The organism is Massilia sp. 05N420 (assembly GCF_056397205.1).
This window is the reverse complement of the sequence record NZ_JBFTMX010000001.1, coordinates 115344-173014: the sequence shown is the minus strand read 5'-3', so window position 1 is coordinate 173014 and position 57671 is coordinate 115344. Positions and strand designations below refer to the sequence as shown.

The following is a 57671-nucleotide window of genomic DNA, read 5'->3' as shown; positions in this document are numbered from 1 at the left end:
CGTGCGGCGGTCGGCCACGGCGTGCAGGTAGTCGCGGTAGCCGAAGCTGTCCGTGAAGCGGTCGGCGGTCGGGTAAGAGGTGTAGCGCGGGCCGGACTTGCTGAGGCGGGAGATCAGCCCGGCGTCGAAATCGACATGCGGCTGGAAGGCCGGGATCTTGGCGGGTACTGCTTGCAACTGCTGCGTCATGAGGAACTCCTTGCGGGCGCTACCGATGGGTAGCGCACTGTATGCAAGGAGTCTATTGATTTAGCTCAGGAAAATCCTTGACCTGCATCAAAAACGGCCGACCTTAAACACCGACAAAGCCTGCGACAGATGGCTTGCCTGTTCGGCCACATTCGCCGACGCCGCCGCCGCTTCCTCGACCAGGGCCGCGTTCTCGCGCGTGATGCCGTCCAGGTCGCGCATGGCGGCGTTGACCTGGGCGATGCCACCGTGCTGCTCGCGCGAGGCGACGGTGATTCCGTGCATGATCCTCGCCGCTTCCTGCACCGAGGCGACCACTTCGCGCATGGTCTGCCCGGCGGCGCCCACCAGTTCGTCGCCCTGCCCGATCTGCTCGACCGAATCCTCGATCAGGCGCTTGATTTCCTTGGCCGCGCCGGCCGAGCGCTGGGCCAGCGAGCGTACCTCGCCGGCGACCACCGCGAAGCCGCGGCCCTGCTCGCCCGCGCGGGCCGCCTCGACGGCCGCGTTCAGGGCCAGGATATTGGTCTGGAAGGCGATGCCATCGATCAGGCCGATGATGTCGACGATGCGGGTGGCCGAGCCGCTGATCTGGTCCATCGTCGCGCCCACCTGCTGGACCGAGACGCCGGCGCGGTCGGCCACGCTGGACGCCGTGTCCACCAGGCCGTCGGCACGCACCGCGCTGTCGGTGTTGTTGCCGGCCGCGGCGGCCACCTGGGCCAGGCTGGCAGCGGTCTGCTCGAGGCTGGCGGCCTGGGACTCGGTGCGGCGCGCCAGGTCCTGGTTGCCGGCGGCGATGCCGCGCGTGGCGGACTCGATCAAGGCGACGTTGGCGCGCACGTCGCCGACGATGGCGGTCAGGTTGACGTTCAGCTGGCGCAGCGCCAGCAGCAGGCGGCCGACTTCGTCGTCGCGGCCCACCGGCGGCAGGTGCGAGAGGTCGCCGCCGGCCAGTGCGTGGACCGCGTCCTGGGCCTGCCGCAGCGGGCCGACGATGGAGCGCTGCAGCTCGGCCCAGGCCAGCAGCGTGAGCAGCGCGCCGGCGCCGGCCAGCACGCGCCAGACGGTACCGTCGGCGGCGGCCGCCAGCGCCACCAGCAGGGCCGACTGGGTGCCCAGCATCAGGCCCAGGCGCCGGCCCAGCGGCAGGTTGCGCAGGGCACGCAGGCGGCCCTGCAGGCCAGCCCGGACCACGGCGCCGCGGCGGATCGCCAGGCCCTGCGCCTCCCCATTGCGGAAGCGACGGTACAGCGCTTCGGCGGCCTTCACCTGTTCGCGTTCGGGGCGGGTGCGCACAGACATGTAGCCGACCGTGACGCCGTTCTCCTTGACCGGCACCACGTTCGCGACCACCCAGTAGTAATCGCCGTTCTTGCGGCGGTTCTTGACCATGCCGGTCCAGGGCAGGCCGGCCTTCAGCGTCTGCCACAGGTCGGCGAAGGCTTCGGGCGGCATGTCGGGATGGCGGACCACGTTGTGGGCCTTGCCGATCAGTTCTTCGAGTTCGAAGCCGCTGACCTCGATGAAGCTGGGATTGACGTAGGTGATGCGTCCCTTGGTGTCGGTTTTGGAGACGATGGACTGGCCATCGGTGAGGATGTATTCGATGCCGGTGACCGGCAGGTTGGTGCGCACGACAAACTCCCTTGTTTCTGTACGGCAATACTTCTAACACGCGAAGTGTACAGACGTCAATCAAGTCAATTCCTTGATCTACATCAAAAACATTGAAGAAACATTTTGTAATCCCCCAAAGTTCGACAGCTAACCATGGGAGAGGCGAAAATACGGTACCCTGCGCTCATGTGCCCGCTCATGCTTTTTTCGATAGATCTCATCCGCCGCCGTTGATGAACGATATTTCCTCCCTGACACGGCATCCCGATGTGCTGTACGGTCCGCACCAGCCCGAGCTGCTGCGTGACGAAATCCTCGCCGACCTGCTGGAAGCCAGCGCCCGCCGCGCGCCCGGCCAGACCGCCCTGATCGCCGGCGACCGCCGGCTCAGTTACCGCGAACTCGACGAACTGGCCAGCCTGGCCGCCTCGCGCCTGATCGAGGCCGGCATCGGGCCCGGCGACATCGTCGGCCTATGGATGCCGCGCGGAATCGACCTGCTGCTGATGCAGGCCGCCATCGCCAAGGCCGGCGCCGCCTGGCTGCCGGTCGACGAAGACACCCCGGTCGAACGCCTGCTGGTGTGCATGGAAGACGCCGGTTCGCCGGCCCTGGTGAGCAGCGAACGCATGGGCGAGCGCCTGGCCACGGTCGACCGCCCCATCCACACCGCGGAAAGCCTGCTGGCGCCCGCCCCCGCCGGCTACGAGCTCAAACGCCGCGGCAAGGTCGGCGGCAGCGCCCCGGCCTACGTCATCTATACCTCGGGGTCGACCGGCAAGCCGAAAGGCATCCTGATCGACCAGCGCAGCATCTGCCACTTCCTGCGCAGCGAAAACGAAGTGCTGGGCGTGCGGGCCGACGACACGGTCTACCAGGGCTTCTCGGTCGCCTTCGACATGTCCTTCGAGGAGATCTGGATCTCCTGGCTGGTTGGCGCCACCCTGTGGCTGGGACCCAAGGAGACGGCCGGCGATCCCGAAGCCTTGCCGCGCCTGCTGCAGGAAAACGGCGTCACGGTGCTGCACGCGGTGCCGACCCTGCTGGCCCTGTTTGCCGAGGACGTCCCTGGCCTGCGCATCATCAACCTGGGCGGCGAGATGTGCCCGGAAACCGTGGTCGAACGCTTTTCGAAGCCCGGCCGCCAGATGTTCAACACTTACGGCCCGACCGAAGCCACGGTCTCGGCCAGCCTGGCTTCGCTCCATCCGGGACGCCTGATCACGATCGGCAAGCCGCTCCCCAATTACGGGCTGCTGGTAATCTCCACGGATACCGAAAAGGGGCTGCAGATCCTGCCGCGCGGCGACACCGGCGAGCTGTGCATCATCGGCCCGGGGCTTTCCGCCGGCTACCTGGGCCGCCCCGACCTGACCGCCGAAAAATTCCAGGCCAATCCCTGGAGCGCCAGCGCCGACGACACCCGCCTGTACCGCACCGGCGACCTGGCGCGCATCGAGCCGGACGGCGAAGTGGTCTGCCTGGGCCGCACCGACGACCAGGTCAAGATCCGCGGCTTCCGCGTCGAGCTGGGCGAAATCGAAGCCGTGCTGGCCCAGCAGGACGGCATCGGCACCACCGCGGTCCTGCTGCGCAAGGACGACGGCATCGACCGCCTGGTGGCCTACCTGGTGCCGGCCCTTGGCGCCACCGGCGAGCAGCTGGCCGCCTCCACCTTGCGCAAGGCGCTGGCCGCCCGCCTGCCGCCGTATATGGTGCCGAGCCGCTTCGAAGTCCTGAACGTGATGCCGCGCCTGACCTCGGGCAAGATCGACCGCAAGGCGCTGAAGGCGATGGCGCTGAGCGCGCCGCTGCCCAGCGACGCCGCCGAATCGGACATCGCCGAAACCCCGGCCGAGGAAGCCTTGTTCGCGGCCCTGGCCCAGCTGTTCCCGGGCCAGCCGATCCGCCGCGAGCTCGATTTCTTCAGCGATCTCGGTGGCCACTCCTTCTTCGCCGCGCGCCTGGCCACGGCCATGCGCAGCGATCCGCGCTTCGCCCACATGACGGTGCGCGACATCTACCAGCAACGCCAGATCGGTGCGATCGCCTCCGGCCTCGATCAGGCCGCCGGCACCGCCCAGATGGAGCAGGACTGGACCCCGCCGCCGGAAGCGCGGCGCTGGGCCTGCGGCCTGGCCCAGCTGGCGGCGGTGCCGGTGCTGGTGACCCTGCGCATGGCGCAGTGGCTGGCGCCCTTCTTCACCTACCACTTCATGACCGGCGACCCGGGCGACTCGACCCTGCGCGCGGTCGCGGCCTCGATCGGCGTGTTCCTGCTGGCGACCTTGATGGAATTCGTGTTCGCCGCCGCCGGCAAATGGCTGGTGGCCGGCCGCCTGAAGCCCGGCAGCTATCCGCTGTGGGGCATGACCTATTACCGCTGGTGGCTGTCCGACCGCCTGGTCGAAGCCGCGCCCACCTATCTGCTGGCCGGCTCCTCGCTGTACGCCTGGTGGCTGCGGGTGCTGGGCGCGAAKGTCGGCAAGGACGTCGTGATCGGCTCGATGACATTGCGCTCGCCGGACCTGTTCACCCTCGGCGACAACGTCAGCATCGGCAACGGCGTCAACTTCGAGAACGCGCGCGTCGAACGCGGACGCCTGCTCCTCGGCCACATCACGCTCGACGACGACGCCTGCGTCTCGTCCTACGCCATCCTCGAAGGGAATACCCGGGTCGGCCGGCGCGGCCACATGGAAGGCCAGTCGGCCCTCAGCGACGGCGCCATGGTGCCGGACGGCCGCGTGTGGTCCGGCTCGCCGGCGCGCGACGCGGGCGCCTTCGATCCCTCCATCCTGCCGCCGCGGCCGCGCGCTTCCCGCCTGCGGCTGGCTGGCGAAGCGCTGTTCTTCGTGTTCGGCATCCTGCTGGTGGCGACCCTGTTCTTCATGCCGGTCTTCCCGAGCTTCGTGCYGATCGACTGGTTCGACGAACGCGGTACCCTGGCCTGGATGCAGGCCAACACCATCCACGGCCAGCTGGTGCGCTACTTCGTGCTGGCGCTGCCGGCCAGCGCCGTGCTGATCTTCCTGACCATGCTGGTGTCGGCGGCGATCCGCTGGGGCTTCCTGCCGCGCATGCAGCCGGGCCGCTCGGCCGTCCACTCGAACACCTATTGCAAGAAGTGGCTGGTCAGCCACATCCAGGAATCGAGCCTGAACGTCCTGCACGGCATCTACGCCACCGTGTTCGCGCCCTTCTGGTACCGCCTGCTGGGCGCCAAGGTGGGCCGCGACGCCGAGATCTCGACCGCGCTGGGCGTGGTGCCCGACATGCTGACCCTCGGCGACGAGACCTTCATCGCCGACGCCGTGATGCTGGGCGACGAGCAGATCGACGGCGGCTGGATGACGATGGAACCGACCGTGGTCTCGAACCGCAGCTTCGTCGGCAACGGCAGCTACATCCCGGACGGCACCGTGCTGCCGGAAGGGGTGCTGGTGGGCGTGCACACCCACGCCCCGGCCAATGAACGCATGACGGGCGGCGACACCTGGCTCGGCTCGCCGCCGATCCACCTGCCGGCGCGCGAACAGGTCAGCGGCTATCCGGAACACCTGACCTATCGCCCATCAATGGCGCGGCGCCTGGGCCGCACTCTGGTGGAAGCCTTCCGCATCGTCGCGCCGCACGCGGTGGTGATCGCGGTAGGCTATACGGTGGTGCTGGACCTGATGCCGCTGGCCGGCGCCGGCCGCTGGGGCGAAGTGATCTGGTACCTGGCCCTGATCGGACTGGCCTACGGCATCGGCAACTACCTGTTCGTGCTGGCCTTCAAATGGCTGCTGCTGGGCCGCTACAAGAAGCGCGCCGACCCGATGTGGACGCCCTTCGTCTGGCTGTCCGAGGGCGTGACCAATATGTACGAGGGCATTGCCGTGCCCAACTTCATGCGCTACCTGCGCGGCACGCCCTGGCTGCCGCTGGCTTTCAACATGCTCGGCTGCCGGATCGGCAAGGGCGTCTACATGGACACCACCGACATCACGGAATTCGATTGCGTGACGATCGGCGACCACAGCGAACTGAACGCCCTGTCCTGCCCGCAGACCCATTTGTTCGAAGACCGCGTGATGAAGATCGACCAGGTCGAAATCGGCAGCAAGGTGTACGTGGGCCCGCGCAGCGCGGTGCTGTACAGCGCCCGGGTCGGCCACAACGCCCGCATCGGTCCGCTGACCCTGGTGATGAAGGGCGAGCACATTCCGGATGCCACCGCCTGGTCCGGCCTGCCGGCCGCGCCACAACGAAGCTGAGCGGGCCCGAGGAGGATATCGATGGAGGACGCCGCCGCAGTTCCCGTTCAATGGATGCTGCTTCCCCCGGCCGCTGCTGGCGGCCGGGGGTTTTTCGCCGAGCCTGCCGGACCTTGTCGGTTAGTTGCAGATTTTGAGGTCGGCGTCATCGGCATCCAGGGCGATTCCGACCGCGACCATGCCCGGCGGGCGATCCGCGACGCCATCGTCGCCGCGCTCGGGCAGTTGAGCGGCCTGCCGCTTGAACGCATCGTCCTGCGCGCCGAACCAGGGGTGCCGCCCTATGCGGTGCTGGATGCGCCCTCCGGCCTGCGCCGCGCCTGGCTGGCGATCAGCCATGACGGCGCGCTGTCGGTGGCGGCGATCTCGCTGCGGGGCGCGGTCGGCATCGACGTCACCCAGGTCTTTGACGCCGCCGCCTTCCCCGACTGGGAAGCGGTGGCGCGCGATTTTCTCGGCCCTGAGGTGGCGGAAAGGCTGATTCCACTGCCGCCCGACGAGCGCATGCTGGCCTTTGCGCGCGCCTGGACCGAACGCGAGGCGCGCCTGAAATACCTGGGCCGCGAGCTGGTCGAATGGAGTGAGGACGGCGATGCTCCATTGCGTGCGAGCCGCTGCCTGGCGCTCGCCCTGCCCGAAGGCTATGTGGGAGCGCTGGTACTGCCGCCGAGCTAAGCCATTTCCAATGCATTCCGGGTAAGATTGCAGAATGGACAATCTCACCCACTCCGTCGTCGGTCTCGGGATCGGCGCCCTGATCGACCGCAGCCTGACCGCCGAACCTTACGTGGAACACCGCCGCGTACGCTCGCGCATGCTGCTCACCATCGGCTGCCTGGCCAGCAACTTCCCCGACCTCGACCTGGTGCTGACCGGCCTGCTCGAACCGCCGCTCGGCTATCTGCTGCACCACCGCGGCCACACGCACACGCTCGTGGTCGCCCTCGCCGAGGCCGCTCTGCTGCTGGCCCTGGTCTGGCTGCTGTGGCCGTCCGCGCGGCGCCTGCTGCGCGAGAGTCCGACGGCGCGGCTCGGCGCCCTGCTGGCATCAAGCGCCGGGCTGCTGCTGCACATCGGCATGGACAGCCTGAACGTCTACGGCGTGCATCCCTTCTGGCCCTTCGACCCGAACTGGTATTACGGCGACCTGGTCTTCATCGTCGAACCGGTGTTCTGGATCGCTTTCGGCGTGCCGCTGGCGGAGATGATCCGCAGCCGTCCGCTGCGCCGGCTGTGGCTGGCCGTGATCGCCCTGGTGCCGCTGGCGGCTGCCGTGCTGGGCTTCCTGCAATGGGGTTCGCTGGCCGGCCTGGCGGCGCTGGGCCTGCTGCTGGCCTGGATCCAGCGCCGGAACGACGAACACCACGGCGAGACCCGCGCCGAACGCGGATGCATGGCGCTCGGCGCCGGACTGGCGGCCGCCCTGCTCTTCGTCGGCGTGCAAGCGATGGCCCTGCAGCAGGCGCACGCCATCGTCGACGCCGAACTGAAACGCATCGATGCCGGCGAGCGCCTGCTGGACACGGCGCTGTCGGCCTACCCGGCCAATCCGCTGTGCTGGTCCTTCGTCACCGTGGCCCGCACCGGTACCGACGCCGCCGGCACCGTCCACCTGCGGCGCGGCATGCTGAGCATCGCGCCCGGCTTGAGCCCGGTGTCGCACTGCCCTGTGCGCATCGCCGGTCCCGCGCTCGAGGACGCGCCGCCGCAGATTGCCTGGCAGGCCGAAGACCGCCAGCCGGTGGCGGCGCTGCGCAAGCTTGCTTCCACCAACTGCCATGTGAATGCCTGGATGCGATTTGCGCGCGCGCCTTCGCTGGCCGACGGGGTGGCGACCGATGTGCGCTGGGGTGAGCCGGGTAGCCGGAATTTCTCGACCATGGGGTATGCCGGGTTGGCGCAGGCGCCCTGCCCGGCCCGGGTGCCGGGGTGGGCTTATCCGCGCGCCGACCTGCTGCGGGGCCACTGAGCTGGACCCCGGCCCGGCGCGGCCGTCAGTCCTTGCGCAGCACGACGTGCGTCGCCGAGGGCGTCGGCAGGTGCTCGGTGCAGCGGAATCCCATGCTGCGAAGATCGAGGCCTCCAAACAGGGATTCGCCGGATCCCAGCAATACCGGGGCAATCGCCAGGTGCATCTCGTCCACCAGGCCGGCCTCGAGGTACTCGCGTACGGTCGCCACGCCGCCGCCCAGGCGTACGTCCTTGCCGTTCGCGGCGCGGCGGGCTTGCGCATAGGCGGACTCGATGCCGTCGGTGACGAAATAGAAAGTCGTGCCGCCCTTCATCGCCAGCGGCGCGCGTGCATGGTGGGTCAGCACGAAGACGGGGACGCGATACGGGGGTTCGTCGCCCCACCAGCCTTTCCACTCGTCGTCCGGCCATGGACCGCGGATTGGACCGAACATATTCCTGCCCAGGATCCATGCGCCAAGATTGTCGAAGCCGCGGGCTGCAAAATCCTCGTCCGGACCATCCACGCCCTTGCCTTCGTTTCCTGTCATGCGCTGGAAAGTACGGGTGCCGCGGAACCACTGGTGCAATCCGCCCCCGCCTTCACCCATGGGATTTTCCAGGCTCTGGTTCGGGCCGGCGCCAAAGCCATCGAGCGACACGGAAAAACACTTTACCTTTAGTTCGGACATTCCTTCTCCTCCTGATGTTGCGCTTGATGTTCGGGCAGGTTCAGCAGGGACCGTTGCCGGGCATAGCCGAAGTACACCACCAGGCCGAGCGCAAGCCATGCCAGGAAGGCGGCCCAGGTGGTCCTGCTCAGGAAGGCCATCAGTACGGCGCAGAACACGATCGCGAGCACCGGCACGACGGGCACTCCAGGGCAGCGGAAGGCGCGGTGCAGGTCGGGGCGCTTCTTGCGCAGCACGATGACGGCGACCGAGACCAGGCAGAAGGCCGCCAGCGTGCCCATGTTGACCAGTTCGCCGAGCACGCCGAGCGGCACGACCGCGCTCAGCAAGCCGAAGATGAGCCCGACGATCCAGGTGGCGAAGAAAGGCGTGCCGAAGCGCGGATGGATCTCGGACAGCTTATGCGGCAGCAGGCCGTCACGCGACATGGCGAACAGGATGCGTGTCTGGCCGTAGGCCATCACCAGGATCACGGTCGTCATGCCGAGGATGGCCCCGACGTCCACGAAGGCGGCGAACCAGGTCTCGTTAGCGTATTGAAGCGCCAGCGACACCGGATGGTCGATGCCGAGGAACTTTGCGTAGGGAACGATGCCGGTCATGATGGCGGTCACGATGATGTACATGATCGTGCAGGTCGCCAGCGTTCCGATGAGGCCGATCGGCAAGTCGCGCTCGGGACGCTTCACTTCTTCGGCGGCCGAGGTGACGGAATCGAAGCCGATGAAGGCGAAGAACATGAGAGCGGCGGCGCTCAGCGTGCCGCCGGCGCCGTTCGGCATGAAGGGGTGCCAGTTCGACGGATGGACGTGGCGGGCGCCGACGCCGATGAACAGCAGGACCACGCCCAGTTTGATGATCACCATGATGTTGTTCACGCGCGCGGATTCCCGCACGCCCAGCGACAGCATCCCCGTAAGTACCATCATGATGCAGAAGGCCGGCAAGTTGAACCAGGTGTGCTGCCCCGGCACCGCCCCGGGCGCGCCACGCAGCGACTCCGGCAGGGACAGGCCGAAGCTCGTCATGAGGGACTGGAAATAGCCGGACCAGCCTACCGCCACCGCGGAGGTCGCCAGGCCGTATTCGAGCAGCAGGTCCCAGCCGATGATCCAGGCAACCAGCTCGCCCATCGTCACATAGCTGTAAGTGTAGATGGACCCTGCGACCGGAACGGTCGAGGCGAACTCCGCATAGCACAGGGCCGCCAGTCCGCAACAGACGCCGGCGATGACGAAGGAGAGCGTCAAGGCGGGTCCGGCCGTGACGGCGCCCGTTCCCGTGAGGACGAAAATTCCGGTCCCGATCACCGCGCCTATCCCCATCAGTATCAGGTCGAATGGCCCCAGGACTTTCTTCAGGCCTCCCGGCTTGCGGCTGCTGGCCATTAAATGGTCCAGATTCTTTGTTCTGAATAAGCTCATTTGCGCTCTCTTTCAAGGTTTATGGCAAAGCCATACCGGGATGCCAGTTGCGTGAACGTCTTTGCGCCTCATCGATTTGCTGCGCAGTCATGTGGCGCGCCAGGTCGTCGCGCTGCTCGCCGGCGTTGCGGTGGCCGCTTGCCGCAGCGAGATCCCACAGCATATAGGCCGTGACCGCATGCTCCGGCACGTCGGCCACGTGGTGCCGAACCATCAGGCCGAGGGCATACTGGGCATCCGGCTGGCCAAGCTGCGCGGCCTTGCGGAACCACGACACTGCCAGCTTCTGGTCCTGCGGGACGGCATTGCCGGTGTAATACATCGCGCCGATCACGTACTCCGCATCGGGCACGCCCTGCAGCGCCGCCTTGTAGTGCCATTCGAAGGCCTGCCTGTAATTGCGCGGCACCCCGCGGCCCATGAAGTACATCAGGCCGAGCAAATGCTGGGCGTCTGCATTGCCGCCCCGGGCAAGCGGCGCGATTTCCTTCAGCGCCAATTCGTAATCGTGCTCGCGATAGGCCGCGGCGCCCGCGGCGAAACCCGCGATCGCGGGGCAGTGCAGGCCAAGCACGAGAAATATTGCAGCAATCGGCGTTTTCATTGTGTCGTCGGGTGATGGGTCATACCGGTTGCAGTGGTTCGATTCCTTATCGACGAACGAAGAAACGGATTTCGACAGACCATGAAAGATTAATTAGCGCCTTGACTATAATCAGCACACTGGCACCAAGAAAGGGCCAGCCGATGCCGATCTGATAGGACTACCTGTGGACTATGGTCTCCTGCTCGCCGATTTCGAACGCCACCACGATGTTGACGGCTGGCCGCGCCAGCGCAAGGTCCACGCCAGCCTGCGCGCGGCCATCCTGGATGGCCGCCTGGCGGCCGGCCACCGCCTCCTGTCCACCCGGATCCTGGCGCGCGAGCTGGGTATCGCCCGCAACACCGTGTTGTACGCCTATGAGCAACTCATGGCGGAGGGACTCCTGCTCACATCCCGCGGCGGCACGGTGGTGGCGCCGGTGGCGGTTTCCACTCCCGCAGGGATCGGATCGGAGCTGCCGCCGTCGGCCCTGTCGCGCCGCGCGCAAGCGCTGACCGGCATGGCCTCGCCCGGCGTGTTGACCGGGGCCTTCGCGCTCGGCGTGCCCGCGCTCGACGCGTTTCCCATGGCGGCCTGGCGCCGCGCACTCGACCGTGCCTGGCGCGAAACCGGTCCCTTCGAGTTCGATTACTGCGACCCTGCCGGCCTGCCGGTCCTGCGCAAGGCGATCGCGGACTACCTGCAGGCTGCGCGCGGCGTGCGCTGCGACGCCGCACAGGTCGTCGTTACCAATGGCACGCAGGCCAGCCTGGAGCTCTGCGTCCAGCTGTTCAGCGATGCCGGCGACACTGCCTGGATCGAGAATCCGGGCTACCTCGGCGCGCTGTCGGCGTTTCGCGGGGGCCAGCTGCGGTCGGTCGGCATCGCGGTGGACGGCGAGGGCATCGCGCCGGCCGACGAAGACTGGCGGCGTACCCCGCCGCGGCTGATCTATACCAGCCCGTCGCACCAGTATCCGAGCGGGGGTGTGCTGGGCATGCGCCGCCGGCTTGCGCTATTGGACAGCGCGGCCCGTGCCGGCGCCCTGATCATCGAGGACGATTACGACAGCGAGTTCAGGCACGACGGCCCGGCGCTGCCCGCGATGCAAGGCCTCGCGCCATCCGCGCCGGTGATTTATCTCGGCACCTTCAGCAAGACCATGTTCCCGGCCATGCGTACCGGCTTCATGGTGCTGCCGGCCGGCCTGGCCGAAGCTGCGCGTCCGGCCCTGGCCCGCCTGCCCATGCATGGGCGGGTGCCTGAACAGCGCGCCCTGGCGGCATTCCTGAACGACGGGCAGTTCGTACAGCACCTGCGCCGCATGCGGCGCCTGTACCGCGAGCGGCGCGATGCCCTGCTCGATGCCCTGGGCCGGCATTTCGGCGATATGGCGGCGGTCCATGGCGCCGGCACGGGCATGCACCTGGCGCTCCGGTTTGCCGATCCAGACTGGCGCGATGACCGCATCAGTGACGCAGCACGGGTTGCCGGCATCACCGCGCATTGCCTGACACGGCATGAAACCGGCTTGCGCAAGACAGGGTGGACCGGCCTCCTGCTTGGCTACAGCCAGGTGCCGGCGACGGAAATCGACGAGGCGGCGAGGCGGCTTGCGAAAATTTCATGTCGGCGCCCGCCTGAATCCGGTGCGTAGAAGTCACAAACCGTTGCGTTCTGGTAACCCGAGACTATTGCGCATAAGCACTAACTGCTAGACTCTCCGGCTATCCTTCAAGCATCAGGAAAGTTCATGAAGACGTACCGGGTTCGCCCGAACCCCAGCCTGCTGGCCGCCGCACTGGCCGGCATCGCCTGGCATGCCGCCGGCGCACAGACCGTCACGCCAGGCGCCGCCGGCGATGGCATCCAGGAAGTGATCGTCACCGCGCAACGCAGCGCCGCACCCGAATCCAGGACCCCGGTGGCGATGAGCGTGCTCACCGGCGAGCAGCTCGCCAAGCTCGGCCTCGACGATCCGATGGCGATCGGCGACCGCCTGCCGAATACTTATTTCCAATACGGCAACGACGGCCTGCGCATCACGATCCGCGGCGTCTCGAGTGCCGACAATACCGAAAAGGGCGATCCCTCGGCCGCCTTCATGCTCGACGGCGTCTACATCGCGCGTCCGCAGAGCCAGACCGTGTCCTTCTTCGACGTCGACCGCATCGAAGTGCTGCGTGGTCCGCAAGGCACGCTGTACGGCCGCAATACCACGGCCGGCGTGGTCCACGTGATCAGCAAGACGCCGGTGCCCTGGTTCGAAGGCGAGGCGCATGCGGAAATCGGCAGCTACGACAGCCGCAAGCTGGGCGCCACCGTCAACGTGCCGGTGAGCGAGACGCTCGCGCTGCGCGCCGCGGTCGCCGCCAATCAGCGCGAGTCGTTCCTGCGCAATGCCCAGGGCACGCCCTACCACCTTGGCCTCGACCGCGACGACTGGTCCGCCCGCCTCTCGGCCAGACTGGGCCTGGGCAGGGACGGCTCGCTGCTGCTGCGCTACGAGCACACGCAGAACGACGCCAGCAACGACGACAGCCTGCCCGACACGAATTTCTACCGCGGTGCCGCACAGGGCGCGCCGGTCTGGTTCGACGCTCCCGCCGCGCAGCGCCTGACGAACGCCTTCATCGCGCCGAACATGCGTCCCGAACAGGGCTATACGCACAAGACCACTTCGGCGCTGTCGGCGGAGCTGAACTGGGACCTGGGCGGGTTCAACGCCACCTGGCTGGGCTCGCACCGCGATTTTTCGAACAACTACCTGTACAACTATTACTACCGGGTGGTGCCGACCTTCGCGATCGGCCTGCGCCATGACTTCAACGGCGACTACAACCAGGACTCGCACGAGCTGCGCTTCGCCACCAAGCCGGGCGGCCGCCTGAACGCCCAGGGCGGCCTGTACTGGTTCCGCGAAGACGCCAGCAACCACTACGTCTACCGCGACATGGAGCCGATCGGCCTGACGCCCTACTACGTCTGGGACATCATCCCGTCGGTGTCGCGCAGCCGCGCCGTATTCGGCCAGGCCACCTACCCGGTGACCGACAGCCTGCGCCTGACCGCCGGCGCCCGCTACAACATGGACAATAAGTCGCGGGTCGGCACCATCGGCTACCAGCAGGCGCGCGCCTTCAATCCGGCCACCGACCTGCGCGCCCTCGACCACGGCGAGCTGTCGATCAACAAGACCACCTGGCGCCTGGGTGCCGAGCTTGATCTTGCACCGGGCAGCATGCTGTACGGGACCGCCGCCACCGGCTTCAAGGCCGGCGGCTTCAACGACGGCTGCGCGGCCGGTGATGAAAAGCTCGGCGTGCGCTGCAATGCGCTGAGCCAGGTGCCGGCCGCGGACCTGACTTACGCACCGGAGACGGTCCGCTCCTGGGAAGCCGGCGCCAAGACCCGCTTCTGGGGCAATCGCGCCAGCCTGAACCTGGCGGCCTTCCATTACGACTACCGCAACCTGCAGCTGTCGGCGGTGGCCTTCCACAACGGATCACCGGTCTACGTGACCAGCAATGCCGGCCAGGCCGTGGTCAACGGCCTCGAAGCCGAAGGCCAGCTGCGCCCCACCGCGGCCGACCGCTTCGACTATGCGCTGACCTTCACCGACGCCCATTACATCAGCTACTCGCCTGACGGCGTGCATTCCTGGGCCGGCGTGAAGCTGGACCGCACACCCACCCGCACCCTGTCGCTCGGCTGGGAGCACCGCTTTGGCCTGGCCGGCGGCGCGCTGGTGGCCGGCGTCCACACGCGCGCCAGCAGCCGCGCCCTGCTGACGGTGCCGACCCAGGCCCTGAAGTACTGGGTGCCGGGCCACACCGAGTCCGACCTGCGCCTGGCCTGGGAACCGCTGGGCGCCAGCTGGACCGTGCAGGCGCGCGTGCGCAACCTCGAGAATGAAGTGCGTCCGACCACCGTGAACAGCTTCGGCATGGCGCTGCCGGGCGAGCCGCGTACCGCCGACCTGCGCGTCGACTACCGCTTCTGAGCAGGGAACCCGCCATGCGAACCTGGATCGTCCCGCTCTTCCTGGCCATGCTGGCCCTGCTGCCGCTGCCATCAAAGGCCGCGGCGCCGGCTGGCGGCCAGGCCGCGCTGCTGCTCGACGGCCGCCAGCCCGAGGTCGATCCATGGCCGGCGGTCCGGGTGCTGGTCGATCCCGGTCACCGGCTGGACGTCGGCATCCTGGCGGACGCGCCGGAACGTTTCAAAGATCCGGGTTCGCCCTTCGCCAGCATCGGCGTGCGGAAGGGGACGGCATGGCTGCGCTTTCCGGTGCAGGCGGCGATGACCGACGACGGCGACTGGGTGCTCGACATCGCCTATGGCCTGATCACCCGCGCCGACCTCTGGCTGCTGCGCGACGGCCGTATCGTGCGTCACGCGGCGGGCGGTTCCGGGATCGATCCGGAGGGCGCCCTCGGGCACGGCAATCCCGCCTTCCGGCTGGCGCTGGAACCCGGCGTGCACTATGAGGTGCTGCTGAAGGTCCAGACCGAAGCGCCGAAGATCCTGCCGGTCATGCTGCGCAAGCCCGAAGCCTCCTACGGCGCGGCGATGGACGAGCAGCTCCTGCAAGGCCTGCTGTCCGGCCTCAGCCTGTTCCTGGTGATCTACAGCCTGGCGCAATGGGCCCACCTGCGCGAATCGCTGTACGCCAAGTACGCGCTGTACATCGGCAGCCTGGCCATCTATTCGGCCGCGGTGTACGGCGTCGGCGGCCGCTACCTGTGGCCGGGGAATATGTGGGCGGCGCTGCACCTGAGCGGCATCGCGGCCATGCTGTGCTCCTGCAGCGCCTACCTGTTCGTCGAGCACCTGCTGGCCCGTCCCGGCCGCGACCGCGTCTACTCGATCGTGATGAAGTCCTGCGCCGTGCTGTGCCTGCTGAACGCGGCCGCCTTCGGCCTCGACCTGATCCACGACGAGTTCCTGATCATGATGGTCAGCACCCTCGGCATCTTCCCCACCCTGTTCGGCCTGCCGGGCGCCTTCCGCCTGGCGCGCCGCCGCGACCCGGTCGGCATCTGGCTGCTGGTCGGCTGGACGATCAGCTTCACCGGCGCCGCCGTCATGACCAAGGTATCGCATGGGGGCGCCGCCCCGGACTTCTGGAACATGCACGCGGTGCAGTTCGGCGCCGCCCTCGACATGCTGGCCTTCCTGCGCATCGTCGGCCTGCGCAGCCGCGCGACCCGCGACGCCACCCTGCGCGCGGAAGCCGCGACCCGCATGAAGTCGGAGTTCCTGGCGAACATGAGCCACGAGATCCGCACGCCGATGAACGCCATCCTCGGCATGAGCCGGCTGGCCCTGATGGCCGAGCCGAATCCGAAGCTGCGCAACTACCTCGGCAAGATCCTCGGCGCCGGCGAGCACCTGCTGGGCATCATCAACGACATCCTCGACTTTTCCAAGATCGAGGCCGGCCGCATGACCGTCGAGGCGACCCCGTTCGCCCTCGACGGCCTGCTCGATCACCTGGCCGGCATCGCCGGCGTCAAGTCCGACGCCAAGCAGCTCGAGCTGGTGTTCCGCGTTGCGCCGGACGTGCCGCCCCACCTGGTGGGCGATCCGCTGCGCCTGGGCCAGGTGCTGATCAACCTGACCAACAATGCCGTCAAGTTCACCGAGCGCGGCGAGATCGTGGTGGCGGTCGAGCTGGTCGAGCCGGTCGAGCCGGTCGACCGCGCGGCCGGCCAGGCGCGCCTGCGCTTCACGGTCAGCGACACCGGCATCGGCATGAGCGGCGAACAGCTCGCCGGCCTGTTCCAGGCCTTCGCCCAGGCCGACAGCTCGATCACCCGCAAGTACGGCGGCACCGGCCTCGGCCTGACGATCTCGAAGCAGCTGGTCGAGCTGATGGGCGGCGCGATCGGCGTGACCAGCACACTGGGCGCCGGCAGCCGCTTCAGCTTCACCGTCACGCTCGGCGTCGGCAGCGCCGACGACCTGCCCTCGACCGCCCTGGGCCAGGCCCGCGTGATGGTGGTCGACGACAGCGCCAGCGCGCGCGACGCCCTGGTCGAGATGCTCGGCGCCTACGGCATCCGCGCCAGCGTGGCCGCGTCCGGCGAGGACGCCCTCGAACTGCTGGCCCAGGCCACCGGCGCCGGCAACCCCTACGAGCTGGTGCTGATGGATTACCGCATGCCCGGCTGGGACGGCGTCGAGACCATCCGCCGTATCCGCCTTGATGCCCGCGTCAAGGCGGCGCCGGCGATCCTGATGGTCAGCGCCTGCACCCGCGAAGGCGTGCTGCAGGAACAAGGCGACCTGCCGCTCGACGGCTTCCTGACCAAGCCGGTGAACCCGGCCCTGCTCCATCACAGCGTGCTGCAGGCCTTGCATCCGGAGCTGGTGCTGCCGCCCGCCGCCGGCGCGCCGGGCGCCCTGCCCGACCTGGCCCGCCTGGACGGCGCCCGCATCCTGCTGGTCGACGACAATGCCAACAACCGCGAAGTCGCGCTCGACTTCCTGGCGGCCGCGCGCATGCGGGTCGACACCGCCGCCGACGGCCTGGAAGCCGTGGCGATGGTGAAGGAAGGCGATTACGACCTGGTGCTGATGGACATCCAGATGCCGGTGCTGGACGGCCTGAGCGCCGCGCGCGAGATCCGCGCCCTGCCCGGCCGCGAAACGCTGCCGATCGTCGCCATGACCGCCAACGCCATGTCCGGCGACCGCGAACGCAGCCTGGCTGCCGGCATGAACGACCACGTGGTCAAGCCGATCGAACCGGAGCTGCTGTTCCACGCGCTGCTGCGCTGGATCGAGCCGGCGCGCCTGCTGGGACGCGCGCTGCCGGAAGCGCGGGATGCTTCCCCCGGCGCCGATGCCGGCGACGATGGCGCGGCGCTGCCGCCGCCGCTGGCCGGGGTCGACTGGAGCCTGGCGCTGGCCAGCGCCGGCGCCGAGCCGGCCCGCCTGCGCCGCCGCCTCGCCAGCTTCGTCCGCGAATACGGCCAGGCGCCGGCCCTGATCCGCGATGCCCTCTCCAGCGGCGCCGACGAGGTCCTGCTCGGACTGGCGCACAACCTGCGCTCGGGCGCGACATATATCGGCGCCGCCGCCCTGGCGCGCATCGCCGGCGACCTCGAACAGGAATTGCGCGCCGGCCGCCGCGAGCGCCTGCCGCTGCTGGCGCCGGAACTCTCGCTGAGCCTCGATGCCGTGCTGCGGGGCCTGGCGCGCAGCCAGGCTGCGGACAGCGGCAGCCGCGCCGAGCAGGCGCCCGCAACGGGGACCGGCGTGCCGGCGCTGGTGCGGCGCCTGGCCGGCTACCTGCGCGCTGCCGACGCGCGTGCCGAAGACGCCCTCGCCGAACTGCAGGCCGCCCTGCCGGCAGACAGTCACGCGGCCCTGCTGGCGGCGCTGCGCAAGGCGGTCGACGATATCGAGTACGACAGTGCGCTGGCCCTGCTCGCGGAACTGGAACAGCTGGAGGAAGCGCAGACATGAATCCGCTCGAACCGCAGAAAGTCCTGATCGCCGACGACGATGCGATCAACCGCCAGGTGCTGGCCGACCTCCTGAAGCCCGAGTACACGGTGCTGCTGGCGAAGAACGGCGAACAGACGCTGGAGCGCACCCAGCGCCACGCACCCGACCTGGTGCTGCTGGACGTGATGATGCCGGACATGGACGGCTACGAAGTGCTGCGCCGGCTGCGCGCCGATCCGCAGACGGCCCACACCACGGTCATCTTCATCTCCGGCATGAACCGGCCGGAAGACGAGGCCAACGGTCTCAATGCGGGCGCCGCCGACTACATCGCCAAGCCCTTCAACGCCACCGTGGTGATGGCGCGCGTGGCCATGCACCTGCAACTGGCGAGGCAACGCCGCATGCTGGAGCGCCTGGCCAACGTCGACGGCCTGACCGAGCTGGCCAACCGCCGCCGCTTCGACGAGCTGTACGAGGTCGAATGGCAGCGCGCCCAGCGCAACGGCCGGCCGCTGTCGCTGGCCCTGCTCGACATTGACGCCTTCAAGCAGTACAACGACCACTACGGCCACCCGGCCGGCGACCGCGCCCTGCGCGCGGTGGCGCGCGCCGCCAGCGCCGGCCTGCGCCGCCCGGCCGATCTCGCGGCCCGCTACGGCGGCGAGGAAGTGGTGCTGTTGCTGCCGGACACCGACGCCACCCAGGCCCGGCACGTGGTGGACGGCATCCTCAAGGCCATCGTCGAACTGCGGCTTGCGCACGCGGCGTCCGGCGTGGCGGCGTGGCTGACCGTCAGCGCGGGCGGCGCCACCCTGGGCGAACATGGGCCGGGACAGCGTCCGGAAACGGCGGCCGAGCTGTTCGAAGCGGCTGACGTGCAGTTGTACCGGGCCAAGCATGGGGGACGGAATCGGGTGGCCTGGCGCGGTCGGGACTAGGGTCGCGGAGTGGCTGGAGCGTATGGCCGCGCCGATTATCGCGGGGAGTCGCGCAACAGGTGTTTGGTGAAGGCTTGCGCCGGCCGCCATAGCAAAGGCAGCCTGCTCGCGGCACCGAGTCGTTTTATGTACTTCGAACGGCGGATTGCGATCGCAATCTGCTCGGCGATGTCATTCCTGCCTTTCGCCACCGAGGTTTGGTAGAGGTTTTCAAAAAATTTCTCGTCCAACCTGTGGCCGATATAGATCTTTGCAATTCGATTGATCTCGAACTTTTCTCTCTCAAACAACGATGCTTCGTCTAGTTTGCCGAACAGTTCGAGCGCAATCATCGTGCGATAGCACTTCTCGCATCGGCAACAATTTCTATGGTCTTGCCCTTTCGAGTCCGCGCCGCGATAGCAAACATGAAGCTCACGGAGGGCGTTCAGGTCCTTGGTCAGGTATTCGATCTTCTCCGTTCGGGTATAGGCTGTTCCCTCGTGGACAATTTTAGTGTGAACGGTCGAAAAAAGCGGGTCCGACAAGGGGTGGGATCCCCATGGGTCCAGACTACCGTAGTCATAGGAAGCCGGTATCAGGGTCTCATGAAAATGGTTTTCGAACATGAGAGCCACTGCCGCGAGTGCCGGACCGTGCGAAATAGCTTCCCAATGCGCCTTGCGCCATCGCATTTCCCGGATGTTGGTCCTCACCGGGATAAAGCTTGCCCCGTAGTGCGCGGCCATCTTTCCAAGCCGTGCGCAATGCTTCTCAAACTCATCATTCTTAGAAATAGGCATGTCGAAACCCTGAACCGTGATCCAGTTCTTCACATCGGGGCGTCGTAGAACCGTGAATGTCGAGTCGACTCCGGCTGAGAAAAAGGAGGCAGCTCCGCGCTCATGTGCGAATGCCTGAACCTCCGGCGGTCCCGAGACAATATCTACTACGTGGACGTCCTTCCGCCAGTAGGCCCATAGCCGCAAAACACTTTCGGCTCCACGCATCAGCTCAGGGTCGACAGAAAAAGGAATATGCAGGCTTTCGCCAAGGGTTGCCGCTATTGGCAGGAGAATCGACAGCCAGGGATTGCCAGATGTGCTTGGCTCATATGCACCAGGCAGCTCAAACCAATAGTCTTCGATAAAGCCGTCGTCGTATTGAACTTGCCCGGTTATCCGGGTGCGACCATTCAGCTGACTTGTTTTCTCGACGTTTAGTAGGCGCATGGCAAGTCCGTATTCTCGACTATCAGTTTTAATTTGGATTACCGCTTGATAATTTCAGCGGCCAAGTTACTTATCTAAAAACTAACAAGTATCGAAAACACGTTTTACCACAAGCGTTAATTTCCAGCCCTTTCCTTTCTGAAATTTAATAATAGACTTGGTTGACGCACTGTTTCTTTCGGGAAAAACAGTAGTTACAAGATAAATTCTTACAAACCAGCAAGTTACTACCGTCCATATTGACGCACTTGTTCTAACCCCGCTATTACAAGCGCCTCAACTCTGCGCACGACACCACTCCGGTTCTCCACCCAAAAGTAAGCGCTGGCATCCTACGTCGGCATGTCGCCGGGCAGTGACGGTATGAGCTTGGATCGCATCGCCGTAATGCGACATTTCGTGTCTGAACAAGCCTCGAATTAACGCAAACTTGCGATCGACGTTTGGCAGCGTGAAGGATCGGGCAAGATCTTGACGCAAAAAAACAACTTTCGCCCATCAATATTTGCAATTATTATAACCATGAGTAAACGGACATAATAATGGAAAAAAACATTCCTTATCTCGATGGTTGGCGCGGCGCAGCAATCAGTTGCTTGCTCATAGGACATTTTTTCGCGATTCCAGGACTAAATCTGGGCACCGTCGGGGTGGGCCTGTTTTTCGTCCTCTCAGGCTTGTTGATGGCGAATGTTCTGTTCGTCAAGGAAGTAGGCTTCGGAACATTTTATCGGCGGCGCGTCGCACGGGTTTTCCCATCAGTGGCCGTTTATCTTGCAGTCATCCTTGGCGTATGGGTCGTTACCGGTCAACCGGTTTCGGCTACGGAATTTTTTTCCGCCCTTACGTTCACGAATAACTATTTTGTGGTCGACCGATGGGTAATGCCTCTTGGGCATATCTGGTCGCTGAGTGTCGAAGAACATTCATATGTCATTCTTTCGCTCGCCGCATTGTGGTGCCGTACGCATGAAGGTCGTGGCAGGTCCGCAATCGGCCTGATCCTGGCGGTGATCATCGCTGCAATCGCGGTCTACACACTCGTGCCTTCTGCGAAGGTAAGCGGGTACCATTCCCATACCGAGGTAGCGTCGCTGGGTATTTTTGCGGCTGGATTCATTTTCTTGAGTATGACCGTGGGTGGCGTGCGCTTGAGCCGCCCTTGGGTTTCACCAATAGCGCTGATGATCGGCGGCGCAGCCTACTGGTGGTCAGTCCCGCCAGGCCTACGGCTGATTGCCGGTCCCATTGCGTTTGCCGTGGCGATCAATGCCATGGCCGGTGCCCCCGGCTGGTATCGTTCGATCTTCGAGTTTGGATGGCTGCGCAGGCTCGGGACCTGTTCGTTCTCGCTGTATCTATGGCAGCAGCCCTTCTATCAACTCTACCGCCACCATGGCATGTCGCCAGTTCTGGGCCTCATCCTGGCTTCGACCGCCGGGTGGGCAGCTTTCCACCTGATCGAGCACCCGGCGCGCTTGTACCTAAATAAACGATGGGGCGCGAAACCAGGTGTGGTGATTGATCCGGAATCCAGCAACATTCGGGCTGAAATCTAGTGTTCAGCCAAGGTCTCGCGACGCCCGGCGGCTGGCAACATGACGCTGGCTGTTGCGTTTGCCGACGTTTGCAACGAAATAGAAAAAGCCCACTTGCGAGTGGGCTTTGTCATGAATCGGTTCAGGCGAGGACAGGAATCGAACCTGTCTGGGCGGCGTTGCAAGCCGCTGCATAACCTCTTTGCTACCTCGCCGAAGAGAATCCTACGCCCCTGCCAGACGCGCGCTGTGCGCTGGCTCAAGAGTCGAGCGCCCAAGGCCGCCGCCGGCAGACGGCGGCGCGCAATGGCATACTGGCTGGCCCGACTTCAGGACCACCATGAATACAGATAAACGATTAAGTTTCGAGGAACTGACGCAGCTGGCGACGGCATCGGCAGCCGTCACGCAGGACTGTACTTGCGCCATCGACTCCTTCCGCGAATGGACGCGCATTCCGGCAGCCTTCCCGGAGCAGCAGGTGCGCGCCCTTGGCACGCTGGTCGAGGATCCCTACGCCGAAGCGAGCTACGACGAATACCATCCGCACAAGACGAACTACTGGTCGGCGGAGGCGCCGATCGCCTGGCGCCACTATCCCTACAACCGCTGCGGCGTGTTCCAGTGCAGCGTGTGCGGGCGATGCTGCCTGAAGTACGTGGAAGCCGGCGGCTATTACGTCGAGCCGCGCATCCGCGCCCTCGATCCGGCACTGCTGGTGGACGCGCCGCTCAGCGCATGAAGGGCCAGGCCAGCACGCGCTTCACGTGCAGCAGCGGGCGCGCGGTCAGGTAGGCGCCCGCCGCACCGAAGGCCAGCAGGCAGCGCAGGTCGCCGATGACGGCGAGCCAGACGCCGGCGACGGTGACGAAGGACAGCAGCAGCATCAGCAGCAGCTCGATGCTGAGGAAAAACGGCGAGGCCTGGCGCCAGGCGCGCAGCACCAGTGCGCCGGCTTCTTTGATGTTCTTGATCTCTTGACTCATGATCGTTCGGCCGGCAAGCGGCGGTGGGCAACCGGCGATTATAGAGCAATCCGCCGGCTACTGCCCGGTCTGCCGCGCCAGCGCCACGAAGGCGTGCAGGTAGTCGGTATCCCAGTCCGCCTCGCGCGCGCCGAGGTGGATGTGCTTCTGGATCCCCGTCGGCCCGAGCCGCAAGGTATGCAGGCGCAGCTGCGGCGCGTAATCCGTCACCAGCCATTTCGGCAGCGCTGTCACCCCGCGGCCGCTGGCCACCATCTGCAGCATGATGTCGGTGGTCTCGATGGTCTTGTGCCGGCGCGGCCTGCAGTTGGCCGGCAGCAGGAACATGGTGTAGACGTCGAGGCGGTCGATCGGCACCGGATAGGTGATCAGGGTTTCCTCGATCAGCTGCTCCGGCCTCACCTCTTCCTGGCCGGCCCAGGGATGGTGTTCGTGTACCACCAGCACCTGCTCGTAGCCGAACACCGGCTCGAAGCGCAGGCCGGGACGCAGCACCGGATCGGGCGTGACGACCAGGTCGATCTCGTAGCCCAGCAAGGCTGCGATGCCGCCGAACTGGAACTTCTGCTTGACGTCGACGTCGACCAGCGGCCACGCCTCCAGATAGGGCGTCACCACTTTCAGCAGCCACTGGTAGCAGGGATGGCACTCCATGCCGATGCGCAGCGTGCCGCGCTCCCCCTGCGCGAACTGGGCCAGCTGCTGCTCCGCCAGCACCAGCTGCGGCAGCAGGCGCTGGGCCACCGCGAGCAGGTAGTCGCCGGCCTGGGTCAGGCGCAGCGAGCGGCCTTCGCGGATCCAGATCTCGGTGCCGGCATGCTGCTCCAGCTTGCGCATGCTGTGGCTCAGCGCCGACTGGGTCAGGTGCAGCACCTCGGCGGCGGCCGTGACTGATCCCTGGCGTTTCACTTCGAGGAGGATTTCCAGATGGGCGCGCTCGAGCATATATGAATGAAATCGATGGATACGTGAAAAATGACCATTTTACTTCATGACAAAGCACCAATAACATGAATGAAATAAATCATTCATGGAGTTGGCATGACCACTATTCATAACCTGGGATTCCCGCGCATCGGCGTCAAACGCGAACTGAAATTCGCGCTGGAGGCTTACTGGAAGGGCGAATCCTCACGCGAGACGCTCCAGCAACTGGGTGCCGGGCTGCGCGCACGCCACTGGCAGGACCAGGCCGGCCTCGATCTCGTGCCGGTGGGCGACTTCTCCTTCTACGACCAGGTGCTCGACATGAGCTTCACCCTCGGCAACCTGCCCGAGCGCGTGCAGGGCTTCCACGGCGACGCGCTCGACAACTACTTCCGCGTGGCGCGCGGCCGCTCGGCGCAATCGGCCGAAGAGCATGCGGGCTGCTGCGGCGGGGTCGCGGCCGGCGAGATGACCAAGTGGTTCGACACCAACTACCACTACATCGTGCCGGAGTTCTCGGCCGGGACCGAATTCAGGCTCGACGCCTCGCGCCTGCTCGCCCAGCTGGCCGAAGCCAGGTCCCAGGGCGTGAAAGCCAAGCCGGTGATCCTCGGCCCGGTCAGCTACCTGGCGCTGGGCAAGGCGAAGGATGGCGCCGACAAGCTGGCCCTGCTGCCCGCCCTGCTGAACGTCTACGCGCAACTGCTGTGCGTCCTCGCCGAACAGGGCGTGACATGGGTGCAAGTGGACGAACCGATCCTGGTGACGGAGCTCGACGCCGACTGGCAGCACGCCGTCAACAGCGCCTACCACCACCTCAAGGCCTGCCCGGTCAAGCTGCTGCTGGCGACCTACTTCGGCCAGCTGCAGGAAAACCTCTATCTGGCCGCCAACCTGCCGGTGGCCGGGCTGCACGTCGACGCCATCCGCGGCCGCGAGGACGTCCGTCCGCTGCTGAATCTCCTGCCCAACCACAAGGTGCTGTCGCTGGGCGTGATCGACGGCCGCAATATCTGGAAGACCGACCTGAACGCGCTGCTGGACTGGCTGGAGCCGATTGCAAGCAGCCTGGGCGAGCGCCTGTGGATCGCACCGTCCTGCTCGCTGCTGCACGTGCCGGTGGACCTGGGCAGCGAACGGAAGCTCGATGCGGAGATCAAGTCCTGGCTCGCCTTCGCCCTGCAGAAGCTCGACGAGTTGCGGGTGCTGGCCCAGGCCCTGCGCGGCGGCCGCGAGTCCGTGAAGGAGGCGCTGGCGGACAATGCCGCCGCCCTGGCCGCGCGCCGCGCCTCGCCGCGCGTGAACGATCCGGTGGTGCGGGCCGCGGTCAAGGCGGTCGACCCCGCCGTCGGCTGCCGCGACAGCGCCTACGCCGAACGGGCCGCGCTGCAGGCCGCCCTGCTCCGCCTGCCGGCCTACCCGACCACCACCATCGGCTCCTTCCCGCAGACGCCCGAGATCCGCCAGGCGCGCAGCAGCCACAAGGCCGGCCTGCTGGACGATGCCGGCTACCGGGCGGCGATGCGCGCCGAGATCGAGCGCAGCGTGCGCGAACAGGAAGCCCTCGGCCTGGACGTGCTGGTGCACGGCGAGGCCGAGCGCAACGACATGGTCGAGTACTTCGGCGAGCAGCTCGACGGCTACGCCTTCAGCCAGTACGGCTGGGTCCAGTCCTACGGTTCGCGCTGCGTCAAGCCGCCCATCCTGTTCGGCGACATCAAGCGCCCGCGCGCGATGACGGTCGACTGGATCGCCTACGCCCAGTCGCTGACGGACAAGCCGATGAAGGGCATGCTGACCGGCCCGGTGACCATCCTGAACTGGTCCTTCGTGCGCGACGACCAGCCGCGCGCCGAGTCCTGCCGCCAGCTGGCGCTGGCGATCCGCGCGGAAGTGCTGGACCTGGAGCGGGCCGGCGTGCGCGTGATCCAGATCGACGAAGCCGCCCTGCGCGAAGGCCTGCCGCTGCGCCGCGCGCAATGGCAGGACTACCTGGACTGGGCGATCGAGTCCTTCCGCATCGCCGCCAACGGCGTGCGGGACACGACCCAGATCCACACCCATATGTGCTATTCGGAGTTCAACGACATCATCGCGGCGATCGCCGGCATGGATGCGGACGTGATCACCATCGAGACCTCGCGCTCCAGCATGGAGCTGCTGGACGCCTTCGACCACTTCCGCTATCCGAACGAGATCGGCCCGGGCGTCTACGACATCCACTCGCCCAACATCCCGACTACCGAACACATCGTGCAGCTGATGAAGAAGGCGGCCGAGCGCATTCCGGCCGAGCGGCTGTGGGTCAATCCGGATTGCGGCCTGAAGACGCGCCAGTGGGCCGAGGTGATCCCGGCGCTGAGCAATATGGTGGCCGCGGCCAGGGAGCTGCGCGCCGCGGCTTGAAAGGCCTGCTCAGCTCAATCGCTGCCGGAGGCGGCAAAGGCCGGGGAAGCCTCGCCGCGCCCGACCCGCTTCACCAGCAGCTGGTCGATGCGGTAATGGTCGACGTCCAGCACCTCGAAGCGCATGCCCTCGTACTCCACGCTGTCGGTGGGCTTGGGCACCTTGCGCAGCATGTACATCATGAAGCCGGCCGCGGTTTCGTAGTGCTCTTCCTCGGGCAGGGAATCGAGCTCGAGCACGCGCTTCATGTCCGCCACCGGGGTGCTGCCGTCGATCAGCCAGGAGCCGTCTTCGCGCCGCAGGGCCTGCTGGTCGGCTTCCATCGGGCTGCCCCACTTGCCCATCACCGTCACCATGATGTCGCTGAGGGTGATCACGCCGACCACCAGCGCATATTCGTTGATCACCACCGCGAAGGTCTCCTTGGTGGCGCGGAAGCGGTCCAGCAGTTCGGACAGGGTCAGGCTGTCGGGAATCATCAGCACCGTGCGGATGCTCGATTCGTTCAGCTGGAAGCCGGAGCGCTTGTGCAGCAGGCCCACCAGGATGTCGCGCGTGTCGACATAGCCGATCACGCGGTCGATCACGCCGTCGCAGACCGGGAACTTGGACAGCGCATGGGTCGCGATCTTCTGGCGGATGCTGTCTTCCGGCTCGCTCAGGTTGAAGAACACCACGTTCTCGCGGGTCGTCATGGTGGACGTCACCGCCCGCGACTCGAGTTCGAAGACGTTCTCGATGAAGTGCTGCTCCTGCTTCTGCAGCACGCCGGCCTGGGCGCCGGCTTCCACCACCGCCGAGATCTCGTCGAAGGTGATGCGGTCTTCGCGCGTGGTGTCGATGCCGAAGACCCGGAACAGCATGTTCGCCACCTTGTTCAGCGCCCAGGAGAAGGGCTTGAAGAAGCGGATGATGAACAGGACCGGCCGGATCACGGCCATCGCCGTGCTCTCCGGCGCGATCATCGCCAGGCGCTTGGGCATCAGGTCGGCGAACAGCACGAACAGGGTCGTGACGAACACGAAGGACAGGGCGAAAGCCAGGTTCTCGCGCCCCGGCCCCGCATACACCACCGACAGCCAGTCGAAGAAGAATGGCCGCAGGGCCCCTTCGCCGAGGATACCGCCGAGGATGGCGATCGCATTCAGGCCGATCTGCGAGGCCGCGAAGAAATCGGCCGATTGCGCTTGCAGCGATATGACCTTGTGGGCGCGCTCGTCGCCTGCCTCGGCCAGCAGCTTGAGTTTGATTTTGCGTGCGCCGGCCAGCGAGATCTCCGTCAGGGACAGGAAGCCGGCGGCAAGCACCAATACGGCCAGTAGGGCCAAATGTTCGAACAAGTTCATGGGACACCCGGGACTTTGTTATCACTTTAGCATATACCCGGGATGCGAAGCCAACCCGGCGGCTATCCCGTCACGCCGACGATGACGCTCGAGGCCTTGAACATCGCCATCGCCGCCGCCCCTTCCGCTAGCGCCAGCGACTCCGCGCTCTCGTTGGTGATCACCGCCGCCACCGTGCCGCCGCCCGGCAGGTCCAGCACCACCTCGGTATTCACCGCGCCCGGCGTCAGGCGCGAGATCGTCCCCTGCAGGCGGTTGCGCGCCGAGAAGCGCGCGCCATCCGCTTGCGTCACCAGGATCACCGAGGACGACTTGATGAGGGCGAAGGCCTGGCGGCCCGGCTGCAGGCCGAGGGTCTCGGTGCTTTCGCGGGTGACGATGGCGACCAGCTTGTGGCCGCCGGCGATGTCGAGTTCGATCTCGTCGTTGACGGCGCCCGGCTTGACGCCGGTGACGGTGCCGAAGAACTGGTTGCGTGCGCTGGTCTTCATATTCAGTCTGCTGATCAGGTTCAGGTCGTCGGCCACGCCGGCCGCCTGGCGGTTGAGTTGTTCGACAAAATCCCGGTGCACTTGTTCGAGCCGGCGGAAGTTCTTCACCAGCTGCTCGCCGCGCGCGGTCAGGCGGGTCCCGCCGCCGCCCTTGCCGCCGGTCTGGCGTTCGACCAGGGCTTCGCCGGCCAGGTTGTTCATCGCATCGATGGCGTCCCAGGCGGYCTTGTAGCTCATCTTGATGGCCCTGGCGGCCTGGCTGATCGAGCCGGTCTCGGCCACCTTGGCCAGCAGGCCGACCCGCCCGGGGCCGCCGAAGTTCTCGCCGCCCACCGTCATCCACACCATGCCCCGCAATGCAAATTCCTTGTCCATCTCTTCCCCCGATCCAGGCGCCACGATAACAGATGCCAAGATGAAAATAACGCTATATACTCACAAATATAACGCTTCGGAGCCATCATCCATGAAACGACTTGCCGGCCTGCTGGCCACGATATTGACGACCGCCGGCGCCCATGCCGGCGAGGTGCAGGTGGCGGTCGCCGCGAATTTCACCGCGCCCATGCAGAAGATCGCCGACGCCTTCGCCCAGGACACCGGACACAAGGCCGTGCTCGCCTTCGGCGCCACCGGCAAGTTCTATGCGCAGATCACGAACGGCGCGCCGTTCGAAGTCCTGCTGGCGGCCGACGTCGAGACCCCGGCCAGACTCGAGGCCGAAAAGCAGGCCGTGCCCGGCACCCGCTTCACCTACGCCACCGGCAAGCTGGTGCTGTGGTCGGCAAAGGAAGGCTATGTCGACAGCCAGGGCAAGGTGCTGCAGGACGGGCACTTCGCCCACCTGTCGATCGCCAATCCGAAGGCCGCGCCCTACGGCGCCGCCGCGGTCGAGACCCTCACCACGCTGAAGCTCTACCAGCACCTGCAGCCGAAGATCGTCCAGGGCGAGAACATCGCCCAGGCCCACCAGTTCGTCAGCACCGGCAATGCGGAACTCGGCTTCGTCGCCCTGTCCCAGGTGTCGCGCGACGGCAGGTTCACGTCCGGCTCCGGCTGGATCGTCCCCGAGTCCATGCACAGCCCGATCCGCCAGGACGCCGTCATCCTGCTCAAGGGCGCCGCCAATCCGGCCGCCAGGGCCCTCAGCGACTACCTCAAATCCGACAAGGCAAAAGGCATCATCCGCGCCTACGGCTACGAAATCTGAACCTGGATGGACGCCGCCGACCTCGCCGCCATCTGGCTGACCCTGAAGCTCGCCACCGTCGTCACCCTGCTGCTGCTGGTGCTCGGCACGCCCGTCGCCTGGTGGCTGGCGCGCACCCGCTCGCGCCTGAAGAACGCGGTGGCGGCGGTGGTGGCGCTGCCGCTGGTGTTGCCGCCCACGGTGATCGGCTTCTACCTGCTGGTCGTGATGGGGCCGAACGGCTTCCTGGGCAAGCTCACCAGCACCCTCGGCCTGGGGCTGCTGCCCTTCACCTTCACGGGACTGGTGCTGGCTTCGGTGCTGTATTCGATGCCCTTCGTCGTGCAGCCGCTGCAGAACGCCTTCGAGGCGATCGGCGAGCGCCCGCTCGAAGTGGCGGCGACCCTGCGCGCCAGTCCATGGGATGCCTTCTGGAGCGTGGCGGTGCCGTTGGCGCGTCCCGGCTTCCTGACCGCGGCGGTGCTGGGCTTCGCGCACACGGTGGGCGAGTTCGGCGTCGTGCTCATGATCGGCGGGAACATCCCCGACCGCACGCGCGTCGTCTCGGTGCAGATCTACGACCACGTCGAAGCGCTCGAATACGCGCAGGCGCACTGGCTGTCGGCGGCCATGCTGGTGTTCAGCTTCGCGGTGCTGCTGGCCCTGTACACCTTCAATCCGCAATCGCTGAAGGGACGCCGATGATGGAAGATGCTGGAATTCGCGTACGCCTGCACCTGCAGCGCGACGCGTTCGCGCTGGACGTCGACCTGCACCTGCCGGGCCAGGGCATCACGGCCCTGTTCGGCCCCTCGGGCTCCGGCAAGACCACCTGCCTGCGCGCCATCGCCGGCCTGGAGCGCGCGCCGGGCGGCTATGTGGCGGTCGGTGGCGAGGTCTGGCAGGACGAGGCGGCCGGCATCTTCGTCCCGGTGCACAAGCGCGCCCTCGGCGTCGTGTTCCAGGAAGCCAGCCTGTTCGCCCACCTGAGCGTGCGCGCCAACCTGGAGTTCGGCCGCAAGCGGGTGCCGCCGGCCGCGCGCCGCTTCGAGCCGGAAGCGGTGGCCGCCCTGCTCGGCATCGACCACCTGCTCGAGCGCCGGCCGGACCGGCTGTCCGGCGGCGAGCGCCAGCGGGTGGCGATCGCGCGCGCCCTGCTGGCCTCCCCGCGCCTGCTGCTGATGGACGAGCCGCTGGCGGCCCTCGACCTGCGCCGCAAGCAGGAGATCCTGCCCTACCTGGAGCGCCTGCACGACGAGCTCTCGGTGCCGATCGTCTACGTCAGCCACGCGCCGGACGAGGTGGCGCGCCTGGCCGACCATCTGGTGCTGCTGGACGCCGGCCGCGTGGTCGCCAGCGGCCCGCTGACCGAGACCCTGGCGCGCGCCGACCTGCYGCCCGCCTTCGTGGACGACGCCGGCGTGGTGCTCGACACCATCCTCGAAGGCCACGAGGACGATGCCCTGTCGCGCCTGGCCTTCGCCGGCGGCGTGCTGCGCGTCGGCCGGCGCCATGAAGCGATCGGCAGCCGCCTGCGCTGCCGCATCCATGCGCGCGACGTCAGCCTGGCGCTGTCGCGCCCGCTCGACTCCAGCATCGTCAACCTGCTGCCCGCCGTGGTGACGGCGACCGCCGCCACCGATACGCCGGGCCACGTGCTGGTGCAGCTGCGCATGGGCGAGACGCCGCTGCTGGCGCGCATCACCGAGCGTTCGCGGCGCGAGCTGGGCATCGGCGCGGGACGCGAACTGTGGGTACAGATCAAGGGGGTGGCACTGCTGCGCTAGTTTGCATAACGAAAATTTAATGTGTTGTAAGCAATAGTTACAGTTTACCAACTTCCTCTTCCGCCGCGCTAAGGTAATCAGGAGCAATCTCCCCCTACCTTACCGATGCCGCTCTCCACACTTCTCGTAGAAAACGATCCGCTCACGCGTCAGGCCGTGGTCTACCTGCTGGACGGGCTGAAGCACGTGCCGGTCGCCTTCGTGGACCTCGCTTGCGCCGCCGGCGTCCTCGAGTCGCTCCGGGTCGACCTGGCGATCATCAGCCTGGGCTTGCGCGACCCCGACGGCGGCACGGTGGCGGCACGGCTCAAGAAGCTGCAAGGGCATCTGAAAGTGATCGTGGTGGGCGGGCGCCAGCCACAGGCGCCGGCGACATCGATCGACGCCTGGGTACAAAAGCCTTTGTGCCTGAAAGCGCTGGCGGCAGCAATCGAACGCGCCATGTCCCCGGCAGCGCAGGATGGCGCAAATGGTGAAGTAGCGCAGGGCTATTTGCACTCGCCACTGTTTGAATCCAAAACCGAATCCGCTACGTATATGGGTCAAAGCGCCTGACGGCTGAAGAGCGACGCTCGGAACCGCAGCGCTTCCAGGCGGGGACTTTTCCCCGGATCGACCACTTTCTGGAGACCCATATGAAGCGCACCCTCTTCCTGTCCTCGGCATGCCTGTGCGCCGTCCTGTCCGCCTGCGGTGGCGGCAATGACGACAAGCCGATGGCCCAATTTCCTCAGAACAATGATATCTGGCTGGCCCTGGGCGGCGACGCCAAGGCGCCGGCGGCGGTCGGCAAGGTCGTCGACGACGCCGTCGCCGGCCTGCTCGCCGATCCGAAGGAAGCCCCTTATTTCGCCGTCGTCGGCAAGCCGGGCCACGACTCGCCCGACCGCCTGAAGGCCTGCCTGCGCCTGCAGTTCAACGCCGTGCTCGGCGGCCCCTATTCCTATCCCGGCCCCGTCACCGCCGACGGCACCACCCAGACCTGCGAAGACATGGTCACGGCCCACAAGGACCTCGGCATTCCCGGCTGCGTGTTCGACCAGTTCATCGTCGACCTGGCGGCGGTCATGAAACAGGACGGCGTACCGGACGCTTACATCAATCGCGTGGCGCCGACCCTGGTCGGACTGAAGGGCTCCATCGTCTCCGGCGCACCGGTCTACCTTGGCCCGAACACCGCGGCCAACTGCCAGTCATGAACACGCTCAGCCGCCCTCTCCAACTGGGCGCCGGCATCGGCGGCGCCGTGCTGCTGGCGCTCGGCGCGATCGGCTGGATGCACACGCCCTCCGGCCTGCGCTTCCTGGCTGCCGCCGGCGTCCCCTGCCCGGTACGCACGGTGACCCCGGAACAGGTCGCCCAATTGCGCAAGGTGGGGCTGGCCTCGATCCGCGGCAGCGTACCTGCGCCTGCCCGTCCGGCATTGGCGGGCATGCAGCTCGACCGGACCACCGAAGCCGAGGCCCTGGCCCTGCTCGGGCGCGCCCATGCGCAATGCGAAGCGCAGCTGCGCGGCTACCGCCACCTGCGCTGCCGCGGCATCGACGCCGGCACGCTGGCGCTGGACGGGCCGCCGGTCAGCGAACTGTGGCTGAGCTTCGGCCCGGCCGGCCGCCTGGTCGGCGTCGACGTCTACCGGCGCGGCATGGATGCGGCCTCGCTGCGCACGGTATGGTCCTCGGCCGCCGCCCGCCTGCGCAGCGCCCTCGGCGCGCCGACCGTGACGCTGGGCGATCCGGCGCCGGAAGCGCTGGCGGCGCTGCCGATCCAGACCGCCCGGCTTCAATACCGCTATGCGGACTATCTCGCGACCGTCACGGCCTCCCACCTGCCACAGAGCGGGCTGTCGGTGCGCGAGCAGTACCTGTCCGCGAAGGAGGACACCATAAATTGATGAATTTAACGCAAGCATGAGATGAAACGCTACAATGGTTTCATCTCGCCAATCACAGGGCCGCCGTGAGCAGGGAATTCGACGAAAACGAGGATCTGCGCCGGCTGCTTGCCGCCGTGGCGCTCGGGGACAGGAAGGCCTTCCGCACCTTGTACGACGCGACGTCGGCCAGGCTGTTCGGCTTTGCCCTGCGCATCCTGAGGAAGGATGAGCTGGCGGAAGAAGCGCTGCAGGACGCCTTCGTCTCGATCTGGCACGCGGCATCGAGCTACCAGGTGCATCTTTCGGCGCCGCTGACCTGGATGGCGGCCATCGTGCGCAACAAGGCCCTGGACGCGTACCGCCGCCTGCAGGCCAGCGGGGAAACCGCTTTCGCGGCGGGCGACTGCGACCCCGTCGAAGCGCTGCAGGACAGCGCCGCCGGACCGCAGGAACGCGCCCAGCTCTCGCGCGAAGCGCTGGCGCTGGCCGCCTGCATGGAAAGGCTGGCAAGCCGCCAGCGCCAGGCGATCGGCATGGCCTACCTGCACGAGCTGTCGCACAATGAGGTAGCGACCCGGCTCGGTCTTCCTCTCGGCACCGTGAAGACCTGGATCCGCCGCGGTCTCGAGCGCCTGCGCGACTGCCTGACGAAGGGAGAGACTGCATGAACATCCGGGACAACGCCGTCCTGCGGGAAAGGCTGGCGGCCGAATACGCGCTCGGCACCCTGCGCGGTCCGGCACGGCGCCGCTTCGAGACCTGGCTCCGCGGCGACGCCGCCCTGCGCGCGGCCGTCTCCAGCTGGCAGGGACGGCTGGCCGCGATGGCGGAGATGGGCCGACCGGTCACGCCGCCGGCACGCGTCTGGGGCGGCATCGAACGCCGCCTGCAGCTGTCGCCGGCACCGTGGTGGCAGTTCTGGCGGGTGGACGCAGCACGGCCCTGGGCCGGGCTCGCATTCTTCGCCAGCGCCGCCGCAGTGGTCCTGGCCGTGCTGCTGGCCGGGCGCGGCGAAGCGCCGCTGCCGCGGCAGGTCGCGGCCCTTGCCGACGCGCAGGCGCGTACCGCCCTCGTCGTCACCGCGGATCCGGCACGCCGGCGCCTCCACGTCCAGGTCGCACAGGACGTACGCGTACCGGACGACCGCACCCTGCAGCTGTGGGCGATCGCCCGCGACGGCAAGCCGCGCTCGCTCGGCATCCTGCCCGACAACCGCAGCGCCGAGTTGGCGCTCGACCAGCGCGCCATCGGCCCGGACGTGATGCTGCTGGCGATCAGCCTGGAGCCGAAAGGCGGTTCGCCGAATCCGGATGCGCCGACCGGGCCGGTGCTGTACAAGGGTGGCTGGACGCGGCTTTGAGTGACCTTGAGTGGGCGTCATGTTCGGATATGTGCGCCTTCGAACGGACCGCCGCCGCCCGGCCTGCCTTAATGAGATCGCACGCCAATAACAATCCGCCGTCCAGGCACACAGGAGATCGACATGGGTAATCTCGACTCACAGACATCAATCATGCTGGCCGTTGTTGTGGTTCTCGTTCTGATTGCGCTAGCCGCATGGTACTTTTTCCAAAAAAAGCAATCCGAGCGATTGCAGCAACGCTTCGGTCCGGAATACGGCCGAGCCGTGGATGAACTTGGAAACCGGGCAAAGGCCGAGGCGGAGCTCAAGGCGCGGGAAGAGCGTGTCGGAAAGCTGAATATCGTGCCCCTTGAGCCATCCGAAGCTGCCAGATTCAGTCAAGCGTGGGCGAATGTGCAGGCCAGTTTCGTCGACAATCCAAAGGGCGTCGTCGCCCTGGCCGATCAGCTGGTTCGCGAGCTGATGGCGAAACGTGGCTATCCCGTGGCCGATTTCGAGCATCGCGCGGCCGACATCTCCGTCGATCATCCGGCGGTTGTGGAGAATTACCGCGCCGCGCAAGTCATCGCCGCGCGCGATGCGCGCGGCGAAGCCACCACCGAAGACCTGCGCAACACGGTGGTGCATTACCGGGTTCTCTTCAATGAGCTGCTCGAGGTGAAGTAGGCGCTCTTATTCGCTGAGCACCACACGATTCCGCCCGGCAGCCTTGGCGCGGTACAGCGCCGCATCGGCCAGCCGCATCAGGTTATCCGGGTTCCCTGCCTCCCGCCCCGGCTGGACCGCGATGCCGACGCTGATCGTCACCTGCCCCGAGGCCGCACCCGCGTGGTCGATGTGCAGGACTTCGATCGCCGCGCGCAGCGCCTCCCCGATGTCGCGGGCTTCGTCCGCGCCGGTGTTGGGCAGCACGATCGAAAACTCTTCGCCGCCGTAGCGCGCGGTCAGGTCGCCGGCGCGCCGCGTGCCGGCGGCCAGCGCATGCGCGACCCGCACCAGGCAGGCATCGCCGGCCTGGTGGCCGTAGCGGTCGTTGAATTTCTTGAAGTGGTCGACGTCGAGCATGACGACGGCCAGCGGCTGGCCGAGGCGGGCCACGCGCGCGCATTCGGCGCGCAGCACCTCGTCGAAATGGCGGCGGTTGGCGAGGCCGGTGAGACCGTCGGTGATGGACAGCGTCGCCAGCTTGCGGTTGGCGTCTTCGAGCTGCGCGGTGCGCTCGGCGACGCGCTGTTCGAGGCTGTCGTGCAGCCTGGCGCTGGCGATCGAGATCATGGCCTGGGCGCCGAGCATGCGCAGGAACTCCACGCGTTCCGCGGTGAAGGAGGCTTCGGCCAGCCGGTTCTCGAAGTACAGCACGCCGTCGATGCGGCCGCCGTGCCGGATCGGCAGGCACATCGCGGCGCGCGGCTGCAGGCGCTGCACATAGGGGTCGGCGGCAAAGCGCGAGGCCGCTGCGATATTGTCTTCGATGACTTCCTGGCCGGTGCGGATCACGTAGCGCAGCACCGACAGCGGGAACTGCGGATCGGCGGCGGCGTCCAGGTCGATCGGGCGCGACTGCAGCACCGTGACGCCTTCGCCATCCTTCTCCTCATCGATGCTGGCTTCCAGCCGGCAGACGCCATCGGTCAGCAGCAGCAGGCGCGCCACCTGGCCGCCGGAGTTCTCCAGCACGATGGACACCAGGCGCTGCAGCACATTGCGCAGCCCGACCTCGTTCGACAGGATCTGGGTCGCCTTCAGCAGCGAGACCAGGTCGAGGGCGCTGGCGCCGTTGGCGTGGGTTTGCGTGTGGGTGCCGGAATGCGGGAGCGTGGTGCGTCCGTCCACCTTCGACAGCAGGCCGCCGTGGCGCGCGCGCAGCTGCGCGATCTTGCCCTCGGCGCCCCATTGGCCGTAACGCGCGAAGGCGTCCCTGATGAAGACCGCGGCCACGCGCGGCTGCCCCTGCTCCAGCCAGCATTCGCCGCACAGCTCGTTCGCCAGCGCCTGCACGTTGACGTAGCCGGCCAGGCCGGCGGCGTCGATCGCCTGCTGGTAGCAGCGCGTGGCCAGCGGCAGGTCCTGGCGCAAGCGCGCCAGCTCGGCCTGTACCAGCAGGTCTTTTGCGCCGAGATTCTCCGGGCCGATGCCGGCCCAGTGGGCGAGGCTGGACCGCAGCGCCTCGATCCGCTCCAGCAGTTCGCCGGCGTCGGGTCGTGCCGGCTCGCGCCGCAGGGCGCGGATCAGGATCAGCACCGCGTAGAAACTCGATTCGGGCACCTTGGCCTGGCYGCGCATGATCGCGGTGATGATGCCGAGCTGGCCGGCCAGCGCCTCGGCATCGGCGGCGTCGAACAGGTAGGCGTTGCGGATCTTCCCCTGCAAAAAATAGGCATTGTAGAGGCGCGAAGCGCCGTACTGCTCGAGGAAGCGCGCCTCGCTGAACGCGTGATCGTCGTAGCTGTCGCTGCGCGCCGTCAGGCCCATCAGGGACTTGATCGGTTGGAGCGCGCCGGCGACGCAGCAGTCGGCCATCGCCTGCTGTCCATTGGCGCGCATCAGCGCCAGGTCGTGCTCGACGTCCTGCATCAGGTCCGGCAGGTAGTCGCCGAGGATGATCCTCTCGGTCGCGCGCACGGCCGCCACCACGCCGACCTGCACGAAATCGCCGATTTCCAGCGCCCAGCCGAAGGCTTCCTCGTACAGGGCGTCGGAGCTGCGCAGCGGACGCGTCCAGTGATTGCACATGGCGGCGAACATCAGGGTGGTCTGGATGCGAATCTGCACGTTGGCGCGGCTCCTGGCCAGCGCCAGCGCCATCGCGCCGAAGCGATAGCTACGCTCGAAGTCGCCGCTTTGCAGCGCGAAATGCGTCGCGTAGGCGACGTAGCCGGCGGCGCTGAAGTCGCTTTTTCCCTCTTGCATGGAGAGATGGGTCATCTCCAGCGGCATCAGTCCGCTTATATCCTGCGTGCCGGCATAATACGCGGCCATCCACAGGCCGTGCATCAGCTGCAGCGCCGCCACCGCGGCCGGATCGCGCATCTCGCCCGCCGCCAGCAGCTCCTCGGGATCGTGGCCCTGGTGCAGGCGCATGGTGTCGGCCATGAGTTCGTCGAAGCGCGCCTTCAGCAGGGCCGCCTCGTGCGGGATGTCGACGCCCAGCAGCGCCAGCCCTTCGCGCAGCACGGCGATGGCGTCCGGCAGGCGGCCCTGCAACTGGTACTGGTGGGCCTGGACGGAAATGCAGCGCACCTGTTCGAGGGGCGTGCGGCTGTGCGCGCGCACCTGCGGGTAGATCGCCTCGGCGGCGTCGAACCGGCCGCACAGGTAACAGGCTTCGGCGGCGCCGAGCTGGAGGTCGACCCAGAGGCCGGCGTGGTGCTGCCATGCATCCGCCGGCAGCAGCTCGAGGCCGATGTGCATGTGCTCCAGCGTGGCCTGGAAGGCCGCGGAACGGCGCGCCCTGGCGCCGGCGCGCAAGTTCAGCCCGGCGAGCTGCAGGCGCTCGGCGGGGTCCTGGATCAAGCCGCGGCCGGCGTTGAGCTGCTCGACGATCTCGAACAATTTGCCGTCCTGCCGCTCCGGCGCCGTGTCCCGCAGCAGCAGGCGGCCGATGCGCAGGTGGTTGGCGCCGCGCGCGCCGGCGTCGAGGACTTCGTAGGCCGCCTGCTGCACGCGGTCGTGCAGGAAGCGGTAGCCGATGCCGCTGCTGCCGGCGGCGGGGCCGGCATCCGCATCGAGGTATTTGTAGCGTTCGTCGAGCGGCTGGATCAGCCCCGCATCGAGCGCCGGCCACAGGTCCTGCTGCGTGCGCCAGGCGGCGCGTTCGACCACCAGGGCCAGCGTGTCGAGCGTGAAGCGGTTGCCGATCGAGGCGGCCAGCTGCAGCAGGTGCTGGGTCGCCGACGGCAGGCGGCGGATCTTGGCGAGCAGCAGATCGACCACGTTGTCGGTGTACGCCGCCTGCTCGATCGCGGCCAGGTCCCAGTCCCAGCAATCGTCCGCGGCGCGGTAGCGCAGGTGGCCCGCTTCATGGATCGAACCCAGGAACTGGTTGAGGAAGAAGGGATTGCCGCCGGTCTTGCGGAAGCACAGCCGGCTGAGCGGCGCGCAGTCGGCGAGCGGCACGCGCACGGTGGCCGAGACGATGCGCGCCACCTGCTGCTCGCTCAGGGGCCCCAGCACCAGCGTCGATACCTTGAGGCCGTCCGCCAGCAGCTTGTCGCGCAAGCCGATCAGCGGACGGGTGGCCTCGGCTTCGTTGTCGCGGTAGGCGCCGATGACCAGCAGGTGACGCGAGCGCATGAACAGCTCGATCATCCGCAAGGTCGGCGCGTCGGCCCATTGCAGGTCGTCGAGGAACAGCACCAGCGGATGCCCGGCCTCGGCGAATACCTGGGCAAAGCGCGGGAACACCCGGCTCAGGCGGAGCTGGGCCTGTTCCGGCGCCAGCAGGGGCGCCGCTTCGACCGGACCGACGATCAGCGCCAGCTGGGGAATCAGTTCGGCCATCACGCCAAGCCCGCTGCCCAGGGCCTCTCGCAGCTTGTCCGCCCATTGCCGCAGCACGTCCTGGGGCTCGGCGAGCAGCTGGCGCACCAGTCCCTGGAAGGCCTGGATCAGCGAGGCGTAAGGCAGGTCGCGCTGGAACTGGTCGAATTTACCGGACAGGAAGCAGCCGCGCCGGGCGACGATCGGCTTCTGCACTTCGTTCACCACCGCCGACTTGCCGATGCCGGAATAGCCGGCCACCAGCAGCATCTCGCCGCCGCCTTCGGCGCTGCGTTCGAAGGCCGCCAGCAGTGCCGTGATCGCCTTTTCGCGCCCATGCAGGGCCTGCGGCACCAGGAAGCGGCCGTTGTGGTCGGACAGCCGCAGCGGCTGCGCCGGTGCCGCCTGCCCCGCGCGGCAGGCTTCGAGGTCGCGGCGCAGGCCTTCCACGCTCTGGTAGCGCTGGTCGGCGTTCTTTTCCAGCAGGCGCTGGACGATCGCCAGCAGCGCTCCAGGCAGGCCGGCCAGCGCCGGGTTGAGCCAGTCCGGGCTGCGCGCGATGTGGCAATGCACCAGCTCCATGCCGTCGCGCGCATCGAAGGGCGGCTGGCCGGCCAGCAGTTCGTGGAAGGTGGCGCCGAGCGCGTAGAAATCGGCGCGGTAGTCGACCCGCCGGTTCATGCGCCCGGTCTGCTCCGGCGCCATGTAGCGCAGCGTGCCTTCCAGCGCATGCGGGTGGACGATGCCCTGGTTTTCCTGCGGCAGCTCGCAGGCGATGCCGAAGTCGATCAGCTGCAGCAGGCGCCGTTCGGCACTCCACACCAGGTTGGAGGGATTGATGTCCTTGTGGATCACGCCCTGGCGGTGGACCTCTTCCAGCGCCGCGCACAGCTGCAGCGCGATCTCGAAGAAGTCGTCCAGCGCCAGGATGCCCTGCGGCTGGGCGCGCAGGAACTTGTCGAGGGCGAGGCCGCCGGCGTCTTCCTGGATCATGGTCCAGCGCCCGCCATGCAGCTCCAGCGCGAGCGGACGCACCACGCCCGGATGGCGGCAGCGGCGCGCGATCGCGTACTCGCGCTTGAACTGCGCCAGCTGCTGGAAGGACGGGAACTGCTGGTTGGGCTGCTTGACGATGAGCGCAGTACCGTCCCGCGCGCGGGCGCGATAGACCAGCGAGCGGGAACTGTCGTGCAGCTGTTCGATGATCTCGTGGTCGAAAAGGGCGCTCATGGGATGGGCTTGCAGTGTGGCAAATATTATATCAGCATGCCGCCGCCTGGGAGCGTCGAAAATCCGATATCGATCTGCATAATCGGTCGTTTGCTTTCGTCGCGGACGCGGTTAAGGTGGGCTTTCCCATCATTGAACCACACCGCCATGACCGACACACTCACGCCCAGCCGCGCGGCGGCATCCTGTCGCAGCGCTGCCGATCTCCCGGCGCCGGCGGCGCTTCCTGCGGGGTTTCCCATTTACCTCGACTACGCGGCGACCACGCCCGTCGATCCGCGCGTCGCGCAGAAGATGCTGGTGTACATGACCGAAAAATTCGGCAACCCGGCCAGCAGCTCCCACGCTTTCGGCATTGAGGCCGCTTCGGCGGTGCAGCGGGCGCGCGCTCAGGTCGCGGCCCTGGTCGGCGCGGCCGCCGGCGACATCGTCTGGACTTCCGGCGCCACCGAATCCAATAACCTCGCGCTGAAAGGCGCGGCCCACGCGAACCGCGCGAAAGGCCGGCACCTGCTCACGCTGACGACCGAGCACAAGGCCGTGCTGGACACCATGCGCCGGCTGGAGAGCGAGGGCTACGAGGTCACCTACCTGCAGCCGCAGCCGAACGGCCTGCTCGACCCGGCCGCCTTCGAAGCGGCGCTGCGGCCCGACACCATCCTGGCCTCGGTCATGATGGTCAACAACGAGATCGGCGTGATCCAGCCGATCGGTGAACTGGGACGCATCTGCCGCGCCCGCGGCGTACTGCTGCACGTGGACGCGGCACAGGCGGCCGGCAAGGTGGCGATCGACGTCGACCGCCTGCAGGTCGACCTGCTGTCGCTGAGCGCCCACAAGGTCTACGGTCCCAAGGGCATCGGCGCCCTCTACGTGCGCAGCGATCCGCGGGTGCGGCTGGAGGCGCAGATGGATGGCGGCGGGCACGAGAAGGGCTTGCGTTCCGGCACCCTGCCCAGCCACCAGATCGTGGGCATGGGCGAGGCCTTCGAACTGGCGCGCCTGGACATGGCAGACGAAACCGCGCGCATCGGCGCGCTGCGGGAGCGCCTGCGCGGCGGGCTCGCCGCCCTGCCCGGCGTGCGCTTCAACGGCGATATGCAGCACCGCATTCCGCACAACCTGAACATCAGTTTCAGCGGGGCCGGCGCCGGCGCCGATGCCCTGGCCGACAAGCTGCCCGGCATCGCGGTGTCGGCCGGTTCCGCCTGCAACTCGGCCAGCGCCGCGCCCTCCTACGTCCTGCGCGCGCTCGGCCTGAGCGAGGCGCTGGCCCGCGGCGCGATGCGGATCACCCTGGGCCGCTACACAGGCGCCGCCGACGTCGACTATCTGCTGCGGCAGCTCCGGCTGGCGCTGCGGGTTCAGTAACCGACGGTGAAGCGCTGGCGCGAATGGGCCGGTTTCTCGAGTTCGTCGACCATCGCGATCGCGAAATCCTCGTACGAGATCGAGCTGCCTTTTTCGCCCGTCAGCAGTTCGTCCTTGCCGAGCCGGAAGCGGCCCGTGCGCTCGCCGGGCATGAACATCGCCGACGGTGACAGGAAGGTCCAGTCCAGGTCCTGGACTTGCCGCAGGGCGTCGAGGAAAGCGGCGCCGCGCGTCGCCTCGGCCTTGTAGGCTTCGGGGAAATCGGGCTGGTCGAGCAGGCGCTTGCCGGGCGCCACCAGCAGGCTCGCGGCGCCGCCCACCACCAGGTAGCGCGGCACGCCGGCGCTGCGCACCGCGGCCAGCAGGATCTCGGGGTCGCTGTCCAGGAAGCGCACCGCGCTGATCACGGCATCGTGTCCGCGCAGTACGGCGGCGAGGCCGGCTTCGTCATTGATGTCCGCGCGCGCGGCGCTGACGCCCGCACGCGCCGGCACCTTGGCGGGATCGCGGCCGATGGCGGTGACCTGGTGGCCGCGTGAAACGAGTTCGTCGAACAGGCGGGAACCGACATTGCCGGTGGCGCCGATGAGGGCAATACGTGCCATGAAAATTTCTCCGTGTAGACCACGCCCCATCCTATGCTAGGCTGGAGCCCTTTACAAGAAGTCACCGCGGCATGATCTGGTCAGTGCGGCCTGACCATGCCGGACCGATTCCCATGCGCGACACACTAATTGCCCATCCCTGCCTGGATGCCGACACCACGGACGGCTGCCCGATCCGCGATATCCTCGACCGCATCGGCGACCAGTGGACCCTGCTGGTCCTGCATTCCCTCGATGGCGGCACCCTGCGCTTCAACCAACTGATGCGTGCGATCGGCGACGTGTCCAAGCAGATGCTGTCGACCACGCTCAAGCGCCTGGAAGAAGACGGTTTCGTGCTGCGGACCGTGTATCCGGAAGTGCCGCCGAGGGTCGAATACGAGCTCACGCCGCTCGGGCGTTCCTTCATGGTGCCGATGCGTGGCCTGGTCGACTGGGCCAACCGGCATCACGAAGCGATTCGCGACGCCAGGCGCCAGTACCGCCTGCCTGGATGATGGGTGATGGGTAATGCTTGCCGGCGCCCGGCCTGGATGGACGGCCGGCCCGGACGCCGCTTCAAGTGATACCGATGCGGTCGCCCGGGCCCTTGTCCGCCTGGCTTACTGCTTTGCGGTGAAGCGGCGGCGCATTGCGCCGAAGGCCATCGCGCCTGCGCCCAGCAGGGCCAGCGAGCCCGGCTCCGGCACCTCGCCGCCGGGATTGCCCGGGGTCTCGCGCTCGAAGGCGGCCACCCGGACGGTTTCCGGCGCCCCTTGCGTTGTGCCGTTCAGGAACTGGACACCACCTCCGACAATGCAGTTGGCCAGGTTACTGCAGAAGCCCGCGGCGTCGGCAGCCTGGGCGTCGTCCAGGACGAAACGGTGGAGGCCCGATTGGCCGATACCACCCGTATCGCTGAGCACCAGGTCCGGTCCCATGTAGTTGTAGTATCTCGTCGTACCGTCCGAAACCCTGAACAGGCTCATATAGAGGTCGGTGAGTGTGGCCGTGGTCGCGCCGGGCTCACTGACGTTGACGACGAAGCCGAGCTGGCCCGCGCTCGTGAGGCCGGTGATCGAACTGAGGAAATAGGTATTGTTACCGGCATTACCGGCAGCGTTGTCGCCGCCCTCCGGGGCCGTGGGCATGCCCAACTTTAAGGCCGTTGGGCAGGTTTCCGCCGGGGTGGCCGGATTGCCGCTGACGTAGGTCACGCATCCGGACTCGGTGCCGTTTTTCTTCCCACCACCATTGTCCTGGACCGTTACCACCGTCTGTACCGCCCCTAGGCCGGTCCCGGTCTGTTGCGTTCCCGTTTGATAGACCAGGTTTGCGAACGCTGGCGCCGCGCCCGTTAGACATGCCGTTGTCAATGCAATTTTCAGAACCTTAGATCTCATTATTTTGCTCCCCCAGAAGTTACTTCGCTTTTATATGGACATCCAAGTAATGCAACTCTTAACCACAGCAAAATACATTCCAGCTTAAATGAGTTCTTTCAGATCAACGACTTAACTGAACATTCATTGTAACCCCAAAGAAAGTTGTAAAGATTACCGAAAGTTTCCATGCTACCACCTTTCGTTTGGGCACTTACTCGAGATCGTCGAACAAGCCGCCGCGAGCGAGGCGGCGCCTGTATCGCATGACGTGGATGCTGGCGGGCTCGCCGGATACGACGACGGTCATCGGCGAGGTGGAGATGAACGGCAAAGGCTGGCCGACCGGCGCCGGCATCCGGCACCGCGTCCTTACCTGCCGCGACCGCGCGGCTGCTGAGGCCGGAGCCCTGGGCGCAAGGTCTAGGCCGTGCCGATCCCGCCGCTGCCGTACATCCGTTCGAAGTCCCCGATCGGCATCGGCCGGCCCAGCAGGTAGCCCTGCAGCGTGCCGCAGCCGCCATCGACCAGGAAGTTGCGCTGCGCTTCGTGTTCGACGCCCTCGGCAACGATGTCGAGCTTGAGCGTGCGCGCCAGCGCGATGATCGCCTTGACGATCGGCACGGCATCGGGATTGACGTGGACGTCGTGCACGAAGGAGCGGTCGATCTTCAGGGCGGTGAGCGGAAAGCGCTTCAGGTAGGCGAGCGAGGAATAGCCGGTACCGAAGTCGTCCAGCGAGAAATGCAGGCCGTGGCCGCGCAGTGCGCGCATGCGCTCGATCGTGTCCGCGACATTTTCGGCAAGCACGCTTTCGGTCAGTTCCAGGCAAAGCTTGCCCGGCGGCGCGCCGGTTTCCTCGAGGATGTCGACCATCCGGGCGACGAAATCGGCACTGCGCAGCTGGTGCGCGCTGACGTTGACCGCCAGCTCGAGCTGTCCGAGTACATGGTCGCTGCGCCAGCGTGCCAGCGCGCGGCAGCTTTCCTCCAGCACGTGCTGGCCGAGCGGCACGATCATGCCCGACGACTCGGCCAGGCCGATGAATTCGGTGGGACCGAGCAGCGAGCCGTCGGCGCGGCGCCAGCGCAGCAGCACTTCGGCGCCGACCACCTGGCCCTCACTGTTGAACTGGGGCTGGCAGAACAGCACGAACTGGTGGTCCAGCAAGCCTTCCCGCAGCGCCCGCTCCAGCCTTGCCTGGTATTCGGCCGAGGCCTGCATGCGCGGATCGAAGAAGCGCGCGGTATTGCGTCCTTCCGCCTTGGCACGGTACATGGCGAGGTCGGCCTGCTTGAGCAGGGTCTCGATGCCGGTCGCGGCGCCGTCGAACAAGGTGACCCCGATGCTCGGCGTGCTGACGAACAGGCGTCCATCCAGGTAATAAGGTTGGCCGAGCGTGAACAGCAGCTTTTCCAGAACGTGCTGGGCCTCGATCACCGCCTCGTGCGGGTCGTCGCCCAGGTCTTCCAGCACCAGCACGAACTCGTCGCCGCCCAGCCTGGCCAGCTGGTCGCAGTGGCGCAAGGTATGGCGCAGGCGCTCGGCCACCTGGCGCAGCAGCATGTCGCCGAAGTCGTGGCCCATCGTATCGTTGAGCAGCTTGAAATTGTCCAGGTCGAGAAAGACCACCGCCCCGAGGCGGCCCGTGCGTTCGCTGCGCGCCAGCGCCTTGTCCAGTTCCTCGCCCAGCAGGCGGCGGTTCGGCAGGCCGGTGAGATGGTCGTAATAGGCCAGTTCGTAGATGCGGCGCTCCGCCAGTTTTTGCTCGGTCAGGTCGGTATTCGTTCCGGATACACGCAGGGCCTTGCCCGCCGCATCGCGCGTCACCAGGCCGCGCGACAGCACCGGTACGTAGTGGCCGTCGCGATGGCGCAGGCGCCATTCGACGCTATAGGTGCCGCGCTGGCTGGCCAGCAGATCGTCCCAGTAGCCGGCAACACGCACCCTGTCGTCGGGGTGGGCGAGCTCCAGCCAGAGGCTGGTATCGGTCCCCAGTTCGCCGGGCCGGTAGCCGAGCATTTCCCACCAGCGGTCCGAGTAATAAATCTCGTTCTTCTCGAGATCGTAGTCCCACGGCGCATCGGTCGAGCCTTGCAGGATCAGGCGCAGCCGTTCCTCGGACTTCTGCAATCCCTGCTGGGCCTGCTTCATCGCGGTACAGTCGGTGAAGCAGACGATGACCCGGCAAAGTTTCCCCTTGGAATCGAATTCCGGATAAGCGTTACAGATCAGCCAGCGCACCGATTCCGGCTGCGGTTCGGCAATGCCGAGGATGACTTCCGAGACCTTGCTGCCGGTGCGCAGCACGACGTTGGCGGGAAGTTCATCCGGCGGCAAGGGCGAGCCATCGGCGCGCAGCAGGGGCCGGGCCTTCCCGCTGACCCTGTTCTTCAATTGCTCGACGCTCATGCCGATCAGTTCGCAGGCGAGCCGGTTCGCGTTCAGGATGCGGCCGTCGACGCCATGCACGACGACGCCCGCGGGAATGTGCTCGAGCAGATCGTCGAGCTGGGGCTGGATTGCCGGGGCGTTGTGGGAGGCCATGATGTGATCCGCGCTGAGGAACCGGAAGTTACAAGCGATGGTAGCACGGCCCTGCCAGTGGGCGCGCAAGACTTTGCGATAAGTAAATTAGACCACATCAGCAGCATTTCGCACCCCTCCGTTCGGCACTTGCCCGACAATCAGGCAATCCTGGTCGCGGTGTCCTTACGCCCGGGATCCCATCCAACGACAATAAAGGAGACAAGATGCCCCATCCAATCGACCTGCAACGCCGCCACCTGCTGCTGGCCAGCGGCACCGCCCTGGCCGCCGGCCTGCTGCCCTCGTTCGCGCGCGCCGCCGGCGCCACCCCGCTGAAGGTCGGCCTGATCGTGCCGATGTCCGGCCCCTTCGCCTCCACCGGCCGCCAGGTCGACGCGGCGGTGCGGCTGTTCATCCAGCAGCACGGCGATACCGTGGCCGGCCGCAAGATCGAAGTCATCCTGAAAGACGACGGCGGGCTCTCGCCCGACGTCACCAAGCGCCTGGCCCAGGAACTGGTGGCGCGCGACAAGGTCGAGGTACTGGCCGGCTTCGGCCTGACGCCGCTGGCCCTGGCCGCGGCGCCCATCGCCACCCAGGCCAAGGTGCCGATGATCGTGATGGCGGCCGCCACCTCGATCATTCCGCAGCGCTCGCCCTACATCGTGCGCACCGGCCTGACCCTGCCGCAGGTCACGGCGCCGCTGGCCGAATGGGCGCCGAAGAACAAGATCAAGACCGTGGTGACCCTGGTGTCCGACTACGGTCCGGGGCTCGACTCCGAAAAGACCTTCGTCACGCGCTTCACCAAGGCGGGCGGCAAGATCCTGGAAAGCCTGCGTGTCCCGCTGCGCAATCCGGACTACGCGCCCTTCCTGGCGCGCGTGCGCGACGCCAGGCCGGACGCGCTGTTCGTGTTCGTTCCCTCGGGCGAGGGGGCGGCGGTGATGAAGCAGTTCACCGACCGTGGCCTGGCCAATGCCGGCATCCGCCTGATCGGCACCGGCGACGTGGTCGACGACGACCTGATGGAAACCATCGGCGCGGCTTCGGAAGGCGTGGTCTCGAGCTTCAATTACTCGGCCGCCCATCCCTCGCCGGAGAACAAGGCGTATGTGGAGGCCTTCGAGAAGGCCAACAAGGGCATGCGCCCGAACATGCACTCGGTCGGCGCCTACGACGGCATGCAGCTGCTCTACCTGGCCCTGGCCAAGACCGGTGGCGACAGCAATGGCGACAAGCTGCTGGCGGCGATGAAGGGCATGGCCTGGGTTAGCCCGCGCGGCCCGATGGAGATCGACCCGGCGACCCGCGACACGATCCAGAACGTCTATCTGCGCAAGGCCGAGAAGGTGAACGGCGGCTGGTACAACGTGGAGTTCGACAAGGTCGAGAAGTTCCGCGATCCGGGCGCCTGAACCCGGCCGGGGCAAGCGGACATCGCCGCCGCTTGCCCCTACTTCCCTCGCCTCAGAACGAGTGCTTGATACCGGTGATCACGCCGGTTTGCGACAGGCCCGCACCGACCGAGCCGCCCGAGCTCAGGGCCACAGCGGCAGTACCGTCGTTGACGATATGGCCRGCCGCCACATAAACGGTGGTGCGCTTCGAGAAGTTATACATGGCGCGCAGCAGGACCTGCGCCGAATCGTTCGGGCTGTCCTTGAAATCCAGCCTGGCGATCTGCCCGTCGACGACCAGTTGCGGGGTCACGGAATAGGCGGCGTCGACGTAGGCCAGCGTGCTCTTCGGCTGGGTCTTGCTGCCCTCGTTATTCCGGTGCAGGACGCCGGCGCCGAGCTTCCATGCGCCCACGTTGGCGTAGCCGGCAACATGCAGGCGCGAATCCGACAGGTCCGCACTCGTCAGCCCGGCGGCGGCACCGGGGCCGCCACGCAGATTGTCGTAGGCGACCACGGCACCGAATGCCGATCCCGGGGCGTCATAGCGCAGCAGACCGGAATATTCGCGGCAGGCCTGGGCGCTGGTGGCGGATTCGCCGGGACAGTTGGTGGCCGACGGCCCGCCCGCCGCCGAGACGTCGCGGCCGAGGCTATAGGTGGCGCCGACCGTGATGCGGTCGAAGGATCCCTTGTACGAGATCGAATTGTCGTGGCGCCCGTTCGGGATGAAGGAGTCCAGGGTGCCGATGCCGTAGACGCTGGGGCCGAAGGGATCGACGTCGAAGGTCGAGATGTACAGCATATTGTAGGTGCGGCCGATGGTCAGCGCGCCCCACTTGCCGGCCAGGCCGACCCAGGCCTGGCGGCCGAACAGGCGCCCGCCCTGGTTCACGTTGCCGGTATCGGGCTGGAAGCCGTTCTCCAGCGTGAAGATGGCCGAGAGGCCGTTGCCGAGATCTTCGCTGCCGCGGAAACCCAGGCGCGACGGGAACATGCCGCCGGTCAGGCCGGGCACGCGGGTCACGCCCGCGCCGGACGCGTTCGCGTTGTCGTAGTGTTCGATGGCGGCATCGATCAGGCCATAGACCGTGACGCTGGACTGGGCATGGGCGGCGCCGGACAGGGCTGCGATGGCTGCGGCGAGTACGTAGGTCTTCTTCATGTAGTCTCCAGGATGCGCTGCAGCGCTCTCGTTGCCTGTACCAGACGCGAGTCCCGGCAGGCGCCGGCGCTGCAGCACCGGTGCCGGCATGATCTTGTCATGGGCGAGGCTCAGGCCAGCGCGGTGCGCCCCGCGCTGCGGGACGCGACGATGGACAGGGCCGCGAAGATGGCCGGCATGGCGAGGATGCCGATCACCGCGGAGAAGCTCCAGCCCATGGTCAGCAGCAGGCCGCCGAGGAAGGAACCGAGGATGCTGCCGAAGCGGCCGACGCCGAGCATCCACGACACGCCGGTGGCGCGGACCGCGGTCGGGTAGCAGGAAGGCGCGAAGGCGTTCAGGCCGGTCTGGGCGCCGCTCCTCTTGCGGCCATTGGTATGGGCTCGGATATCGAGCGTTTGAACTGCAGTCATTGCCGTCTCCTGTTTTGTGTGACTAGACTCTACACACGGCCAGTTGACGCAGGATTGCTTTCAACACCAATTGCGTTCCAATTTACTTATCGTGGGATTCGACCGTGGCTGCCGCCAGATGCAGCTCGGCCAGCAGGGCTTTTGCCCCCGGCGACAGGTGCGCGCCCGCGCGGGTGGTGACGCCGATCTGCCGTTCGAGTCCGGGCATCTCCAGCCGCAGCACCGCCAGCTGCCCCGTTTCGATCTCGTAATGCAGCTGGTGCGGCGACAGCACGGTCAGCATGTCCGAGGACAGCAGCAGGCCGCGCAGCAGGGCCAGGTCGCCGGTTTCGACGGCCGGCGACGGCGGCGGATGGCCATGCTCGTTATAGAAGTTTTCGAGCGCCATGCGTAGCGGCGAACCCGCGCGCGACAGCACCCAGGCATAGGGTTCGAGATCCTTGAAGGACAATCCAGCCTTGCCGGCAAGCGGGTGGTCGACCCGCGCGATCAGGGCGGGATGGTCCTGCATCAGCGGCGTGCTGTCGAGCCCCTGGCTGGCCGACTTGCGCAGCGCGCCGATGATGAAGTCGACCCGTCCGCTCAACAGCCCCGCCGCCAGTTCCTCGTATGGGCTTTCGAGGGACCGCACCCGCAGCCGCGGATATTTTTTGACCAACGCGGCGATCGCCGCCGGCAGCACCAGGGTCCGCGCCAGCGGCAGYGCCCCGATCGTGACCACGCCTTCGAGCACGCCGTTCAGGGCGGCGATATCGGCGTGGATGTGCTCGAGCTCGACCAGCACCCGGTTGAAGCGCAGGATCCAGCGGCTGCCTGCATCCGAGGGCAGCATGCCGTGGGCGGTACGCCGGAACAGGCTTTGCCCGAGCCCTTCCTCGAGCTTGGCCAGGGCCTGGCTGACCCCGGACTGCGACATGTCCATCGCCTGGGCCACGGTCGGCATGTGGTGGACCTCGGCCAGCATGGTCGCCACCTGCAGGCGGCGTTCGTTGAACAGGGCTTCCATGCTGGTGACCAGGTAGCCTTCGCGCGCGCCTAGCCGGGCGGCGTCGTCGCGCACCTCGCGCAATTCGGCCTCGATGATCTGGGCCCGCAGGCGCACCACCTCCCCCGCCGCGGTCAGCAGCATGCCGCGCCCCTTCCGTTCGAATAATTGGGTGCCCAGGCTTTCCTCGAGCGCCGCGACGGAACGCGTGACGGCGCTGGATGCCCGGTACAGCATGTCGGCGGACCGCCGGATGCCGCCGGTGGCGGCAACGGTATTGAAAGCGCGCAGATGGTGGAGATTAATGATCGACATGGCACCGAAGGATAGAGGTTTTGACCGGGCCGCTGGAGCGCCGATAAGTATTTTGGAACGGTTTTCGCGCATAAGGCAACCCAAATATGCGCCCGGCTGCCGATACTTGATCCATCCGATTGGAGCACATTCCAGATGATCACCGAGCCCGACAAAAACGACGACTACCGTCCCCTCCCCTGCACGCTGATGCGCGGCGGTACTTCCCGCGGCCCCTTTTTCCTGGCCTCCGACCTGCCGGCCGATGTCGCGAGCCGCGACCGCGTGCTGCTGGCCGTCATGGGCTCGCCCGACAAGCGCCAGATCGACGGCCTGGGCGGCGCCCATCCGCTGACCAGCAAGGTCGGCATCGTCAGCGCGAGCAGCACTCCGGGCGTGGACCTGGATTTCCTGTTCGCCCAGCTGCAGCCGGATTCCGACAAGGTCGACACCACGCCCAACTGCGGCAATATGCTGGCGGCGGTGCTGCCCTTCGCCATCGAGCGCGGGCTGGTGCAGGCGATCCCCGGCACCACCACGGCGCGCATCCTGACCCTCAACACCGGCATGCAGTGCGACGTCACCGTGCAGACGCCGGGCGGGCGCATGCGCTATGCGGGCGACACCCGCATCGACGGCGTGCCCGGCAGCGCGTCCGCCGTGAAGATCACCTTCCTCGATACGGCCGGCTCGGTCTGCCCTGCCATGCTCCCGACCGGGAACACGCTGGACCGCGTGTCCTTCGCCACCGCCGGCGGCGCCATTCAGGAAGTGGACGCCACCCTGATCGACAACGGCATGCCGATGGTACTGGTGCGCGCCGCCGATTTCGGCATCACCGGACGCGAGAGCGCGGCGGAGCTGAACGCCGACGAGATACTCAAGGCAAGGCTGGAAGCGCTGCGCCTGGCCGTCGGCCCGGCGATGGGCCTGGGCGACGTCAAGGCCAGGAACTACCCGAAGATGTGCCTGGTGTCCGCGCCCGGCGCCGGCGGCGCCGTCTCGACCCGCTGCTTCATCCCCCACGTCTGCCACGACGCCATCGGGGTGCTGGCGGCGGTGACCGTGGCCACAGCCTGCGTGCTGGAGGGTTCGGTGACCCGGGGACTGGCGCAGGCCGGCAGCGGCTTGCGGCGCACCGTCTCGGTCGAACATCCGACCGGCGAGTTCAGCGTCGAACTGGAACTCGACCCTCGGGATCAACAGAAAGTCGCCGGCGCCGCCCTGCTGCGCACGGCGCGCCCCATCATGCGCGGCGAAGTCCTGGTACCCGCCGCCCTCCTGCACGAGAAATCACAATGAAAAAGCCTTTGATCATCGATTGCCACGGCCACTACACCACCGCGCCGAAAGCCCTGGAAGACTGGCGCAACGCCCAGGTCGCCAACCTGAACACGCCCGAACTGGGCCCGCGCGTCTCCGACCTGCGCATCAGTGACGACGAGCTGCGCGCCTCGATCGAGGCCAACCAGCTGCGCCTGATGAAGGAGCGCGGATCAAGCCTGACGATCTTCTCGCCGCGCGCCAGCTTCATGGCCCACCACATCGGCAACTTCGAAACCAGCGCCACCTGGGCCGCGATCTGCAACGAACTATGCTACCGCGTCTCCCAGCTCTTCCCCGACAACTTCATCGGCGCGGCCATGCTGCCGCAGTCGCCGGGGGTGGATCCGCGTACCTGCATTCCCGAGCTGGAGCGCTGCGTCAGGGAATACGGCATGGTCGGCATCAACCTGAACCCGGATCCTTCTGGCGGCCACTGGAACTCGCCCCCGCTGTCCGATCGCTTCTGGTATCCGATCTACGAAAAGATGGTGGAGTACGACATCCCGGCGATGATCCACGTCTCGACCAGCTGCAATCCCTGCTTCCACACAACCGGCGCCCATTACCTGAACGCGGACACCACCGCCTTCATGCAATGCCTCACCAGCGAGCTGTTCAAGGACTTCCCGACCCTGAAGTTCCTGATCCCGCACGGCGGCGGCGCCGTGCCCTACCACTGGGGTCGCTTCCGCGGCCTGGCCCAGGAGATGAAGAAGCCGCTGCTCGAAGAGCAGCTGTTGAATAACATCTTTTTCGACACCTGCGTCTACCACCAGCCGGGCATCGACCTGCTGACCAAGGTGATCCCGGTGAAGAACGTGCTGTTCGCCTCCGAGATGATCGGCGCCGTGCGCGGCATCGACCCGCAGACCGGCCACTACTACGACGACACCAAACGCTATATCGAGGCCGCCGCGCTCAGCGACGAAGACCGCTTCCAGATCTTCGAAGGGAATGCGCGCAAGGTCTATCCGCGCCTGGACGCCGCACTCAGGAACAAAGGACTGTAAGATGACCACGCCTCATATGAACCAGCTCGGCATCGTCAAGCGCAACATCGAGCGCGCCGACCGCGGCATCGTCGAGCGCCTGGCGGCTTTCGGCAGCGCCACCGTGCACGAAGCCATGGGCCGGGTCGGCCTGATGAAGCCATACATGCGTCCCATCCATGCGGGTGCCCAGGTGGGCGGCAGCGCCGTCACCGTGCTGCTGCATCCCGGCGACAACTGGATGCTGCACGTGGCGGCGGAACAGATCCAACCCGGCGATGTGGTGGTGGCCGCCTTGAGCGCCGAGTGCACGGACGGCTTCTTTGGCGACCTGCTGGCGACCAGCTTCATGGCGCGCGGCGCGAAGGCCCTGATCATCGACGCCGGCGTGCGCGACGTGCGCGTGCTGAAGGAGATGGGCTTTCCGGTGTGGAGCAAGGCGATCAGCGCCAAGGGCACGATCAAGGCGACCCTCGGTTCGGTGAACATCCCGGTGATCTGCGCCGGCGCCCTGGTCAACCCGGGCGACGCCGTGATCGCCGACGACGACGGTGTGGTGGTGGTACCGGGCGGCGATGCCGCAAGCGTTGCGCAAGCCGCGCAGAAGCGCGAAGACCTCGAAGGGGAAAAGCGCGCGAAACTGGCCTCCGGCGTGCTGGGCCTGGACATGTACGGCATGCGCGAGCCGCTCGCCAAGGCGGGCCTGAAATACATCGACTGACATGAAGAAAACGATTTATCTCCTGTGCGGCCTGCTGTGCGACGCCGCCGTCTGGGAAGCCCAGGCCGCGGCCCTGCAGCCGGACCACGAAGTCCGCACGATCAGCTTCGAGGGTCTGGCGTCGATGCAGGCCATGGCCGACAAGGTGCTGGCCGATGCGCCCGCGCGCTTTGCCCTGGCCGGCCACTCGATGGGCGGCAGGGTGGCGCTGGAAGTCGTCCGGCGCGCGCCGCAGCGCGTCGAGAGGCTGGCCCTGCTGGATACCGGTTTCGAGGCCGCCGCGCCCGGCGAAGAGGAAAGGCGGATGGTCCTGGTGAACCAGGCGCTGAAGGAAGGTATCGCCTCGATCGCCGCGACCTGGGGCCTGCCGATGCTGGCCCCCGCCAAGCGCTCCGAACCGCGGCTGGTAAAGGCGGTGGTCGACATGGTGGGACGGATGTCGGGCGCGATCTACGCGGGCCAGACCCGCGCCCTCCTCGGCCGCCCGGATGCCACCGATGTGTTGAGGAGCATCGCCTGCCCGGCGATGGTGATCTGCGGGATGGAAGACGGCTGGAGCCCGCCCGAACGCCACGAGCGCATGGCCGAACTGATCCCGGGCGCGAAGCTGCGCCTGATCGAACACAGCGGCCATATGTCGATGATGGAAGAACCCGAAGCGGTCCTGCGCGCCTTGCGGGAATGGCTGGACATGAATACGATCTGAACGAGGAAGTCGAGAGAACATGGCGAAGATTATTGGCGGTATCGGGACCTCGCACGTCCCCACCATCGGGCTGGCATACGATAAGAAGCGGCAGAACGATCCGGCCTGGGCGCCGCTGTTCGAGAACTACAAGCCGGTCGCGAAATGGCTGGAAGAGCAGAAGCCGGACGTGCTGCTGTTCTTCTACAACGACCACGCGAACAGCTTCTTTTTCGATTGCTATCCGACCTTCGCGGTCGGTGTCTCGCCGAACTTCGAGATGGCCGACGAGGGTGCGGGCAAGCGTCCGCTGCCCGATATCAAGGGGCATCCGAAGCTCGCCATCCACGTCATGGAATCGCTGGTCAACGACGAATTCGACATGGCCATGTTCCAGGACCGTCCGCTCGACCATGGCTGCAATTCGCCGCTGGCCCTGATGTGGCCGCACGAGCCCACCTGGCCGGGCGCCATCGTGCCGATCGCGATCAACGTCCTGCAATACCCGCTGCCCACCGCCGCGCGCTGCTACAAGCTGGGCAAGGCGGTGCGGCGCGCCATCGAATCCTATCCGGAAGACCTGAAGGTCGCGGTGGTCGGCACCGGCGGCCTCTCGCACCAGATCCACGGCGAACGTACCGGCTTCAACAACATCGAGTGGGACGAGGAATTCCTGCGTCTGATCGTCGAGGAGCCGGAAAGGCTGGCGAAGATGCGCCACGCGGAACTGGTGGAACTCGGCGGCGCCGAAAGCGCCGAGGTGATCATGTGGCTGGCCATGCGCGGCGCCCTGAACGACAACATCAGGTGCATTCACCAGAGCTACTACCTGGCCACCACCACGAATATGGCGGTCGCCATCTACGAACAGGGGGGCGACGGACACGCCCCCGCCGCGCCGGTGTACTGCAATCCGCAAACCGCCGGCCTGGAGGAACTCGAAGGCACCTATCCCTTCGACCTGAACGCCAGCATCCACGCGGCTCGCCTGAACCGCTTCTTCTGGCGCCATCGCGAGCCGGCCTTCCGCGAACTCGTCGCGCGCGACCTGGACGCCGCCTTCGACGAGCTGCAGCTGAACGAGGAAGAGCGCGGCCTGGTGACCCGCCAGGACTGGCTCGGGCTGGTGAAGTATGGCGTCAGCTTCTTCGTGCTGGAAAAATTCGCGCGCGTGGTCAAGATGTCGAACCTGGCCGTCTACGCCAGTATGCGTGGCGAGACCCTCGAAGACTTCCTGAAAACCCGGCGGGTGCCGGAGTCGGCCTGAGGACGATGAGCATGCACGTCGACGACCACGCCGCCATCGAAAGGGCCTGCGCCCGCCTGATCTCGGAATACGCCTACCTGAACGACCAGCGGCGTTACGAGGAACTTGCGGCCCTGTTCACGCCGGACGCCCTGCTCTTTCGGCCATCGGCGCCGGACCAGGCCATCGCCGGCATTGATGCCATCCTTGCCGCCTTCCGCAAGCGGCCGCTTGACGTCATGACCTTCCATGTCTGCACCGACATCATCGTCAGCGTCGACGATGCCGGGTCGGCGCGCGGACAATCGCGGATCCTGCTGCTGTCGGCCAGGCGTCCCGCCGAGGAGGGGTCCAGGCCGGCCGCCGCCGATGCGCCCGTGCCCGGCGTCTTTTACGACAGGTTCAGGCTGACGGACAGCGGCTGGAAGTTTGCCGAGCGGCGCGGGTCGTTCTGGATTTGATCAAGGCATCCAAGTCGGCCGGGACACCTCCCTGGCTTGACCGGCGAACGTTACAACTTCATTCGCACGTTGATCGTTTGGGTCATTGACGAACCATCGACATAGACGGAGGTTTCTTGCTGCAGCAGATCCGTATCCCCCCCGCTTAGCGCGCGCGTCCAAGCCAAGCAAATCCGATCGCTAAGAATGCCACAAAGCCGGCTCAGGAACATTATCCGTGCATGGTGGCTGACCGGGCAACTTGCAGGTGTCCGGACGGCAGGCAAATTCGAAGAAATGGTCTTCGACGAGGGTATGGCTACCTTGAGGCCATCTCGAATAATCTGACTTTTTGTATAAACCAGGGAATATGACGCTTAATCGAATATCGCCGAGCTGCCGGGCCTGTCAATCAGCATCGTGTTGATAGCGAAGACCGCGCTCGAATCAGGTCAGGTTGCGCCAATCGATCACGGAACAGCCAGATCGTCTTGGCATCCGGAATGCTGACCCTATCGGTCAGGTCTGAAAAATTCAGGAAGCTGCGACGATCCAGCAACCGGTACTCGCGCGCGTCGTCAGGCGGCCACCCCTGGCGCGTGAAGAACGCCGTGCAGCAGTATCGATCCACGCAACTAGCGCTTCGAAATCGACGCGCTCGGTCAAGCCCCCCAGTTTCACCCGCTGGTCCCTCGCTGTTTTTCGGAAAACACGCTGATCCGAGGTTTTCATTATGACGACACTCGTGCGCTAGTTTCGATGTCAGGACTTTCCCGAGTCAGCCCCGGGAGGGCCGAGGTTTTTCGTGGTGCGCTTAACGCATTTATGATGAAAGGAACCCGATACCTGTCCTTGGTTGTGCTGATACGATTTCGGATTAAGCTATGTTCTCCTCGACTTCACAGTCGGGGAGAACATCGTCGCCAATTAAAAAGACTCGTATTTCAAAAAAATCATGTTGTTTTAACAGCGACCGATTCAGTTTGATTTACGGCGGCGCGCATAACCCAGACCCAGAAGCCCCGCACTCAACAGACCAAGAGTTGCCGGCTCGGGAACGGTGCCCGGTTCGACGAAGCCCGAGGCCATCGTGACCCAGTCGCCACTAGTCGTTGTTTGCAAGGCAAAGTAGCCACGGGAGCTCCAGAATGCCGGGTCATATTGCTGGTGCACAAAGCAGCCTTCAGTATACGATGGGGCAAAACCAAAAGCGATGCCGGCTGCCGTGGAAACACCGGGGTCGACACACACCGGGCCGAATGCGGTAACGCCGGGAGCCCCGGTAAAGCCCAGAGTAGCGTCCCAGAAGGAATTGCCTTGATAATCACCGACACCCAGACTGCCACCGGCCGCGACAAAGGCGGAAATCTTCGCACTATCCGCTGGATTCATCATTGAGCCGGGATCGTTGCAGCAGCTATAGGGAGAATCGATATAAATGCCGCTGTAGTTGGAAAGATCAGCCGTGGTCAGGAATCCATAAGATTTAAAATCGATCGTGGCAGTCCCTGCGGTGTAATTTACTGATGTACGCCCTACGTTATTCAGATACAGCACGGGCTTGGACGGGTCGGAGGCGGCAAGTTGATTGATGACGGGATTAATAAAATTGGAATCGCCATGCAAACCGATGGCATCACTTCCGATAAGGAAAATAGCACCTGCTGTCGCATGTTGAGCGACAAACAGGGTTGCCAACATTAACGCAAACGTCTTGAACGCTTTTTTGATTCGATTGAATGCAGTAAGCATATCGTTCTCCCTCTGGATTGAAAATAGGATTCCCCGGTAAAACCAATTGGCGATTAAGCAATTATCATGCCAACACTAAAATTTTTAAAAAAATCAATATCTTGCCAAATCTATTCTTAAAGCATTTGCAACAATGTAAAGATTTTCGACGAATTCCACTTTGCACAAGAGAATGATTTGTTGAGCAAATCGAACGAAGGCGAGCTGACGCTATTGTTAAGTAGCGGTTGGAAATTTGAGTTAAATTCAGATTGGAAACTGTTGCGGGAGTCACTGCAATGAAACTATTAAAGTTGTCCGAAACTGGGCGTCGGACGCTTCAGGACATGGGAGTCTTCCTGGCCCATCCACGCGCCCGTATTGCGTACCCAAGACATCTTGCGGTTGGGCCAGGGACTGACGCTGTAAGAAACGAAGAACAAATTTTCGGTGCACTTGAAC

45 protein-coding genes, 1 tRNA gene and 1 pseudogene (1 of these 47 only partly in view) are annotated in these 57671 nt (G+C 66.2%); 28 read left to right on the top strand and 19 right to left on the bottom strand.

What is annotated here, in order from left to right; translation table 11 throughout:
* Together hemN and AC1DIX_RS00775 are read right to left on the bottom strand one after the other, a co-directional pair.
* Window positions 1-189 carry the 5' end (the start) of an oxygen-independent coproporphyrinogen III oxidase gene (hemN, locus tag AC1DIX_RS00780; RefSeq protein ID WP_477321251.1) on the bottom strand. 1257 nt of this gene lie to the left of the window's left edge, so 189 of the gene's 1446 nt are visible here — the first part of the coding sequence; it begins with the start codon at window positions 187-189; the stop codon falls past the left edge of the window.
* A gap of 87 nt (window positions 190-276) precedes the next feature.
* Complete coding sequence (locus tag AC1DIX_RS00775; protein WP_477321249.1) at window positions 277-1827, bottom strand: methyl-accepting chemotaxis protein; 1551 nt, start codon at window positions 1825-1827, stop codon at window positions 277-279.
* Between the two features lie 215 nt (window positions 1828-2042).
* Here AC1DIX_RS00775 and AC1DIX_RS00770 point away from each other — a divergent pair, with 215 nt between their 5' ends.
* From AC1DIX_RS00770 to AC1DIX_RS00760, 3 genes are read left to right on the top strand one after another with little or no spacing between them, the layout of a single operon-like run.
* Window positions 2043-6068, top strand: a complete 4026-nt coding sequence (locus AC1DIX_RS00770; RefSeq protein WP_477321247.1) for a Pls/PosA family non-ribosomal peptide synthetase — start codon at window positions 2043-2045, stop codon at window positions 6066-6068.
* Between the two features lie 54 nt (window positions 6069-6122).
* On the top strand, window positions 6123-6743 hold the full coding sequence (locus AC1DIX_RS00765) for a 4'-phosphopantetheinyl transferase family protein (protein WP_477321245.1): 621 nt from the start codon (window positions 6123-6125) through the stop codon (window positions 6741-6743).
* A gap of 34 nt (window positions 6744-6777) precedes the next feature.
* Window positions 6778-8037, top strand: a complete 1260-nt coding sequence (locus tag AC1DIX_RS00760) for a metal-dependent hydrolase (protein WP_477321243.1) — start codon at window positions 6778-6780, stop codon at window positions 8035-8037.
* 25 nt (window positions 8038-8062) lie between these two features.
* On the opposite strand, the gene AC1DIX_RS00755 is transcribed toward AC1DIX_RS00760, so the two are convergent.
* Genes AC1DIX_RS00755 through AC1DIX_RS00745 form a run of 3 tightly spaced genes read right to left on the bottom strand, consistent with a single transcriptional unit; the run spans window position 8063 to window position 10738 of the window.
* Complete coding sequence (locus AC1DIX_RS00755; protein ID WP_477321241.1) at window positions 8063-8710, bottom strand: dihydrofolate reductase family protein; 648 nt, start codon at window positions 8708-8710, stop codon at window positions 8063-8065.
* Window positions 8698-10134 carry an amino acid permease gene (locus AC1DIX_RS00750; RefSeq protein ID WP_477321239.1) on the bottom strand — a complete coding sequence of 479 codons (1437 nt, stop codon included), beginning with the start codon at window positions 10132-10134 and terminating at the stop codon, window positions 8698-8700. The genes AC1DIX_RS00755 and AC1DIX_RS00750 overlap by 13 nt, the downstream gene beginning before the upstream one ends.
* Window positions 10135-10153: 19 nt before the next feature.
* On the bottom strand, window positions 10154-10738 hold the full coding sequence (locus tag AC1DIX_RS00745; protein WP_477321237.1) for a tetratricopeptide repeat protein: 585 nt from the start codon (window positions 10736-10738) through the stop codon (window positions 10154-10156).
* 166 nt (window positions 10739-10904) lie between these two features.
* Here AC1DIX_RS00745 and pdxR point away from each other — a divergent pair, with 166 nt between their 5' ends.
* The 4 genes from pdxR to AC1DIX_RS00725 all read left to right on the top strand — a co-directional run bounded on the left by pdxR (window position 10905) and on the right by AC1DIX_RS00725 (window position 19119).
* A complete protein-coding gene (gene pdxR / locus AC1DIX_RS00740; RefSeq protein ID WP_477321235.1) occupies window positions 10905-12377 on the top strand; it encodes a MocR-like pyridoxine biosynthesis transcription factor PdxR in 1473 nt (490 codons plus the stop codon).
* Between the two features lie 96 nt (window positions 12378-12473).
* Complete coding sequence (locus tag AC1DIX_RS00735; RefSeq protein WP_477321232.1) at window positions 12474-14723, top strand: TonB-dependent receptor; 2250 nt, start codon at window positions 12474-12476, stop codon at window positions 14721-14723.
* 14 nt (window positions 14724-14737) lie between these two features.
* Window positions 14738-18196, top strand: coding sequence for a hybrid sensor histidine kinase/response regulator (locus AC1DIX_RS00730; RefSeq protein WP_477321230.1), 3459 nt, complete (start codon window positions 14738-14740; stop codon window positions 18194-18196).
* Window positions 18193-19119, top strand: a complete 927-nt coding sequence (locus AC1DIX_RS00725) for a diguanylate cyclase (RefSeq protein ID WP_477321228.1) — start codon at window positions 18193-18195, stop codon at window positions 19117-19119. The genes AC1DIX_RS00730 and AC1DIX_RS00725 overlap by 4 nt, the downstream gene beginning before the upstream one ends.
* A 35-nt stretch (window positions 19120-19154) precedes the next feature.
* Here AC1DIX_RS00725 and AC1DIX_RS00720 read toward each other — a convergent pair whose 3' ends face one another.
* On the bottom strand, window positions 19155-20330 hold the full coding sequence (locus AC1DIX_RS00720; RefSeq protein ID WP_477321226.1) for a hypothetical protein: 1176 nt from the start codon (window positions 20328-20330) through the stop codon (window positions 19155-19157).
* Between the two features lie 542 nt (window positions 20331-20872).
* Here AC1DIX_RS00720 and AC1DIX_RS00715 point away from each other — a divergent pair.
* A complete protein-coding gene (locus AC1DIX_RS00715) occupies window positions 20873-21889 on the top strand; it encodes an acyltransferase family protein (protein ID WP_477321224.1) in 1017 nt (338 codons plus the stop codon).
* 123 nt (window positions 21890-22012) lie between these two features.
* Here the strand turns inward: AC1DIX_RS00715 and AC1DIX_RS00710 are convergent.
* Window positions 22013-22083: transfer RNA gene (locus AC1DIX_RS00710), tRNA-Cys, on the bottom strand.
* A 125-nt stretch (window positions 22084-22208) separates the two neighbouring features.
* Between AC1DIX_RS00710 and AC1DIX_RS00705 the strand changes: the two genes are divergently transcribed.
* Window positions 22209-22610, top strand: coding sequence for a hypothetical protein (locus tag AC1DIX_RS00705; RefSeq protein WP_441934019.1), 402 nt, complete (start codon window positions 22209-22211; stop codon window positions 22608-22610).
* Here the strand turns inward: AC1DIX_RS00705 and AC1DIX_RS00700 are convergent.
* Complete coding sequence (locus AC1DIX_RS00700; RefSeq protein ID WP_477321222.1) at window positions 22600-22854, bottom strand: hypothetical protein; 255 nt, start codon at window positions 22852-22854, stop codon at window positions 22600-22602. The genes AC1DIX_RS00705 and AC1DIX_RS00700 overlap by 11 nt on opposite strands.
* Window positions 22855-22911: 57 nt before the next feature.
* On the bottom strand, window positions 22912-23799 hold the full coding sequence (locus tag AC1DIX_RS00695; RefSeq protein WP_477321220.1) for a LysR family transcriptional regulator: 888 nt from the start codon (window positions 23797-23799) through the stop codon (window positions 22912-22914).
* 96 nt (window positions 23800-23895) lie between these two features.
* On the opposite strand from AC1DIX_RS00695, the gene metE reads away from it, so the two are divergent.
* Window positions 23896-26187: a 5-methyltetrahydropteroyltriglutamate--homocysteine S-methyltransferase gene (gene metE / locus AC1DIX_RS00690; protein ID WP_477321218.1), complete on the top strand. Its 2292-nt coding sequence runs from the start codon at window positions 23896-23898 to the stop codon at window positions 26185-26187.
* 14 nt (window positions 26188-26201) lie between these two features.
* Here metE and paeA read toward each other — a convergent pair whose 3' ends face one another.
* Window positions 26202-27533, bottom strand: a complete 1332-nt coding sequence (paeA, locus tag AC1DIX_RS00685; protein WP_477321216.1) for a polyamine export protein PaeA — start codon at window positions 27531-27533, stop codon at window positions 26202-26204.
* A 62-nt stretch (window positions 27534-27595) separates the two neighbouring features.
* The gene (locus AC1DIX_RS00680; protein WP_477321214.1) at window positions 27596-28399 is read right to left on the bottom strand and encodes a TOBE domain-containing protein; all 804 of its coding nucleotides are present in this window, start codon (window positions 28397-28399) and stop codon (window positions 27596-27598) included.
* Between the two features lie 91 nt (window positions 28400-28490).
* Between AC1DIX_RS00680 and modA the strand changes: the two genes are divergently transcribed.
* The 9 genes from modA (at window position 28491) to AC1DIX_RS00635 (ending at window position 34905) form a co-directional block, all read left to right on the top strand.
* The gene (gene modA / locus AC1DIX_RS00675) at window positions 28491-29234 is read left to right on the top strand and encodes a molybdate ABC transporter substrate-binding protein (RefSeq protein ID WP_477321212.1); all 744 of its coding nucleotides are present in this window, start codon (window positions 28491-28493) and stop codon (window positions 29232-29234) included.
* Window positions 29235-29240: 6 nt separating this feature from the next.
* On the top strand, window positions 29241-29918 hold the full coding sequence (gene modB / locus AC1DIX_RS00670; protein ID WP_441934006.1) for a molybdate ABC transporter permease subunit: 678 nt from the start codon (window positions 29241-29243) through the stop codon (window positions 29916-29918).
* Complete coding sequence (gene modC, locus AC1DIX_RS00665) at window positions 29915-31000, top strand: molybdenum ABC transporter ATP-binding protein (RefSeq protein ID WP_477321209.1); 1086 nt, start codon at window positions 29915-29917, stop codon at window positions 30998-31000. Before modB ends, modC begins: the two co-directional genes overlap by 4 nt.
* Before the next feature lie 156 nt (window positions 31001-31156).
* Window positions 31157-31555: a hypothetical protein gene (locus tag AC1DIX_RS00660; protein ID WP_477321207.1), complete on the top strand. Its 399-nt coding sequence runs from the start codon at window positions 31157-31159 to the stop codon at window positions 31553-31555.
* An 80-nt stretch (window positions 31556-31635) separates the two neighbouring features.
* The gene (locus AC1DIX_RS00655; RefSeq protein WP_477321205.1) at window positions 31636-32199 is read left to right on the top strand and encodes a group I truncated hemoglobin; all 564 of its coding nucleotides are present in this window, start codon (window positions 31636-31638) and stop codon (window positions 32197-32199) included.
* Window positions 32196-32894, top strand: a complete 699-nt coding sequence (locus AC1DIX_RS00650) for a hypothetical protein (RefSeq protein WP_477321203.1) — start codon at window positions 32196-32198, stop codon at window positions 32892-32894. The genes AC1DIX_RS00655 and AC1DIX_RS00650 overlap by 4 nt, the downstream gene beginning before the upstream one ends.
* A 65-nt stretch (window positions 32895-32959) precedes the next feature.
* A complete protein-coding gene (locus AC1DIX_RS00645; RefSeq protein WP_477321201.1) occupies window positions 32960-33544 on the top strand; it encodes a sigma-70 family RNA polymerase sigma factor in 585 nt (194 codons plus the stop codon).
* Complete coding sequence (locus tag AC1DIX_RS00640) at window positions 33541-34236, top strand: anti-sigma factor (RefSeq protein ID WP_477321199.1); 696 nt, start codon at window positions 33541-33543, stop codon at window positions 34234-34236. The genes AC1DIX_RS00645 and AC1DIX_RS00640 overlap by 4 nt, the downstream gene beginning before the upstream one ends.
* Before the next feature lie 123 nt (window positions 34237-34359).
* A complete protein-coding gene (locus tag AC1DIX_RS00635) occupies window positions 34360-34905 on the top strand; it encodes a hypothetical protein (protein WP_477321197.1) in 546 nt (181 codons plus the stop codon).
* 6 nt (window positions 34906-34911) lie between these two features.
* On the opposite strand, the gene AC1DIX_RS00630 is transcribed toward AC1DIX_RS00635, so the two are convergent.
* Window positions 34912-39948: a diguanylate cyclase gene (locus tag AC1DIX_RS00630; RefSeq protein WP_477321195.1), complete on the bottom strand. Its 5037-nt coding sequence runs from the start codon at window positions 39946-39948 to the stop codon at window positions 34912-34914.
* A gap of 147 nt (window positions 39949-40095) precedes the next feature.
* On the opposite strand from AC1DIX_RS00630, the gene AC1DIX_RS00625 reads away from it, so the two are divergent.
* A complete protein-coding gene (locus AC1DIX_RS00625; RefSeq protein WP_477321193.1) occupies window positions 40096-41319 on the top strand; it encodes an aminotransferase class V-fold PLP-dependent enzyme in 1224 nt (407 codons plus the stop codon).
* Here AC1DIX_RS00625 and AC1DIX_RS00620 read toward each other — a convergent pair.
* A complete protein-coding gene (locus AC1DIX_RS00620; RefSeq protein WP_477321191.1) occupies window positions 41313-41924 on the bottom strand; it encodes an NAD(P)-dependent oxidoreductase in 612 nt (203 codons plus the stop codon). The two genes, AC1DIX_RS00625 and AC1DIX_RS00620, sit on opposite strands and share 7 nt — an antisense overlap.
* A gap of 113 nt (window positions 41925-42037) precedes the next feature.
* On the opposite strand from AC1DIX_RS00620, the gene AC1DIX_RS00615 reads away from it, so the two are divergent.
* Entirely contained in the window at window positions 42038-42421 is a 384-nt protein-coding gene (locus AC1DIX_RS00615; protein ID WP_477321189.1) for a winged helix-turn-helix transcriptional regulator, read from the top strand.
* Window positions 42422-42526: 105 nt separating this feature from the next.
* On the opposite strand, the gene AC1DIX_RS00610 is transcribed toward AC1DIX_RS00615, so the two are convergent.
* Both AC1DIX_RS00610 and AC1DIX_RS00605 read right to left on the bottom strand, forming a co-directional pair.
* Window positions 42527-43054, bottom strand: coding sequence for a PEP-CTERM sorting domain-containing protein (locus AC1DIX_RS00610; protein ID WP_477321187.1), 528 nt, complete (start codon window positions 43052-43054; stop codon window positions 42527-42529).
* Window positions 43055-43708: 654 nt separating this feature from the next.
* Window positions 43709-45832 (bottom strand): putative bifunctional diguanylate cyclase/phosphodiesterase, encoded by a 2124-nt coding sequence (locus tag AC1DIX_RS00605; protein WP_477321185.1) that lies wholly within the window; start codon window positions 45830-45832, stop codon window positions 43709-43711.
* Between the two features lie 206 nt (window positions 45833-46038).
* On the opposite strand from AC1DIX_RS00605, the gene AC1DIX_RS00600 reads away from it, so the two are divergent.
* The gene (locus tag AC1DIX_RS00600) at window positions 46039-47232 is read left to right on the top strand and encodes an ABC transporter substrate-binding protein (protein WP_477321183.1); all 1194 of its coding nucleotides are present in this window, start codon (window positions 46039-46041) and stop codon (window positions 47230-47232) included.
* A 52-nt stretch (window positions 47233-47284) separates the two neighbouring features.
* On the opposite strand, the gene AC1DIX_RS00595 is transcribed toward AC1DIX_RS00600, so the two are convergent.
* The 3 genes and pseudogenes from AC1DIX_RS00595 to AC1DIX_RS00585 form a co-directional block, all read right to left on the bottom strand.
* Complete coding sequence (locus AC1DIX_RS00595; protein ID WP_477321181.1) at window positions 47285-48379, bottom strand: porin; 1095 nt, start codon at window positions 48377-48379, stop codon at window positions 47285-47287.
* Between the two features lie 110 nt (window positions 48380-48489).
* Window positions 48490-48738: pseudogene (locus tag AC1DIX_RS00590) on the bottom strand (aromatic acid/H+ symport family MFS transporter); the annotation flags it as partial.
* A gap of 136 nt (window positions 48739-48874) precedes the next feature.
* On the bottom strand, window positions 48875-50092 hold the full coding sequence (locus tag AC1DIX_RS00585; RefSeq protein ID WP_477321178.1) for a LysR family transcriptional regulator: 1218 nt from the start codon (window positions 50090-50092) through the stop codon (window positions 48875-48877).
* Window positions 50093-50227: 135 nt separating this feature from the next.
* Between AC1DIX_RS00585 and AC1DIX_RS00580 the strand changes: the two genes are divergently transcribed.
* The 6 genes from AC1DIX_RS00580 to AC1DIX_RS00555 are packed head-to-tail and all read left to right on the top strand — an operon-like array spanning window position 50228 to window position 55499.
* Window positions 50228-51373: a 4-oxalomesaconate tautomerase gene (locus AC1DIX_RS00580; RefSeq protein WP_477321176.1), complete on the top strand. Its 1146-nt coding sequence runs from the start codon at window positions 50228-50230 to the stop codon at window positions 51371-51373.
* A gap of 8 nt (window positions 51374-51381) precedes the next feature.
* On the top strand, window positions 51382-52407 hold the full coding sequence (locus tag AC1DIX_RS00575) for an amidohydrolase family protein (protein WP_477321335.1): 1026 nt from the start codon (window positions 51382-51384) through the stop codon (window positions 52405-52407).
* 16 nt (window positions 52408-52423) lie between these two features.
* On the top strand, window positions 52424-53107 hold the full coding sequence (gene ligK / locus AC1DIX_RS00570) for a 4-carboxy-4-hydroxy-2-oxoadipate aldolase/oxaloacetate decarboxylase (RefSeq protein WP_477249626.1): 684 nt from the start codon (window positions 52424-52426) through the stop codon (window positions 53105-53107).
* Window position 53108: 1 nt separating this feature from the next.
* Window positions 53109-53813 (top strand): alpha/beta fold hydrolase, encoded by a 705-nt coding sequence (locus AC1DIX_RS00565; RefSeq protein WP_477321174.1) that lies wholly within the window; start codon window positions 53109-53111, stop codon window positions 53811-53813.
* Window positions 53814-53832: 19 nt separating this feature from the next.
* Window positions 53833-55059, top strand: coding sequence for a gallate dioxygenase (locus tag AC1DIX_RS00560; protein ID WP_477321172.1), 1227 nt, complete (start codon window positions 53833-53835; stop codon window positions 55057-55059).
* Between the two features lie 5 nt (window positions 55060-55064).
* Window positions 55065-55499, top strand: a complete 435-nt coding sequence (locus tag AC1DIX_RS00555) for a nuclear transport factor 2 family protein (protein WP_477321170.1) — start codon at window positions 55065-55067, stop codon at window positions 55497-55499.
* 957 nt (window positions 55500-56456) lie between these two features.
* On the opposite strand, the gene AC1DIX_RS00550 is transcribed toward AC1DIX_RS00555, so the two are convergent.
* A complete protein-coding gene (locus tag AC1DIX_RS00550; protein ID WP_477321168.1) occupies window positions 56457-57230 on the bottom strand; it encodes a PEP-CTERM sorting domain-containing protein in 774 nt (257 codons plus the stop codon).
* Between the last annotated feature and the right edge of the window lie 441 nt (window positions 57231-57671).

Coding starts and splice junctions, on each gene's coding strand:
- AC1DIX_RS00765 (WP_477321245.1), top strand. CDS start 6,123: ATGCTGCTTCCCCCGGCCGCTGCTGGCGGCCGGGGGTTTTTCGCCGAG.
- AC1DIX_RS00760 (WP_477321243.1), top strand. CDS start 6,778: ATGGACAATCTCACCCACTCCGTCGTCGGTCTCGGGATCGGCGCCCTG.
- AC1DIX_RS00755 (WP_477321241.1), bottom strand. CDS start 8,710: ATGTCCGAACTAAAGGTAAAGTGTTTTTCCGTGTCGCTCGATGGCTTT.
- AC1DIX_RS00750 (WP_477321239.1), bottom strand. CDS start 10,134: ATGAGCTTATTCAGAACAAAGAATCTGGACCATTTAATGGCCAGCAGC.
- AC1DIX_RS00745 (WP_477321237.1), bottom strand. CDS start 10,738: ATGAAAACGCCGATTGCTGCAATATTTCTCGTGCTTGGCCTGCACTGC.
- AC1DIX_RS00735 (WP_477321232.1), top strand. CDS start 12,474: ATGAAGACGTACCGGGTTCGCCCGAACCCCAGCCTGCTGGCCGCCGCA.
- AC1DIX_RS00730 (WP_477321230.1), top strand. CDS start 14,738: ATGCGAACCTGGATCGTCCCGCTCTTCCTGGCCATGCTGGCCCTGCTG.
- AC1DIX_RS00725 (WP_477321228.1), top strand. CDS start 18,193: ATGAATCCGCTCGAACCGCAGAAAGTCCTGATCGCCGACGACGATGCG.
- AC1DIX_RS00720 (WP_477321226.1), bottom strand. CDS start 20,330: ATGCGCCTACTAAACGTCGAGAAAACAAGTCAGCTGAATGGTCGCACC.
- AC1DIX_RS00715 (WP_477321224.1), top strand. CDS start 20,873: ATGGAAAAAAACATTCCTTATCTCGATGGTTGGCGCGGCGCAGCAATC.
- AC1DIX_RS00705 (WP_441934019.1), top strand. CDS start 22,209: ATGAATACAGATAAACGATTAAGTTTCGAGGAACTGACGCAGCTGGCG.
- AC1DIX_RS00700 (WP_477321222.1), bottom strand. CDS start 22,854: ATGAGTCAAGAGATCAAGAACATCAAAGAAGCCGGCGCACTGGTGCTG.
- AC1DIX_RS00695 (WP_477321220.1), bottom strand. CDS start 23,799: ATGCTCGAGCGCGCCCATCTGGAAATCCTCCTCGAAGTGAAACGCCAG.
- metE (WP_477321218.1), top strand. CDS start 23,896: ATGACCACTATTCATAACCTGGGATTCCCGCGCATCGGCGTCAAACGC.
- paeA (WP_477321216.1), bottom strand. CDS start 27,533: ATGAACTTGTTCGAACATTTGGCCCTACTGGCCGTATTGGTGCTTGCC.
- modA (WP_477321212.1), top strand. CDS start 28,491: ATGAAACGACTTGCCGGCCTGCTGGCCACGATATTGACGACCGCCGGC.
- modB (WP_441934006.1), top strand. CDS start 29,241: ATGGACGCCGCCGACCTCGCCGCCATCTGGCTGACCCTGAAGCTCGCC.
- AC1DIX_RS00655 (WP_477321205.1), top strand. CDS start 31,636: ATGAAGCGCACCCTCTTCCTGTCCTCGGCATGCCTGTGCGCCGTCCTG.
- AC1DIX_RS00650 (WP_477321203.1), top strand. CDS start 32,196: ATGAACACGCTCAGCCGCCCTCTCCAACTGGGCGCCGGCATCGGCGGC.
- AC1DIX_RS00640 (WP_477321199.1), top strand. CDS start 33,541: ATGAACATCCGGGACAACGCCGTCCTGCGGGAAAGGCTGGCGGCCGAA.
- AC1DIX_RS00635 (WP_477321197.1), top strand. CDS start 34,360: ATGGGTAATCTCGACTCACAGACATCAATCATGCTGGCCGTTGTTGTG.
- AC1DIX_RS00625 (WP_477321193.1), top strand. CDS start 40,096: ATGACCGACACACTCACGCCCAGCCGCGCGGCGGCATCCTGTCGCAGC.
- AC1DIX_RS00620 (WP_477321191.1), bottom strand. CDS start 41,924: ATGGCACGTATTGCCCTCATCGGCGCCACCGGCAATGTCGGTTCCCGC.
- AC1DIX_RS00615 (WP_477321189.1), top strand. CDS start 42,038: ATGCGCGACACACTAATTGCCCATCCCTGCCTGGATGCCGACACCACG.
- AC1DIX_RS00610 (WP_477321187.1), bottom strand. CDS start 43,054: ATGCCCACGGCCCCGGAGGGCGGCGACAACGCTGCCGGTAATGCCGGT.
- AC1DIX_RS00605 (WP_477321185.1), bottom strand. CDS start 45,832: ATGGCCTCCCACAACGCCCCGGCAATCCAGCCCCAGCTCGACGATCTG.
- AC1DIX_RS00600 (WP_477321183.1), top strand. CDS start 46,039: ATGCCCCATCCAATCGACCTGCAACGCCGCCACCTGCTGCTGGCCAGC.
- AC1DIX_RS00580 (WP_477321176.1), top strand. CDS start 50,228: ATGATCACCGAGCCCGACAAAAACGACGACTACCGTCCCCTCCCCTGC.
- ligK (WP_477249626.1), top strand. CDS start 52,424: ATGAACCAGCTCGGCATCGTCAAGCGCAACATCGAGCGCGCCGACCGC.
- AC1DIX_RS00565 (WP_477321174.1), top strand. CDS start 53,109: ATGAAGAAAACGATTTATCTCCTGTGCGGCCTGCTGTGCGACGCCGCC.
- AC1DIX_RS00560 (WP_477321172.1), top strand. CDS start 53,833: ATGGCGAAGATTATTGGCGGTATCGGGACCTCGCACGTCCCCACCATC.
- AC1DIX_RS00555 (WP_477321170.1), top strand. CDS start 55,065: ATGAGCATGCACGTCGACGACCACGCCGCCATCGAAAGGGCCTGCGCC.
- AC1DIX_RS00550 (WP_477321168.1), bottom strand. CDS start 57,230: ATGCTTACTGCATTCAATCGAATCAAAAAAGCGTTCAAGACGTTTGCG.